Below are 57,671 nucleotides of genomic sequence, written 5' to 3' on the forward strand. Positions count from 1 at the left end.
AAAATGACCACGATAAATTACGTGCGAAATTTGGGAGGCGGTAGTGTCGTTGCTGCCCGTAGGCACCGCAGCCAGGCCCCGTCGCCGCCCACCGGCACCGCGGCAGGTCCCTCCGGCGCCCTCCACACCAGTGGTGCCTGGTGTGCTGATTGGTGGTTCGGCGCGTCGTCTCGAAGCCCGGCTAGGCCCCGCCGCCGCCCACCGGCACCGCGGCAGGTCCCTCCGGCGCCCTTCACACCGGCGGTGCTTGGGGTTCTTGTGGCTTCGTGTGTTCCTGTCTACGGGTGATGTGTGCGGGGCGGCAGACTCTTCTTTGGGGTATTCGAGCGTTGTGCGGTGCACCCGATCCGTAGGCATTGCACCCGATCCGTAGGCATTGCACCCGTTCTGATCGGGTGTAGGGCCACGTAACGGGTGCATCACCACGTAACGGGTGCATCACCACGTAACGGGTGCAGTGCCCCCCGCCGCCCACGGGTGCCGCAGCCGGGCCCTGACGCCGTCTCAGCAATTTCGCATGCAATTCCCTTGATTGTATTTCGGGTTTGAAATCTGATCGTTGGTATTCTGCGGTTTTGAGCTCTCGATTATTATTGCTCCGGGGAATTGCATGCGATTTTTGGAGGAAAGGATCTGCCGCCGCCACCGGTACTGCAACTGGGAACATAGGCGCCGCAGCTAGGCCCTCTTGTACCCTCAGGTTCCTCTGGTGCCCCCATACCGGTATGCCTCCACATTCATGAAAATCCTTGTTACGCAGAGGCATACACCCGATCGGGAGGATTCAACCCCTTCTGATCGGGTTGAATCTTCCCGATGAGGTTGAATCTTCTGAATCTCTGCTGATTTCGACGTCAGTGGTGGGGGTTTTGCACTACACGAAGCCTTCTGGGCGCGTGTCATCGGTGTGTCGGAGCCTCATGTAGTGCAATTCCCCCCGTTTGGTGGCGGTGAGGCCGCGACGTGAGTCGGAGTGCTCGCCAAAGTGCAGACCACCTCGGTGAAAATGCTGAAAACGGGCTGTTATGGACGAGGTGGTCTGCGTTTTGGGTAAAACTCTCTCGGACATGGTGTGTTGTTCGTACGTAGCCCCTGAGTACGCGCATAGGTGGGCCCAGGCCGCCAGCTGTCGGCCTGAGTGTGGCGGCTGGGTGCAACGTGCGGCGGCTGGGTGTAGCGCGTAGGCGGTCGGGCGTCATGTGCGGCTGGTTGTGCTCGCGCGTGCGTACAGCAACGCCCCGCCCGAAGCCGGGCGGGGCGTCACGACATCCCGCAATCAGACGTTCTGCAGTGCTCCCTGCATGGCGAACATGAGGCCCACCATGATCGAGTTATTGAGCGCGTGGTACATCCACGAGTAGGCAATGTTCTTGCCGGACTTGATGTACACGAGTGTCAAGATGATGCCGACGGGCAGGTACATGGTCATGTCCTGCCACTCGTGGCAGTGCATGTAGGCGAAGAGGAATGCGGAGATTGACCCGAGAAGCCAGGTTGGTGCGTACGGGCTCAGCTTGCCGATCAGGATGTGACGGTAGAAGATCTCCTCAACCAAGGGCATGCCAATAGCTACGAAGAACGCGAATGTGAGACCTAGAGCGTTGTCGGATAGTGCGCTGACGACCCCCTGTTGGTTCTGTGCGACCGGCGGGTTCGGACCGTAGATCGAGAGGCGTATAGCGCCTTGGACCATGGTGGTCAGGAGCCACAGGCCGCAGAGAAGCGCAATCTTGCGCACGGGGCGCCTACGCAGGTACGAGAATGCGGAGAGGACCTCGCGTCCAAAGAATGCCAGCGCCATCACCAGGAAAATCGAGTCGAGTATGACGTTGACGAGGGTGGCGTTCCATGACGCGGGGAAGATCGATGTCGGGATGATGTCGAGCAGGAAAAACGAGGCGTAGGGGATCCCGAAGATCGCGATGCGCGCCCAGTCGCTGCGCGTGAGGTGCTTGGGGGACGAGGCCAGGGCTGCTTCGCCCGACACCGCGTCGGTGGGGAGAGGCAAGGGCTCGGTGACTGTGGGCCCTTGCGGGCTTGTCATCGTTGCTGGAGTGGTGCCAGTTTCCTCTGTGGGGGACGCGCTGGGATCGGGAGACATGGGTACCGAACCGCTTTCTATGTAACTATCGATGCCTGAGGATTATGACAGGATTTTAAATTCTTGTGCAAGTTGGCGCCCTTGTGGGGTGTTTGTGTAGTTAATGAGTCATTTTTATGGCATCGTGTCAGTAAGCGATCATCCTGGGCCCTTAGTCCCTCAACGGGGCTATGTCCCCGCGCTAGACACCGTCACAGCATGGTCACAATTTAGGACGACCTAAACGGACTACTTTTCACCTGGGCGAGATGTGGCTACGCTCAATGCTTAGGAATTCCATCATCCCGGCGTTACCTAATCGCCGGATCGTCAGGAGGCAAGCGGTGACAGTGCTTCGCGCTCACGCGCATAGTATTCGCGCTCACGTACGCAATGTCGGTCAGCGACTCAGTCGCGTCCTCGTCGTCGCAGTTATGGCGGCCTTGGCGGTGGCGATGTTCGCCGCGCCCTCGCGCGCAGCAGATCAGACGTGGAGCGATGTCTCGACGACGATCAATGGCCTGATCGACGAAGGCGTGTCCACCTTCAAGGCGGGCGACGCTAAGGGCGGCAAGGACAAAGTCAACGACGCCTACTACAAGCACTACGAGATCACCGGCATGGAGAAGCAGGTCATGGCCCGCATCTCCGGTTCGCGCGTCTCCCAGGTGGAGATGGAGTTCTCTCTCCTGAAGAAGGCCATGAGTGACGCCGACAGCGCGGGCGTTGATAGCCACGCGAAGACCCTCAAGCAGTACATGGTCGAAGACGGCGCATCTCTGGACGGCGTGGCCCCCGGGTCGGCAGCCCAGGCCTCGTCGGACGATTACAGCCCCGGCGCGTGGGGCGAGGTTGCCAAGACGATCAACGGCATCCTCGAGGACGGCGCTAACGCCTACAAGGGCGGCGATGCCAAGGCCGGTAAGGACAAGGTCAACGAGGCCTACTACAAGCACTACGAGATCACTGGCATGGAGAAGCAGGTCATGAGCCGCATCTCCGGTTCGCGCGTCTCGCAGGTGGAGATGGAGTTCTCTCTCCTCAAGAAGGCCATGACCGACGACGACTCGGCCGCGGTCGACCAGCACCTCTCGACGCTGACGAACTACATCCGCGAGGACGCCAATAGCCTCGACGGCTACACCGGCAAGGCCGCCGATAAGACCACTGACAGCTCGGGCACCTCCCCGTGGATCGCCCAGTTCCTGCCCTCCCTCCTTGTGATCCTGCGTGAGGGCATGGAGGCGATCCTGGTCGTCGCCGCGGTCCTGGCTTACCTGGCTAAGGCCGGCCACAAGAACAAGGCCCCCATCGTGTGGGGCGGCGTGGCCCTCGCCCTTGGATTGTCAGTGGGCCTGGCCTTCCTCTTCAGCTACGTGACCTCCCTGGCGGGCGCCAACCAGGAGCTCCTCGAGGGCTTCGCCGCGCTCTTCGCGGTCGTCATGCTGATCTGGGTCTCCAACTGGATGATCAACAAGTCCTCCAACAAGGCCTGGGACGACTACATCAAGAAGCAGACGGACGCCTCGCTGACCAGCGGCTCCCTGCTGGGCCTGGCGTTTATCTCCTTCCTCGCGGTCCTGCGCGAGGGCGCCGAGACGATGCTCTTCTACGTGCCGATCGTCGCCGCCGCAGGCGACAAGGTCCACTACGTGTGGATCGGCCTGGCGGTCGGCCTCGTCGTCCTGGTCGTCATCTACCTGCTCATCCAGTTCGCGGCGGTGCGCATCCCGCTGCGCCCCTTCTTCACCGTCACCTCGCTGCTGATGGCCTTCATGGCCTTCACCTTCGCGGGTGCGGGCATCGCGGAGCTCCAGGAGGCGGACGTCGTGTCGCTGACGCCCATCTCCGGATTCCCCACCATTGACCTCTTGGGGATCTACCCCCGAGTGGAGAACCTGGCCGCGCAAGCCATCGTTCTCGCCATCATCGTCGGTCTCTATTTCTTCGGAAAAGCTCGCCTCGCCCGCGAGGCCGCCCAGTCGCGGGCCGAGGACTGATTCCTCTCGAGCGACACCGACGTTTCACCCAACCAACACGCACAGGAGATCAACATTATGAAGCGTTCTCTGTTCCGCGTCGGCGCGGCCCTGGCCACGCTGGCCCTCGCAGGCACCCTGGCTGCCTGCTCCAACAACTCCTCCTCGTCCTCCAGCGAGAAGCCGTCGACCTCGTCCTCGGCGGCCGCTGACTCTGCCGCCCCCGCCCCCGGCGAGGACGCTGGCTTCGAAGAGCAGCCCCTCGGCGACGAGGTCCACGTCGGCCCCCTCGTCGTGGGTGGCGTCTACTTCCAGCCCGTCGAGATGGAGCCCACGGTGGGCACCCCGGCCGCCGAGTCCTCGATGCACATTGAGGCCGACATCGCCGCTGCCGCCGACAACAAGCTCGGCTACGGCGCGGGCGACTTCGTCCCCGGCCTGACCGTGGACTACTCGATCAAGGACAAGTCCGGCAACGTCGTCCAGGAGGGCACGCTCATGCCGATGAACGCGTCCGATGGCCCGCACTACGGCCTGAACCTGCCCAAGCTGGACGCCGGCACCTACGACGTGGCGTTCTCGATCAAGCCCCCGAGCGGCTGGCTGCTGCACACCGATAAGACCACGGGTGTCGAGGGCCGCTTCTGGACCGAGCCGCTCGTCGCCGAGTTCCCGGATTGGCAGTGGGATCCCACGGCCGTTTCCTGGTGATCGACGCGCACTCTTCGCGGGGCCGAGGCAGTGGTTCTTTGTGGGGACCTCTCGCCTCGGCCCCCGCCCCGTGACGGGACTAGAATCGACACCGTAGCTTAAGACTTCGGTGAACCTTTATTTCAGGAGGAAAGCCAATGCTTCAGCAGATGAGTGAAGCAACCCTGACGTTGCTGTTGACTATGCTCGCGCTCGGCGCCGTTATCCGCTTCATGCCGGCCGCCGGGCGTGGTCGCCGCGGTAAGAAGGCGCGCTCGGTCGCCGTGTGGGCCGGCATCGGCCTGGGCATGGTCTCCTCCCTGGCCCTGACGATCATCAACGTCGAGGCCCCCAAGTCGGTGAACCGCCAGACCGTTGGCCTGTTCACCCTCCCCGTCGCGATCGTCTTCGCGGTCCTCTTCCTCACGCTCATCGCGGTGCGCTCGCGCCGCGTGCGTTCCCTCCTGCCCGCAGGCGCAGACGACGAGGCCCGGGCTGCCTCGTCGATGGAAACCGCGGTGAGTGGGGATACCCTCGTGCGCATCGTCGGCGCCCTCTACATTGCGGCCGCCCTGTTCCGCGCAGTCCCCACGGCCATGAACCAGGCCGTCATGATGCTCTCGGGCGGCGTCGAGATCTACTCGACCCCGGTCGTCCTCGCGCTCGTCGGCTACGTGCTGGCGTGGGTGCTCGTCTGCTTTGTCACATGGGTCTCCTACCGCCTGTGCTCGTGGAACAACCGCGTGTGGCCGGCGGCCTTCATCCTGATCTCGCTGCTGGCCAACCACGCCCTGATGATCGTGCGCATCATCAAGGCCAAGCGCTGGATTGCGATTCCCAAGGACGCGTGGAACGTCATGTCGTGGTTCATCAACCACGAGGCCGTCTTCACGATCGCCGCGGGCCTGGCCCTGTGCGCCGTCGTGGTCATGACCTGGCTGGCCTCGCGCTCGATTCCGACCGTCGGGGCCAACCCCGCCGAGGGACGCCTGGGCCGCGCGCGCTCGCGCCTCTACAAGTCCATGGCGGGCACCGCCGCCCTCGGCTACCTGTGCGGCGCGCTGCTCATCACCGTCGGCGTCGCCTACGGCAGCCAGGAGATCGAGCTGTCCCCGCCCGAGTCCTACAGCGTCGTCGACGACCAGGTGAGCGTCAACCTCGCCGACATCTCCGACGGTCACCTGCACCGCTTCGAGTACACGACCTCGGGCGGCGTGAAGGTGCGCTTCATCGTCATCCAGAAGTCCGGCTCTTCCTTCGGCGTGGGCCTGGACGCGTGCGATATCTGCGGCCCCACCGGCTACTACGAGAAGGACGGCAAGGTCATCTGCAAGCTGTGTGAAGTGGCGATGAACATCGCGACCATCGGCTTTAAGGGCGGCTGCAACCCGATCCCCATCGACTACAAGGTCTCCAACGGTACGCTGACCGTGCCGATCTCGGCTCTCGAGGCCTCGGCCTCCGTCTTCGCGAAGTAAGGGGATCGCGTGTTCTTCCGAATGCTGCGCGGCGCCCTCACGAGGCGTGGTAACCGCCACCTGATGATCGCCCTGACCGTCGCGCTGGGTGCCTGCGTTGCCACGTCCATGCTCTCCGTCATGTTCAACGTGGGCGACAAGGTCAACCAGGAACTCAAGTCCTACGGCGCGAACATCGTCGTGCGCCCCCAGGGCGCGGCCGTCCTCGACGACCTCTACTCCACGGGCGAGGCCACCGAGTCCCGTTCCTACCTGCGCGAGGACGAGCTCGGCAACATCAAGACGATCTTCTGGACATACAACATCCTCGACTTCACACCCCTGCTGAGCGTGTCCGTCACGGATGGGAGCGGCGAGCACGTGCCTACGACCGGCACCTGGTTCAGCCATCACCTCGAGCTGGCCACCGGCGAGAGCGTCGAGACCGGCCTCGACAAGCTGCGCGGCTGGTGGGGAATCGAGGGCGCATGGCCGACGGACGACGATGAGGACGGCGCCCTCGTCGGCACCTCCTACGCGGCCGCCCACGGCCTGAAGGTCGGCGACACCTTCGCCCTCACCCGCGAAGGCATCACCCGCGACTTCACGGTGCGCGGCATCCTCACCAGCGGTGACGACTCCGACCGCGGCGTGTTCATCCAGCTCCCGCAGGCCCAGGCGCTCCTGAACCGCGAGGGCGTCGTCGGCAGCGTCGAGGTCTCGGCCCTGACCACGCCTGACAATGACCTGGCCCGCAAGGCCGCGAAGAACCCGAACTCGCTGAGCGTGTCCGAGAAGGAAACCTGGTACTGCACCGCCTACGTCTCCTCCATCGCCTACCAGATCGAGGAAGTCATGACGGACTCCGTGGCACGCCCGGTCCGCCAGGTCGCCCAGTCCGAGGGCACGATCCTCGAGAAGACCCAGCTGCTCATGGTCCTCGTGACCGTCCTGGCGCTGATCGCCTCGGCCCTGGCCATCGCTAACCTGGTGACCGCGGGCGTCATGGAACGCTCCAACGAGATTGGCCTCATGAAGGCCGTGGGTGCCAAAGACAAGCAGATCATCGCGCTGTTCTTGACGGAGACGATCATCGTCGGCCTGGTGGGCGGCGTCCTCGGCTACGGCGGAGGCCTCGCGCTGGCCCAGGCGATCGGCTACATGGTCTTCCACTCGTCGATCTCCTTCGTGCCCGTCGTCGTCGGCCTCGTCGCCGTCCTCGTCATCCTCGTCGTCCTGGGAGCCTCCATCCCAGCGATCCGCTACCTGCTGCGCCTCAACGCGGCGGAAGTCCTGCACGGAAGGTGATGCCCATGTCCAGACGAGCAATGTTCTGGCGGATGGTCACCTCCTCCATCCTGCGCCGCCGCTCACGCGTCCTCATCGCGATCCTCGCCGTCGCCATCGGCGCGACCACCCTGTCCGGCCTCGTCACGATCGCGGTCGACGTGCCCGCGCAGATGGCCCGCGAGATCCGCTCCTACGGCGCCAACCTCGTCGTCACCCCCGCCGGTGACGTGCCCATCACGGACGAGGCCGTGGCCGCCGCGACCGCCCAGGTTCCCGCGAGCGCTCTGGTCGGATCCGCCGCTTTCGACTACGAGACCGTCACCATCAACGACCAGCCCTACGTGGCGGGCGGCGCCGACCTGGAGGCCGTGCACGCCATGAACCCGTACTGGTTCGTGGACGGGCAGTGGCCCGCTGCGACGGGCCAGGTGCTCGTGGGCGAGCAGGTCGCCTCGACGATTGACGTGAAGGCCGGGGACACGATCACGGTGAGCCAGCTGGACGCCGGCGCCTCCTCGAAGGGCGCGCAGGTGCAGTCGGGTGCTCCGGCCTCGGGCCTGAAGGTCGATCCACGCACCGTGACCCTGACCGTGTCCGGCATCCTCAAGACCGGCGGCAACGAAGACGGCTACGTGTACATGTCCAGCCAGGACATGAGCGCCCTGACCGGCCAGAGCGGCACCGTGTCGCTCGCCGAGTACTCGATCGCGCTGGAGGGCGAGCAGCTGAGCGCCATCGCCGACGCGATGAACGCCGCGAACCCCGAGATTCACGCCCAGACCGTGCGCCGCCTCGCCCAGTCCGACACGGGCGTCCTCGCGATGCTGAGCTCCCTCCTCGTCGTCATCACCGTCATCGTGCTGGCGCTGACCATGATCGGCGTGTCCACGACGATGATTGCCGTCGTCACCGAGCGCCGCAACGAGATCGGTCTGCGCAAGGCCTTGGGCGCGACCGCCCGCTCCATCACCCGCGAGTTCATGGGTGAGGGTGTCATGCTCGGGCTCATCGGAGGCATCCTGGGCGCCGGGGCAGGCTACGGCCTCGCCGTCCTCATCTCCACCTCCGTGTTCCACCGATCCATCTCGCTGCACCCCGTCATCCTCCTCGGCACGGTCGCTTGCTCGATCCTCGTCGCCGTCCTCGCCTGCCTCACGCCCGTGCGCCGCGCACTGGCCGTCGACCCCGCGCTCGTCCTGCGCGGAGAATGAGAGTCACCATGACCACCTCCACCGCCACCCCGGCCTCATCGGCCCCTACGGACGCGCTGCTGAGCCTCGAGGGCGTCTCGAAGATCTACGGCGACCTGCACGCCCTCGACAACGTGTCCCTCGAGATCCCGCGCGGCCAGTGGGTCTCCATCGTCGGCCCCTCCGGATCCGGCAAGACCACCCTCATGAACATCGTCGGCGCCATGGACACCGCCACCAAGGGCACCGTCATGCTGGACGGCCACGACATCTCCGACCTGACCGCCGACGAACTCACCGAGGTGCGCTGCCGGACCATCGGCCTCGTCTTCCAGCAGTTCCACCTCATCGGTCACCTGACGGCCCTCGAGAACGTCATGGTCGCCCAGTACTACCACTCGATGCCTGACGAGAAGGAGGCCCTCGAGGCCCTCGACCGCGTCGGCCTCGCCGATCGTGCCACCCACCTGCCGCGCCAGCTCTCCGGCGGCGAGCAGCAGCGCGTGTGCGTGGCCCGCGCCCTTATCAACTACCCCAAGCTGCTGCTGGCCGACGAGCCCACCGGCAACCTGGACGAAACCAACGAGGAGATCGTCCTCGACCTGTTCAACCAGCTCCACCAGGACGGTACGACCCTCATGGTCGTCACCCACGACGCGCTTGTCGCCGAACAGGGCCAGCGCGAAATCCGACTCGACCACGGCAAGGTCGTCAAGGAAACCTGGCATGACCACGACTTCGAACAGCGCGCATCCGGCCTGGTTCTGCCCGGCCGCGACGGCGACGCGCGCAGCGGAAAGGACAAGGTGCGATGACCACGCCCACCCCTGTTGAGAGCCGATCCCGTTGGGTTGCCCCGGCCTCGTACGCGGTCCTCGGCGCCCTCGGCGCGACCATCCTGGCCGCGTGCACGCCCAACACCGGCCTGGACATGACCAAGCCCATGAGCGACGGCACCTGGACCGCCCAGTCCAACGCCGACGACCAGGGCTCCATCGGTACGATCACCATCACCGTCGAGGGCGGGCGCATCACCGCCACCTCCTACGAGACGACGCTGGCCGACGGCACCGACAAGGGCACCGAGTACGGCAAGAACTCCGCGGGCGAAGTCTTCAACGAGGACTACTACAAGAAGGCTCAGGCCGCCGTCGCCTCCTACCAGGAGTACTCCGACAACCTCACCAAGGTCGGCGACCCCGCCAAGGTCGACGTCATCACCGGTGCCACCGTCGCCCACCAGCAGTTCGTGCAGGCCGCCATCCGCGCCATCGCCGCCGCCCAGGGCGTCTCCCCGGACGGCGCCGACGACATCAACATCCCCGGCCTGAACGACGCCACGAAGGACGGCGACCTCGACAAGGACCTCGGAGGCTCCGACGGCTGATTTGGCGCGTACCACCGGCGCGCCGGGGGACGAGGCCGTGGCCGGGTCCCCGGGGTCTGCTCCCACGTGGCGCTCCTCCTTCCCAGCGATGGGCACCCGCGTCGACATCATCGGCTGGGGCGGGGACGGCATGGCGATCGTCAACGCTGTCGTGGGCGTTGTTGCACGCCACGAGGACATGTGGAGCGTGTTCCGGCCTTCGTCCGAGGTGTCGCGGCTCAATTCTGTTGTTGCTTCGGCAGGGGGCAGTGACGGTACGTCCCGTTGCGGGGCTGATTCCGCGGTGGCCGGCCCCGTCCTCGTCGTGAGCGAAGAAACCGACCGGCTGCTGCGTGACGCGCTGGCGCTCGCGGAGGCGACCGGGGGAGCGTTCAACCCGTTGATCGGGCCGCTCGTTGCCGCGTGGGACGTCAAGGCGATGCGGGCCGCGTACGTCGCGGGTGTGCCCTTGCCGCCCGCGCCTTCTGAGCGTGTTGTGGAGGCGGCGTTGCGGGCGTCGTCGTGGGGCTTGCTGTCGCGCGTTGGCGAGCGGCGGTGGGTGATGGGTGCCCCTGCTGAGTGCGTCGGTGGCGTGGATGTTCCCAGTCCGCGCCTCGACCTGGGCGGTATCGCGAAGGGGCGCACCGCCGATGCGTGCCGCGACCTGGCCGTGGCCATGGGGGCGCGTGGCGTGTTGGTGTCGGTGGGGACCTCGTCGGTGTCGGTGTTCGGGACTCGCGCCGACGGCTCTTCGTGGCGTGCCGGCCTGCGCGACCCTCATGGCGGGCCCACGTCGGTCGCTGGCGTCGTGGATCTGCCTGCGGGTGGCATGGCGTCCCTGTCGACGTCCGGCGACAACCTGGGGCCGCTGGGTGGTGTGCGTGCTGTTTGTGCGGGGTCTGCGGCGGATCATCGTGCGCGTGAAACATCGCGTGAAACATCCGTGGGTGGCGGTCGGATTTTCGACCACCACATCATCGACCCGCGTACGGGTTACCCCGCGCGTGCGGGCGTTCGACAAGTCAGCGTCGTGGCCTCGTCGGGCGTGTTGGCGGAGGCACTGTCGACAGCACTGCTCGTCGATCCGTCCATCGATGTTTCGGACGTCGAGGCCCGCTGGGCCCGCGAGACGGGCGCCCCTGCCTCGGCGAAGGTTGTTGGCCTGGTGCGGGTGGGATCCTGAGTGCTGGCGGGTCATCACTGTTGTACTTCTGCTGATGCGCAGGGCTGGGGTAGCTAGCGCTGCACCCGTTACCTCCTGCTGCACCCTTTACGTCGCGATGCACCCGAACAGAAGGGGTGTAATGCCTACGGATCGGGTGTACTGCCAGCGAGGACAAGTGAACCTGTGGTCAGTGAATGATGGAGCGTCTTGTGTTGAGAAGAGGCGAGGGATGACTACTGCTCCATCCCCGGCCGTTCTTGATGCTCCCGCCGCAGTTGGGGGCAAGACAAAGGATGTGGTTCTCGCTATCCACAGCTGTTTGCTCGTGTCGTGGTTTATCCACAGGGCGTGAGTTTCTTGGTGTGCTGTGTTTGTTGTGCTGTGACAATCGAATTATGAGCAGCCATCAAATGACAGTTATTCGCTCCTCGGAGAGGTGCCGAATGGCCCGTGAGGAGCAAGAGCCAGGCCTTTGCTTGCACGTGATGCGAGGGTGCTACGTTCAAGTCGAAGATCCGCGTCTTCTCGAGACTCCATGGAGCACATGGACAACAGTGGCGCGAGCACGTCTCCTTGCGGTTCACGCATCCGGGAGTGGAGATCGAGTCTTCGTCGGTGCGAGTTCACTTGTCTGTCACGGGATTCCGCTGTGGGAGGCAAATCCGGACGTTTTCGTATGGGCTCATACCCGTCGTGGGAGCAAGCCCCTTCGTGCAGTCCGTGCAGCAGGGTTCCTGGTGCCTGCAGTCGCGGTGCGCTGGTCTATTGCTCCTCCTCTTGAGAAAAGACTACAGTCCGCTGGAGGCGTCTTAGCGGAAGGAGCTAGTGATGCTGCGGTACGAATGGCGTGCTGGTCTGAGCACCTGAGTGCATTCGTGGGTGTCTGCATGGTTCTCAATCGGCTCTCGTCCTTCTCCCTCTTTTCGCAGGATGAATGCCGTGGCCGAGCGGAAGAAGTCAGATCAGGAATGCTAGCCAGGTTGACGCAGTGGAGCCAACAAACGGGCAACATTCCGTCACGGCGAGCGCAAGCCATCATTCGGGCCGCTGACCCGGGGTGCGACAATCCTGCTGAGGCCGCTTTGCTATGGGTTGTGAAGTCGGTGTGTGGGTTCAAAGTGGTTACCCAGCATGAAATTGTTGTTAACGGGCGTCATTACTTTTTGGACATTGCGATTCCTGGACTCATGATCATCTTCGAGTTCGATGGCATTGGAAAACTGGGCAAGGATGATGCTGAGTTCGCGCGGGCGAAGCGTGACTGGATCCAACGTGAAAATGACCTGCGCAGTGCTGGATGGACGATCTATCGGGTTTCATGGATGGATTATGAGGATGTTGTGAGGCTGAGAGCTTGGGTAGCTGAGGTGCTCGCACCGTATCAAGCATCGATTCCCGCATCGGCACAGAACTTGTGGGCAGCTCCAACCGTGGCCTGCGACGGCCCACATCGGCGTTTTCATATGGGAGCATTTCGACGGTGGTCGTAGGAGTTCTGAACACCAACGGAAGTGCTCCACCGGTTACGTGGCGCTTCATGCGTTGCGAGGTGCTGCGCTTTTTGCGTCGCGATGCACCCGTTATGTCCCGCTACACCCGTTACGTCGCGATGCACCCGAACAGAAGGGGTGTAATGCCTACGGATCGGGTGTAGGGCCCTCATCAACAAGGGAAGTCGCGGTTGTCTGCTGGATGACAATGCTGGGCTCGCCACTAAATGCCGCTGCGAGGGCATGAAAAGATCGTGATACCCGTGTTGTGAGCGAGCTCGGTGGGAAGGCCCCAGCAATCAAGGGCCTGCCGACATCTCAGGACTACTGGTCGCCTGCGATTAAGGCGTTGTGGCCAGGCCGGGCTTCGAGCCGACGCGCTAAACCCATGAGAACACCAGGCTCCACAGGTGTGGAGGGCGCCGGAGGGACCGGAGGGCCTGGCTGCGGTGCCCGTGGGCGGTGGCGGGGCCTGGCCTTGGTGTCCGTTGGCGGTGGCGAAAACTGTCTCAGGCAAATGTCGCACGTAATTTAAGGCGGTCATTTTTTAAGTGCGTCTGAAAACGTTGCAATTCCAACGACCGATCTTCTCAGTTTGAAGTACCCGCAAGGGAATTACGTGCGGAATTGTCGAGCATGACCCGCAAGCTCCGCCCGGAACACTCGCGGGGCCACTCATCGACGCCAGAATTCAGGCGGAACGCCCCGCAAGCAGCGTCGCCAGGTGGACGCCCCCGCGGCCCGCCAGCTGGGCGGCCTGGGTGCGGCAGGAGAAGCCGTCCGCCAGGTACACCGCATCCGGCTGGGCCGACAGGGACGGCAGCAGCGAATGGGAAGCGACGGCCACAGATAGGTCATAGTGGCCCGCCTCCATGCCGAAATTCCCGGCCAGGCCACAGCAGCCCTCGAGCCGTGTTACGCGTGCGCCCAGCGACTCGAGCAACGCCTGGTCCGCGTCCCACCCCATGACGGAGTAGTGGTGGCAGTGTGGCTGTGCGACGATCTCGACGCCCTCCAGGCTCGGCAGGCGACGCCCGGATGCGGGCACGGCTGACAGCACCTCGGCGAGGGTGTGCGTCGCGCCCGACACGAGCATAGAGCGCGGGTCCTCGGGCAGCAGGTCCAGCAGGTCGTCGCGCAGCACTGCCGTGCACGATGGCTCAACGCCGACGATCGGGATCCCCGATGCCGCGAAAGGCGCAAGAACGCCCAGCAACGACGCCAAGTGCTTCTTCGCCCCCGTCAGCTGACCCGTCGTAATCCACGTGAGGCCGCAGCACGCGTCCGGCGCGACGATTGGCGCGAACCCGTTCGCCTCGAGCACGTCGACGACCGCGCGCGCACCAGCATCGTCCAGGGTCTGGCTAAACGAGTCTGCCCACACGAGCGCGTATGGCCGCCCGCTGGGGTCGCGCGGCCCGGAAAGGATCGGAGAGTCCGACATCGACGAGGCCTGTGCACCCTCGCGCTCGCGGGCATCGGATACGGCATCCGACGAAGCCGACGCAGGAACGCTGTCCGCCAACAGGGAGCGGCGGCGAGCCCACGCGGTGAAGGTGCCGGACTGGAGGGCGGGCATGCCTCGTCGAGGATCGAGGCCAATGATGCGGAATGCGAGTGAGCGCAGGGGTGCGACCGACATGACGGCGTTCGCGATGCTTGCCAGGCCGGGCACGCGCGCGGTGACGCGGGTGAGGCGAGGCAGCCAACCGAGCGTGTAGTGGCTGAGGGGACGCATGCGGCCCCGGTAGGTGCGGAACAGCGCTTCGGAGCGGTAGCGGGCCATGTCGACGCCGGCGGGGCAGTCGGCGGAGCAGGCCTTGCAGGCGAGGCACAGGTCGAGGGCCTCGAGGACCTCGGGGGAGTCGATGGCCTTGACGAGCTGCGAGTTTGCGGCCTCCTGGAGGATGCGGGCGCGGCCGCGGGTCACGTCCTTCTCCTCGCGCGTGGCCAGGTAGGACGGGCACATGAAGGTGCCGGACACTCCCGCGCGGCACTTGCCGACGCCCGTGCAGCGGTGGACGGCGGCCGTGAAGTCGCCGCCGTCGTGGGTGAAGGCGAAGCCACCGTCCGCGGGCATGGGGCGCGCGGCGACGCGGCGCAAACTGAAGTCGAGGGGGTCGACGCCGGGCTGGAGCTCGAGGGCCCCGCCGGCAACTCCGGCACTACCGGCATTCCGCACCCGCGCGCGGGAGGTGGCCTCGGCCTCGTCCATGGGGGCGGCGAGCACCCCGGGGTTGAGCAGGTTGTCCGGGTCGAAGACGTGCTTGACGCGGGCGAACAGGTCGAGCATCTCGGGGGAGTACATGAAGCGCAGGAGCTCGCCGCGGGCGCGCCCGTCGCCGTGCTCGCCGGAGACGGAGCCGCCGTGGGCCGCGCAGATGCGGGCCGCGGACTGCAGGAAGGCGCGCGAGTGGGCGACGCCCTCCGGGGTGTCGAGCGGCATGGCGAGGCGCACGTGCACGCACCCGTCGCCGAAGTGCCCGTACAGGAGCCCGTCGATGTCGAACTCTTCCATGAGGGCGGTGAAGTCGCGCAGGTACGCGCCGAGGTTCTCGGGCGGGACGGCCGCATCCTCGAAGCCGGGCCAGGCCTGCTGGTCGCCGCCGCCTGCGCCGTCCGGCGGGGTGCGCCCGCCCAGGCCCGCACCGTCGGCGCGGATCCTCCACAGGGCCGAGGCCTGGGCCCCCGGCGGGTACACGACCGTGTCGATGGCGGCCGAGTCGGCGCACAGGGCGCGTGCGCGCTCCAGGGAGGCGGTGATGTCTTCGCCGGGGGCGCCGACTTCGACGAGGAGCCAGCCTTCGCCCTCGGGCAGGGCGGGGACGGCGCCGGGGCCCTTGTGGGCGCGTACGACGTCGACGAGGCGACGGTCCATGCCTTCCACCGCGAGGGGCGAGTGGGTGAGCAGTGCGGGCACGTCGTCGGCGGCCTCGATCATGGAGCGGTAGCCGAGGGCGGCGAGCACGGGCGCGTCGGGCAGGGGCACGAGGCGCACGGTGATGGACAGGATGAGGACGAGGGTTCCTTCGGTACCCGTGAGCATGGCGGCGAGGTTGCGCCCGCCCTCGGGGGTGAGGTGCTCGAGGGAGTAGCCGGAGACTTGGCGCTTGAAGCGGCCGAGCTCGGTGCGGATGGGCGCCAGGTTGGAGTCGATGAGGGAGGCCAACCCCGGTACGTCGCTGAGGGCGGCGTCGTGGTCGGTCGTGGCCGTGAATCGCCGCCCCTGCCCGTCCACGCAGTCGAGGGAGACGATGTTGTCGGAGGTGCGCCCCCAGGCGGTTGCATGCGGGCCGCACGCGTTGTTGGCGACCATGCCGGCGATCGTCGCGCGGTTCTGGGAGGACGGGTCGGGGCCGAAGCGCAGGCCGTGCTTCGCGGACGCGGCCTGGAGGGTGGAGCCGACGCAGCCGGGTTCGATGGTGGCCGTGCGGGCCTCGGGGTCGATGGAGATGACGCGGTTCATGTGCCGCGAGAAGTCGAGGACGAGGCCGGGGCCGATCGCGTTGGACGCGCACGAGGTGCCGCCGCCTCGGGCGGTGAGGGGGACGCCGTGGGCGCGGGCGAGGTCGAAGGCCGCGATCGCCTGCTCGGGCGTGCGCGGGAATGCGACGGCCAGGGGTGGGATGCGCGTTAGGCCGGCGTCGGAGGAGTAGCGCGCTCGCGTGCCGCTTGAGGCGTCGACGTCGATGAGTGCGCGCAGGTCCGTCAGGAAGCTCTCGCTCATGGTGCCAGTCTGTCACGCGGATGCGCCCGGGGCGGCGGGTATCCGGTGTGCGGATGGTCGCGCGAGGCCGTGGCCGGTTGGGGTGTGCGTGGGGGTTCGTGGCGCTGTCGGGAAAGGGGGGCGAGGAAGCGGGTGCCTGCGGCCCTGTAGATTACGCGGGTTCCGGGTCGTCGCGGAAGAGCTTGGGGAAGGGTGTCACGGGGACGGGCATGCGCTCCACGGGCGGCAGATGCGGGCTGACCGCGTGTTCGGAATGCGGGTAAATGCGGGGGGAGGAGTCTGCGTTCAGGCAGTAGGGTGACAGTTCGCGGCGCGTTTCATCGGACGCTGGAACCTGCAGCTCCGGCGCCGAATATTCAACGATACGCAGCTTATCCCTGCCCATTGAGTGTCACCCTGTTCTGTCTCATATGCTCAGCCGCGCAGTAGTCTAACCGGGTGGAAGATGCTGCGCCATCCGGATTCCGAGCGACATCTGTCATCGTACACGACATTGGTCCCAAGTCATCGGACAACTGAGGATAGTTGCTCAGCATGTGTCAGTGGCTAGCATTTCCCTTCGCCCGGGTTGCTGTCGGGACTGGTGTGTGCGCGTGCGACGGCGGCCCCGCCCGTGGGAGGCTGGGAGTGCCACTCAGCATGAGTTAGCGGTTGGAGGCCTTGTTTGTCCGCGCCTCCTTGAGCGCTGCCCACTCTTCGTCCGTCGTCTGGTTTCTGCCGGCGATGATGTTGGCGAAGTCCTGCGAGGTGCGGGTGCCCTCGATGGCCATGAGGGTACCGTTGACGTTGGTGAGGTCGCGCTCGAGAGAGGCGAGGTTGGTGATGGTCGTCGCGCGCATCGCCGTGACGGCTTCGTCCTCGGACTGGATGGTATTCAGGTCGTCCTGTTCGTCGTACCGGCATCGTGTCGTACTAGCGAACTATTCTACCGGCTTGAAAGACTGTGGGTACGGTGGATTTCGCGGGTGTGATGCCTCGTCGACGCCCGTAATATCGCCTGATAATTACGTGGTATCTACCGCAATGTGCCTGTGTCGTCCTAGCTTCTTTTGGAACGTATGAAACAATGGCCACGAGCGCCCCATACACGTGAAGGAAAGAGCGATGGCCCTGTTTGAGTTCGAGGATGGTCACCTCGTACCCGCTCAATTCGGATACCCGGTCGCCCAAGACCTGGGACCCGACCTCGTTGACGCTATCTGCCAGCAGGTCCTGCAGATCGTCTCGCGTCCGCTTTTCCCCGTGACCTGGCGCGACATGACCGGCCAGGACGATGAGGAAACGCCTCGCCTGACGGCCCTCGACGTGACCGGCCAGATCGTCTCCGTCGAAATCCTCAAAGAACTCGACTCCGAGACCCTCATTACTTCCCTGTCTCGACTGGCCGAGGTCGCCTCGATCTCCTGGTCGGATCTCGCCGCCGAGTACCCGTCCGGCCCCGAGGGCTTCCGCGCCGGTTGGGCGCAGTTCCGCGACTCGATGCCCCCTGCCGTCGGCCCGGGCCCCCGCCTGATCATGGTCGCGGGCGACATTGACCCCTCCGTGCGCCCCGCCCTGTCTGTGCTGGCGACCTCCGGCGTCGAGGTGCACCTCATGAACCTGCGCCAGATGTCCAACGGACGCCTCTTCCTCGATGTGAATGCGGTTGGTCCGCGCCTCTACGGCCACGCCCCGCAGCTCCTCGCCTCCGCCGCGGCAGCCCCTGAGTTGGCCGCCGCGACCGAGCAGCCGGCTCCCTTCGAGGAAAGCGTGCCCGCAGAGTCCGTGATCCCCGCGCCTCCCGCAGAGAGCGCCGAGGCCTCGAACGAGGAGGACTCGGAGACCCCCACGACGCGCCCCACGCCGAAGGTCGCCCCGCACCTGCGCGAGGTCTTCACCTACCCGATGGACGAGGAGCCCCCGGCTCCCTGGAAGCCCGCCGCCGAAGAGTCCTCCACTGAAGAGTCCTCCGACGAGCAGCCGTCCGACGAGGCCGTGGAAGCTTCGCGTGAAGAGGCAGAGCCGGGTGAGGAGCAAGCTGAATCCGAGTCTGACAACCGCGCGGATGGTGCCGACGAGTTCGAGGATGCCGAGGCCGAGCTGGCCGACGAGCTCCTCGATCACGAAGACAACGCCGCTGAGGCCCAGGAGCATGACGCCGCGGACGAGAACGCTGATGACGCGGCCGATGAGTCCGACGTCGACGCTCACGACGACGCCGATGCTTCCGCCGACGAGTCGCGCTCCGAGGAGTCCCACGAGCCGGCCACGGAGCCGCAGGCCGATGATCAGCCGGCCGACGAACCCCAGGTCGACGAGCAGCCGACCCCCGAGGAAGACAAGCCCCGCTGGGAGCGCCCCGCCCACATGAGCCGCCGCGCCACGCGCCGCGCTCGCGAGGAGTCGAGCGAACTCAACGATGGCGGTGCGACCGACGCGGCCACGGCCTCGTCCGTGGATCGCTCCGAAGAATCCCCCGAGGTTGCACAGGCACGCGCGGAGGGCCTGCCGGTCCTTGGCCGCGACGAGGCCGGACTGCGCACCCTTGCGGAGATTCTCGGCCAGGACACGCCCCTTGTGGCCCGCAGCGAACTCGGCCTGCCCGCCGACCTGGTGCTCGCCGCGAGCGGTGCCATCTCCGGCGCGGGCCTCACCTACCCGTCGCTGGACACCCTGCTCACCGCGCGCGGCCTCGGCCATATCGACGCGTGGGGCCAGGTGCGCATCGGCGACCGCCTGGGCCCGACCCTGGCGGAAGCCCTCGACGAGATCAACCGCGAGATCGTGCGCGAGTACGCGCAGGCTCCGCGCGGACAGCACTCCGCCAAGCACTGACGCGACCGCGGCGGGCGTCCACACAACGCGACGCACACGCACGAAGAGAGGCCCGGGATCACGCGATCCCGGGCCTCCTCGCTACCTGAGGCTCAGTGCACGAAAGCGTCCAGCCAGCCGCGCATCGTCGCGTACACGGCCTCGCGCACGGGAGCGTCCGACAGGACCAGATCGTGCTTGCCGGGGAAACGGGCGATCGTCACCAGGTCCGAGAGGCCCAAGCTCCGCTCGGCGATAACCGTGGGGTCCAGGACGGTGTCGGACGTGAAGACGCGTTCGCACCACTCCTCCTCGAAATAGGCCGACGTGGACACCATCGACAGGACCGGGCAGTTCAGGTGCACGCGCTTCTCGATCGTGTCGTGCCCAGCCATGATCGCCTCGAGCCACGAGGCGGGGACCGGGTAGGACTCGGGGCGCTTCCACTCCTGGATGATCGGCCAGCCGGCGACCGACGGGTCCTGCGCCGACAGCCCCTCCGGGATCGGCAGTTCCGAGGAGGCGCGCCCCGCGAGCGAGCGACCGTAGTGGCCGGTCCCGCCCGAAGGCACCTCCCACATGGGGTTGCGCGACGCGATGCGCCCGATGACGGGGGCCATCGCCCCGCGCCAGGCGGCCATCGACTGCATCTCCAGCCAGCCCGAGTTCAGGATCAGGCCGTCCAGGACGCCCGGGTGGCGGTGCGCCCACAGGGTCGCAATCAGGCCGCCCGTCGAGTGGCCCATGAGGACGATCGGCTCGTCCTCGCGCTCGGAACGGATGATCTCGATGGCCTCGCCGATCTCCTCGTCGTACACGGACAGGTCGTCGGCGTATCCGATCGTCTGGTGGGGGCGCAGGGACCGCCCGTACTTGCGCATGTCGAGCGCGTAGAACGCGGCGCCCGCGTCGACCAGCTGCTGCGCCATCTCGGTCTGGAAGAAGTAGTCGTTGCGCCCGTGCAGGTACAGGACCGTCATGCGGGCGCTCTTAGGTGGGGTCGCGCGCACCAGGGTCGCCACGCAGGGCCCCTCCGCGTCGTCGAGCAGCTCGATCGTGCGCGACTCGTACCCGTCGCCGAGGATGTCGGTGCGCCACTGAAGCCCGGGAGGGCCGTCCTCGCCCCACGGTGCCATGACGTCGCGCTCGGGGATCCCCTCGGGGGACGAGGCCGGGGTGTCCACCCCGGACAGCTCGGGCAGACCGCTCGTGTCTGGGATCGGCTCGTCGCCGGGTTCGGGATTGCTGGTAACGCTCATGGGGTCAGCATAACGCGCGAGGCCACCCCGGCCTCGTTGATGAGGAGGAGGAGACGGGGCGGCCTCGCGGAGAATGGGGCTCGATCAGGCGAAGGAGGACGCGCGCGAGGGGATGCGCTCGTTGAGGAACTCGTCGAGGAGGGCGGTCAGCTGGTCATGCTCGATGAGGAAGCCGTCGTGACCGTGGTCGGAGTGGATCTCGCGGTAGAACGCACCCGAAATTCCGGCGGCCATCTGCCAGACCTGCTCGGGGAAGAACAGGCGATCCGAGTCGACCGCGACGACGAGCGTGCGCGCGGTGACGGCCTTGAGGGCCTCGACGACGCCGCCGCGGTCGCGGCCCACGTCGTGGGAGAGCATCGTACGGCACAGCGCCACGTAGGAACCCGCGTCGAAGCGGCGCACGATCTTCTCACCGTGGTAGTCCAGGTAGGACTCCACCGCCAGGCGACCGCCGTGCAGCGGATCCTCGTCGTTCTGGGGGATGCGGCCGAAGCGCTCGTCCAGCTCCGAGGGGGAGCGGTAGGTCGTGTGCGCGATCTGGCGGGCGAGCGCAAGACCCGCATTCGGGCCGGGGCCCGCGTGGTAGTCGCCGCCGTGCCACGCTGGATCCAGCTCGATCGCGCGGATCTGCGTGTGGGTCCACGCGGCCTGATCGGCGGTCGTCTGCGCGCCCGAGGCCACGACCACGAGTCGGCGCACGCGCTCCGGGTAGCTGACCGCCCACTCGATGGCGCGGTGTCCGCCCAGTGACGCGCCCACGACGATGCTCCACTCGTCAATGCCGAGCAGGTCGGCCAGGCGGGACTCGGCGTAGACCTGGTCGCGCGTGGAAATCACGGGGAAGCGCGAGCCCCACGGCGTGCCGTCGGGAGCGAGGGACGCCGGGCCCGTGGAGCCCTGACAGCCGCCCAGCACGTTCGCGGCGACCACGTAGTAGCGGTCCGTGTCGATGATGCGCCCCGGCCCCACGATCTGCTCCCACCAGCCGGGGGTCGGCTGGCCGGGTGCCGCCTCGCCGCACACGTGCGCGTCGCCGGTCAGCGCGTGCAGGATGAGGACCGCGTTGGACGAGGCCTCGTCCAGCTCGCCCCACGTCTCGTAAGCGAGCGTCACGGAGGGCAGGATCTCGCCGTTCTCCAGGCGCTGAGCGCCCAGGTTCGCGAACTTGCGGAAGGCGACCGGGTCGCCCTCGCGCCACGCACCGGACGTGGGTGCGGGGGGCAGGTTGTGACGGCTCATGATGTCCTTCTTTCGCAGGGGTGCTTCGCTGTCGAGGGAGACGGGGGGAGGGGCAGCGGCGGCCTCGGAGCCTCAGGAGTGTGTGTATCCCCGAGGCCGCCGACGGGTCTGTTAGGCCGTGGCCGCGCGGGCCGCGTCGAAGCCGAGCTCCAGGTCGGCGAGGATGTCCTTGATGTTCTCCAGGCCGATCGACAGGCGCACGGTGCCGGGCGCGACGCCGGCCTTGACCAGCTCCTCTTCGGTCAGCTGTGAGTGCGTCGTCGACGCGGGGTGGATGACGAGGGACTTCGCGTCGCCGATGTTGGCGACCACGGGCAGGAGCTGCACGCCGTCCGCGAAGGCCCGGCCGGCCTCGTACCCGCCCTTGAGGACGAAGGAGAGCAGGCCGCCCGTGCCCAGCGGCGCGTACTTCTTGCCCAGCTCGTAGTAGGGGGAGGACTCCAGGCCCGCGTAGTTGACGGACTCGACATCCGGGTGGGCCTCGAGGAATCGGGCGACTGCCAGCGCGTTGGAGACGTGGCGCTCGATGCGCAGGGACAGTGTCTCGATGCCCTGCGAAATCAGGAACGCGTTGAAGGGGGAGGTGACGGCGCCCAGGTCACGGTTGATGAGCGTCTGGATGCGCAGCAGGAACGCCAGGTTCGCGCCCAGCGCGCCGCCCACGCCCAGGTCACGGGCGTAGACGAGGCCGTGGTAGGACTCGTCGGGCGCGTTGTACAGGGGGAAGCGCTCGGGCTGGGAGGCGAAGTCGAAGTTGCCCGAGTCGACGATCGCGCCCGCGATCGAGGTTCCGTGACCGCCCAGGTACTTGGTGGCCGAGTGGATGACGATGTCGGCGCCCCACTCGATCGGTCGGATCAGGTAGGGGGTGGCGACCGTGTTGTCGACGATGAGGGGCACGCCGACCTCGTGGGCGACCGTTGCGATCGGCTCGATGTCGAGGATGTCGCCCAGCGGGTTGGGGATGGTCTCGCCGTAGAAGGCGACCGTCTTGTCGTCGGCGAGCGCGCGCCAGGCCTCGGGGTCGAGGGGGTCTGCGACGAAGCGTGTCTCGATGCCCAGGCGTCCCAGCGTGTTCTTCAGTAGGGTGACGCTGCCGCCGTAGAGGGAGGGGGAGGCGACCACGTTGTTGCCGGCGACGGCCAGGGCGAGGATCGACAGGGCGGTCGCGGATTGGCCGGAGGAAACGAGGAGGCCGCCGACTCCGCCCTCGAGGGCCGCGATGCGGGCGCCGACGCCGTCGGTCGTCGGGTTGGTGAGGCGCGTGTAGATGGGGCCCAGCTCCTGCAGGGCGAAGCGGCTCGCTGCCTGCGCGGTGTCTTCAAAGGCGTAGGAGGAGGTCTGGTAGATGGGCAGCGCGGTCGCGCCGGTGGCGGGGTCGAGGTTGTATCCGGCGTGAATCTGCTTGGTTTCGAAGGACCAGTCGTTGGCGGTCATTGTGCGGCTCCTTAGGTGAGGGGTGGTTCGTCTCTGATTCCCCTCCGGCGGGCCGCAGATGCGGTGAAGTGAACATGCGTCGAGGCGCGTCCCGCTGTCGGGGGACTGCGCGGCAGTCGCTTGTGCTGACGCGCAGTCAGCGGCACATTCGACGGTTCATGCCTTCAATTGTTTGTCATCGACGAGGTCGGGGCGCGATGGTCCCGGATGGTGGACTTTTGTGACAGCTGCCGTCCGTCGGTCGAGTATGTGAGCAGGCTCATGATGGTGGTTGAAAATGTTATGAAAACGCAGGTATTTGTGCGGTAATCATGGTGCCGGTGTTACTTATGTTGCGATTGGTGCATGTGTGAAATTTGAGTTTTGTGGTGTGTTTGTTGCCAAGCGTGACGAAAGTGGATAGGCTCTTTCCCAGTACGCGCGCTCCGGCGCACCTAATTGGACGAGATGAGACAACGATGAGACGACGCGGAACCATTCGCACGGGCCTGATGGCTATCGCCGCCTGTGCCCTCCTCGTGCTGCCCCAGATGGCGCAAGCCGCCCCCTCTGAGGAAGAGATCGCTGCCGCCAAGGCCGCCGAAGAGGCTGCGAAGATGAGCGTCGCCCAGATTGAGGTCAAGCTCGCCGAAGTCAACGCCAGCGCCGCAACCGCGATGCAGAACGCGCAGATCGCGGGCGAAGACCTCAACGAAGCGAATATTGCGCTGCAAGAGGCGACCACAACCGCCAATCAGGCGTCGGCTGACGCGGACGCCGCCGAGGCTGCCTTCGAGGAAGGCAAGCAGCAGATCGCCTCCGTCGCACAGGCTGCCTACCGTAACGGTGGTGGCACGCTCGACGCGATCGCCCCCTACCTCGACTCCGACGGACTGCGCAGCGTCGAGACCAAGCAGGCCGGCATCAGCTCCTTCTCCTCCTCCGCCGAGGCGAAGATGCAGAACGTTACTGCACTCGAGCAGGTCGCCAAGGTGACCCGCGACGCCGCGAACACCGCGCTCGCCAACCAGAAGGCCGCCACGGACGAGGTGCAGAAGCGCACCGACGCCGCCAACCAGGCCGCGACCGCCGCCCAGAACGAGGCCGCGATCGTCGCCGCCCAGCGTGGCGCCTACGTGCAGGAGCTGGCCACCAAGCAGAACACGACCGTCGACCTCATCAACCAGCGTGAGGCCGCCCTCGAAGCCGAGCGTCAGGAAGCCGCGCGCGTCGCCGCCGAGCAGGCAGCCGCCGCTGCTGAAGCCCAGCGTCAGGCCGATGCCGCCGCAGCCGCCGAACGCCAGGCTGCCGCCGATTCCGCCGCCCAGGCCTCGTCCTCCTACGACGATGACGATGACGACGACTCCTCGTACTCGGCGCCGTCTTACTCTGCGCCCTCCTACTCCTACGAGGAGCCCTCGTACTCGGCGCCCTCCTACTCCGGCGGCGGCGCTGACACGGCCATTGCGACCGCGAAGAGCTACCTCGGCGTTCCCTACGTGTGGGGCGGCGAATCCTACGGTGGCGTGGACTGCTCCGGCCTGACCATGCTCGCCTGGGAGAGCGCCGGCGTCGACCTGCCGCACCTCTCCCGCGCCCAGTACAGCTACGGCACGCACGTGCCGATCGGCTCCATGGAGGCCGGCGACCTGATCTTCTGGTCCTCCAACGGCACCCAGTCCGGCATCTACCACGTCGCCATCTACCTGGGCGGCGGCCAGATGATCGAGGCTCCCACCTTCGGCGTGCCCGTGCGCATCACCGGCGTGTACAGCTGGGGCTCGATCATGCCCTACGCCGTGAGGCTCTGAGCCGCATCGTTGCTTGACGAGCCGAGGGCCGCGCAGACTGTGTGTCTGCGCGGCCCTCGGCCTTGGTGCGTTGTGTGCGTTGGTCTGCTGACCTGCCCCGGCCTCGTTCCTGGTGTGCCGACCTGCCCCGATGGGGAACCCGCGAGCGCGCTTGCGGGAGCGCGTGGCTAACATGAACGGCATGAGTGCACCCACCGTCGACACGAACACCCACCAGATCGGTGCCACCTCCACGGTCCCGCGCGTCGTCAAGCCGTGGCCCGCGTACGGGTACACCCTGTTCCTCTGGTTCTGCGTGGTGTCTCCTGCGTGGGGGTTCATTGGTTTCCTCAGTAGGGATAACTGGACGCGGTGGGCATTCCAGTTGAGTCAGGTGCGAGTGATCATTGCGGCCATCGCTGTCCTCGCGTTCCTCCCCATCGTCCGGGCGGCGTTCGGTCGTTTCATCCTCGACCTGATTCGCCGGATCAAGCCGATGCGCAGCGGCAAGCACGCGACGGAAGCCCACCCCGGCACCATGTTCCTGGGGGTCGTGGCCTCGCTCGTGGTGCTTGGACTGGTTGGTCTGGTCGCGTGGGGCATGTGTGGTCAGGCTGCCCTCGACTGGCGCGATGGTCCGGTGACCCGCGAGGGCGTCACGTGCACCGCCATGAATCCCGAGGAGCGTGACGATAGGCCGGCCGTGCACATCGAGCTGACTGAGGAAGGTGGGGTCGTGCGCGCCTACGACCTGCTCCAATACGAGCTCGATCGCCACGCCGAGAAGGGCACGCCCCTGTATGCCACTATCGTCGAGGCCTGCCAGGCCCCCGGCACGCAGATCGGGATCAGCATCTACGACCGCACGGGCATCATCGTCGACGCCTGGAAGAAGTAGCGCGTAAAGCGAGGTTATAGGGCACTACGTGTTGCTGTGTGGTGCTGGTTGTTGCTTGTGGACCCGCAGGTTTTCTGGGCGCCGGGCCCGGCGGTTCCTCCGGTGCCCTTCATGCCGGTGGCGGTGGGGGTTTTGCAGCATTAGAAGCTGGCTGGCGGCGTGTCGCCGGCGTGTCGTGGTTCTAATGACGTCATTTCCCCCGTTTGGTGACAGAGCGAGCGTCGCTTTTGTCGGTGTGGTGCCCACAGTGCAGACCACCTCGGCGAAAAGTGCTGAAAATGGGCGGTTGTGGGCGAGGTGGTCTGCGTTTTGGGCACAAGTGTTTCTCGCGGTGTGTGTTGTTCGTACGTAAGCCCTTGAGTATGCGCGTTGACCCCTTGATGCGCACGTTAACCCTTAGATGTGCATGTGGGCGGCGATGCCCACGCGCATGACATCGGGTTAACGTGCGGGTTGTAGGGCCCAGGTGCAGGTCATTGGGCCCACGTGCGAGTGAGAGGGACCAGGTGTGAAATCGCGGGGCTGGACATGGCTTCAGGGCCCGCGGGCGCCGCAGCCTGGCCCTGTCGACCAGGTGGCCCGGTTGTCTGAAACCATCGTCGCCTTTGCTTGCTGGTACCCGTGTGGGATTGAAACCGCCATCGCCTTTGCGGGTGAGAAATGAGCGTTTTTAGTGCGGTTTTCGGGTGCAGAGGTGATGGTGGTTTCAACGGTCCCTTGTTGGGGGTGTGCAGAGGTGTTGTCGGTTTCAATGTCGCTATGTTGTCGCGCCTCGTGCGCGACATTCTTCGCGCTGATCGGCCTGATGTGGGTGCGAGCGCGAAAAAGTTCGCCCTGCGGCACTGTGGTCATCGTGTAGGCGCGAAAAAGTTCGCCCAGCACACGAAAAATGGCCCAAAATGGGGGTTTTATGGCGCGCTGGGCGAGTTTTTTCGCGGACCAGCAGTCGTGGGATCCCGCCGGGCGAGTTTGTTGCGCCGTGTGCCTGGCAGTCGGGCCCTTCTGTTGACAGTGTTAACCCTTTAATGCGCAGCTAAACCCTACTGGTGGCATGGTGGGCAGCCCGCCCAGGCCACCACCTATCGGGTTAACGTGCGAATTGAAGGGGGCCGCGCGGACGCAAGTCCGCGCGGCCCCCTCGCAAGCAGTCAGCTCAGTGCTCGCCCTCGTGCTCCTTCAGGCGCTCGTAGGAGCGGCGAATCTCGGCCTCGGCCTCTTCGCGACCCACCCAGTGGGCGCCCTCGACGCTCTTGCCGGGCTCGAGGTCCTTGTAGACCTCGAAGAAGTGCTGGATTTCCAGGCGGTGGAACTCCGACACGTCGTCGATCTCGGTACGCCAGGAGGCGCGCTGGTCCGAGGCAGGAACGCACAGGACCTTGTCGTCGCCGCCCTTCTCGTCGCGCATGCGGAACATGCCGAGCGCGCGGCAGCGGATCACGCAGCCGGGGAAGGTGGGTTCCTCGAGGAGGACCAGGGCGTCCAGCGGGTCGCCGTCCTCGCCCAGGGTGTCGTCGATGAAGCCGTAGTCATCCGGGTAACGGGTGGACGTGAAGAGCATGCGGTCCAGGCGGATACGGCCCGTCACGTGGTCGATCTCGTACTTGTTTCGATTCCCCTTGGGGATCTCGATGGTCACGTCAAATTCCATGGCCGCGCCTTCCTCGTTAGCCCCGAAACTCGGGGGTCCAGTTGGTTGTGTCGGCGCATGGACGGGTACTGTAGGTACCGAAGTAACCACGAAGGGAAATCCATGCATCGCACGTCTATGGGGGCCATTGTAAGCGCTAGCGCCGCACTCGTGGCGACGGCGGCGCTGGTGGGTGCCGGTTGTTCGACGCAAACGGCCACTCCGGCGGACGCTCCCACGGCCTCGACGCTTGAACCCGCAGCGATTTCCGGTGATGCGAAGGGCGGTGGGAACCCGGTTTCCGCCGAGGATGTCCAGGCGCTGTGGGCGCCGGTCGCGGCAGCCGCGGCTGAGGGCGGCTACACGGCGTGGGGCACGGTTGTCGACGCGCAGACCGGTGAGGTCCTCCTGGATGCGGCCGCCGCCACCCCTCACACGCCCGCCTCGACGACGAAGACCCTTGCGGCTTTCTCCGCGCTGCACCACCTGGATCCGACGGCGACGCTGACGACCAGCGCGCTCCTGGGCGCCGACAACCAGACCCTCTACCTGGATTCGGAGGGCGACCTGCTCCTGGGGATTGGCACCTCCGACGAGGTTGAGGTCTCGGGCCGCGCGGGCCTGCAGACCCTCGCGAAGGACACGGCCGCGGCCCTGGCGCAGCGCGGCATCACCTCCGTGACCCTGAATTGGCGTGGCACTCTCTTCGAGGGCGCCTCGCACCTGTCCTCCTGGGACGCGCAGGAAGTCGGCTCCTACGAGGGCCACGTCGGCCCCATGGCGATCGACGCCGGACGCACCTACGAGGGCGCCAACGCTTTCTTCTCGGACGCGCCGGGACGCGTCGCCGAGGTCTTCTCGCAGGCCCTCGGCGCGGAGGGGATCTCCGCGACCCTCGGCGAGGCCGGGGATCCGCCCGCGGGAGCGGGAGCTGTGGCCCAGGTGAGCTCGGCGACGATGGGGGAGCAGCTGCGCTGGATGCTCGCCCACTCGGATAACACCCTCGCCGACCAGTATTGCCGTTTCGCCGCGCGCGCGGCGGGAGCCCCCTCGACCTATGAGGGCGCCACCGAGACGGTGCGCAAGACCCTGACCGAGGCCGGTGTGCCCACGGAGGGCCTGACCCTCGAGGACTGCTCGGGCCTGTCCAGCAACGACAAGATCAGCGCAAACACCCTCGTCGGTGTCCTCAAGGCCTCGTACGAGGGCACGGGCACCGAGGCGAACACGATGCGCCTCCTGCCGTGGGCGGGCCTGGTGGGAACGCTCTCCAAGCGCATGACTGAGGAGCCCGCGGTCGGAAACGTGCAGGCGAAGACGGGCGCTCTTCAGGAGGTCACCTCCCTGTCCGGGTCCGTCATGACGAAGAGCGGGCGCGTCCTCCTTGTGTCGATCGGTCACGACAACGTCACCGAGGGCGCCTACGCCACGCGCGGCCACCTCGACGCCTTCGAGGAGGGCCTCGCCGGGCTAGACTGAGGCCATGGATATGCCGTTTGGCCCGCGCAACGTCGCGGGAGTTCTCGCTTCGTTGTCCTACGCGGGGCCCTCGGCCTCTCGCGTGGGTGCCTCCGCCGTCGTGGCGCGCCTGCGCCGCTCGGTCGCATGGTCGGATCGCCGGCTCGCCGAGCTGTCCACCCTGCCCGAGGCCTCCGAGAAGGTGGCCGGCTCCCCGACCCTCGTCGTCGACCGCCGTGGCCTGATTCGTTCGGTCGGCTCGCTCCTGGAGAGTTTCGAAGACACGCGCACGCCCAAGGTCTTGGCCGCCGAGGCCGTCATCCTGCGCGCCCTGGCCAAGGACGCGACGGGCATCTGGGACGTGCGTTCCGGCCGCCGGATCCTTGTGGCCCCTAACGTGCTCGCCGATGCGCAGCGCTACGCCCTGGACCAGACGGACTGGTGCCGCTGGGTCTCCCTGTGCACGGGTCTGCGCGGCGTCCACCTCACTCACGCCCCCCACCTCGTCCCCTACATCGCCGACCTGATGCGCTCCCTGCCCGAACGCAGCGACGAACTCGTGCGCATCGTCCTGCTCCTGGACGCCCTGCCCACCGCGGAGATGGAGGTCCTCACGCCCCGCGACCTGCCCTCGATCCAGTGGCTGCGCACCCACCGCGCACACGCCGGGGGCGTCGGCCTGGTGCGCGCGTGCGCGGCCGCCGGAATGCCCCTGGCCGGGGTCGAGGCCCTGCAGGCACAGACCGAAGGATTTGCGCGCACCGTCGTGCGTGAGGGCGCGATCGCGCAGCTTCTGTCCAGCATCGAGGCCCTGCCGAGCGCCCGCGAGTACGCGGAGCCGACAGCGTGGCTGGCGCGTGTGCGCTGACGCATCCCGCCTCGTGGGCGCAAACCCGCGCGGCTCTCTGCGCGCCTGCTCCCTGGCGGTGCGCGCTTCTCTGACCTCCTTCATCGACGAGGCCGGGGCCCCTCCCGCTCTCGTCGTCGGCCTGTCGGGGGGCGCGGATTCGCTGGCGCTGGCGCTCACGACGATCGACGTGGCGGCGCGCGCGGGAATCCCGGTTGTGACGGTGACCGTCGACCACGGGCTGCGCGCGGGCAGCGGCGAGGAGGCTCGCCGCGTCGCGGATCTGGCTGCCTCCCTGGGGGCGCGTGCCGTCGTTGAGACCGTGTCGGTGGAGGGCCCGGGAGGGCCCGAAGGCTCAGCCCGCGACGCCCGCCGAGCCGCCCTGCGAGCGGTCGCCCAGCGTGAGGGGGCCCCGATCCTCCTCGGCCACACGATGGACGACCAGGCTGAAACGGTCCTCCTGCGCCTCGCGCGCGGCTCTGGCCCCTCGTCCCTGCGGGCCATCGCCCCCGTCTCGCGCGACGATGATGGGGTGACGTGGCTGCGCCCCCTCCTCGGGCTGCGGCGAACGGACACGGAGCAGGCGTGCGCCCAGGCGGGCCTCGCCCCGCTTCAGGACCCGACCAACGACATCGACGGGCCGTGGCGCGCCGCGGACGGCAGCCCCCTGCGCCGCTCGGCACTGCGCCACGCCGCGATCCCCGCCCTGGCCTCGGCTCTGGGGGTGGACCCGGTTCCCGCTCTGGCCCGCACGGCCGCCCTGTGCGCTGCCGACGACGACGCGCTCACCCAGTGGGCGAGCGCGCTCGCGGCCTCGGCGACGCCGGGGGAGGAACACGACTCCGAGACGGGACACCCGTCCCTGGCGGTGTCCGCCCTGCTGGGCGCCCCCCGAGCGGTGCGCACCCGGGCGCTGCGCGAGGCCGCCCGCGCAGCCGGAATTCGCGCGTTGTCTAGCGCCCATGTGGACGCCCTCGACGACCTCGTGGTCGCGTGGCGCGGCCAGGGGCCCATCGACCTGCCCGGAGGCATCGCCTCACGTGTTGGACGCGGCGCGCACGCGCGCATCGCTTTCGTCGCGCGCGAGGTGGGCGACCCGACGGCCCCAGACCGCGACTAAACAGCGGGAATACGCCGCGATAGCCCCCACCGGAGCGGCCCGGCACTGCCTGCGCGATCACAGGATGTTGCGCTGACAGTGAGAATCTCGTCCTTCCTGGAACAGGCGAGCGTTTGTGTGGCACGCTTATAGTGGAATCGCTCGCGTAGCATCGATACGAAAAGAGGACACGGTGGACGCCACCGATATGGGTAACGACCTGAAAGAAATCCTGGTCACCGCCGAGGATATGGACCGTCGGCTCGCCGAAATGGCTGAGCAGATCGACCGCGACTACGCGGGCGAAGAACTGCTGATCGTCGGCGTCCTGCGCGGCGCCGTCATGGTCATGGCGGACCTGTCCCGCAAGCTGCACACCCCCCTCGAGATGGACTGGATGGCCGTGTCCTCCTACGGTTCCGGTACCAAGACCTCGGGCGTTGTGCGCATCCTGAAGGACCTCGACCAGGACGTGGCCGGACGCCACGTGCTCATCGTCGAGGACATCATCGATTCGGGCCTGACCCTGTCCTGGCTGCAGGCGAACCTGCTCGGACGAGGCGCTGCCTCCGTCAAGATCGCGACCGCGCTGCGTAAGCCGGAGGCCGCCAAGGTCGACGTGGACGTTGCCTACGTGGGCTTCGACATTCCCGACGAGTTCGTCGTCGGTTACGGCCTGGATTACGCGGAAAAGTACCGTAATTTGCCTTTCGTCGGCACGCTGCAGCCGCACGTCTACAACAACTGAGAACGCATACCTGTAGGGGACCCACGTGAACGAGAAGATCAAGAACAAACGCCCCAGCCTGGGGTGGGTGATGGTTCCGCTCATCATGCTGCTTGCCGGCGGCTGGTTCATGTGGGGCTTCTTCGCCCCTCGTGCCGTGACGACGTCCGAGGGCCTCGCGCTCATCTCGGGCGACACGGTCGAGCGGGTGGTCCTCAACGAGGGCACCCAGCAGGTGAACCTGACGCTGACGGAAAACTACGTCCACCAGAGCACCGGTGGCGACGATAAGACCGTTGATCTGGGCAAGGACGTGTACTTCACGTACTCCTACGTGCAGACCAAGGACATCCTGGACACGGTGGCCGACAAGGCTCCCGCGAAGGGCTGGAACGCGGTGCGTCCCCAGTCTGGCATCCTCGGCGGTGTCGTTCAGCTGCTGATCTCGCTGGTGATCCTGGGTGTCGCCTTCTACTTCATCATGCGCTCCATGTCGGGCTCACGGATGATGGGCGGCTTCACGCAGTCGCGCGCCAAGGAATTCAACCAGGAGCGCCCGGACGTCACCTTCGCGGACGTCGCCGGTGAGGACGAGGCCGTGGAGGAGCTCGAGGAAATCCGCGAGTTCCTGGCCTCCCCGGATAAGTTCCACAAGGTGGGTGCGCGCATCCCGCGCGGCGTCCTGCTCTACGGTCCTCCCGGAACGGGTAAGACCCTCCTCGCCAAGGCCGTCGCCGGCGAGGCGAACGCCCCCTTCTTCTCGATCTCCGGTTCGGAGTTCATGGAGCTGTACGTCGGCGTGGGTGCCTCCCGCGTGCGTGAGCTCTTCGAGCGCGCCAAGAAGAACGCGCCGGCCATCATCTTCGTCGACGAGATTGACGCCGTGGGTCGCCACCGCGGCAGCGGCATCGGCGGCGGCAACGACGAGCGCGAGCAGACGCTCAACCAGCTCCTCGTCGAGATGGACGGTTTCGACGAGCGCGCCAACATCATCCTGATCGCGGCGACCAACCGCCCCGACATCCTCGATCCGGCTCTGCTGCGCCCCGGGCGTTTCGACCGCCAGATCGCCGTCGAGGCCCCCGACCTGAAGGGCCGCGAGGCCATCCTGAAGGTCCACGCGCAGGGCAAGCCCCTCACCGAGCAGGTCGACCTGCGCCAGATCGCCAAGCGCACGCCCGGCTTCACGGGCGCCGACCTGGCGAACGTCCTCAACGAGGCCGCGCTGCTCACCGCGCGCTCGAACATGCAGTTCATCGATGAGCGCGCCATCGACGAGGCCATCGACCGCGTGATTGCGGGCCCGCAGAAGCGCACCCGTGTCATGAACGACCACGACAAGGCCGTGACCGCCTACCACGAGGCCGGCCACGCCCTGGCCGCCGCCGCCCTGAACTACACGGATCCGGTCACGAAGGTGACGATCCTGCCGCGCGGCCGCGCCCTGGGCTACACGATGGTCATGCCCACCGAGGATCGCTTCAACAAGACCCGCAACCAGCTCCTCGACGATCTGGTCTACGGCATGGGCGGCCGCGTCGCCGAGGAGATCGTGTTCCGCGACCCGTCGACCGGCCCCGCTAACGACATCCAGCAGGCCACGAAGACGGCCCGCGCCATGGTCACCGACTACGGCATGAGCGACCGCATCGGCATGGTCAAGCTGGGCGACGCCGACACCGAGGCCTTTGGGCACGGTAGCGGCGAGGGCCCGCGCGCCTTCTCCGACGAGACGGCCGCGATCATCGACGAGGAGGTGCGTCGCCTCCTCGACAACGCGATGCGCGAGGCGTGGCGGATCCTGTCGGAAAACCGCGCGGTTCTGGACACGCTGGCCTCGCGCCTGCTCGAGGAGGAGACCCTCGACGAGGCGCAGCTCGCGGAGATCTTCAAGGACGTCGTGAAGGCCCCCGAGCGTCCCGTGTGGAACTACCAGTCCGACGCCGCGGTTCCGGGTGTCCTCCTGGGCAACCCGGTCGGCGTGGGGTCGGCCGAGGCCTCGGCCACCTCCGAGGTGTCGTTTGAGGCCCCCTCGATCGACGTCTCCGACGTGATGGACACCCAGACGAACGAGGGAGAGGAGCAGGCGTGACCTACGATCCCGCTGGCGTCGAGAAGGCGTCGCGCGACCTGCTCGTCGCAATCGGTGAAGACCCCGAGCGCGAGGGCCTTGTCGGCACCCCCGACCGCATGGCGCGCGCGTGGCGTGAGATGTGCAAGGGCCTGACCGAGGACCCGCGCGAGCACCTGCGCACCCAGTTCCACGCCGGCACCGACGAGCTGGTCCTGGTCCGCGACATCACATTCTTCTCGGTGTGCGAGCACCACCTGCTGCCCTTCTACGGCCGCGCCCACGTGGGCTACATCCCGCGCGGCGGCGTCGTGACTGGCCTGTCCAAGCTGGCCCGCGTGGTCGAAGGCTACGCGCGCCGCCCCCAGGTCCAGGAGCGCTTGACTGCCCAGGTCGCTGACGCGATCGATGAGATCCTGGATCCCCAGGGCGTCATCGTCGTCATCGAGGCCGAGCACATGTGCATGTCGATGCGCGGCATCTCCAAGCCGGGTTCCTCGACCGTGACCAGCGCGCTGCGCGGCATCATGAGCGACGGTGCGACCCGCGCCGAGATGATGGCCCTCGTCCTGTCCGGGAGCCGATGACGTGAGCGCCCTGCCCCTGCCCGCCGCCCCGGCCTCGTTCCCGGTTCCGCCGCCCCCGGCTCTACCGGGCGGCCTGAGCCTGCCCAGAGGGCGGACGGCGATCATGGGCATCCTCAACGTCACCCCGGATTCTTTCTCGGACGGGGGACGCTACACGGACGTGGCCGCCGCTCTGCGCCATGCGCGGGAGATGGTGGCCGCCGGAGCGGACCTTATCGACGTGGGCGGGGAGTCGACCGGCCCGAATTCGACGCGCATCAGCGCGGACGAGGAGTGGGCGCGCATCTGCGCCATCGTCGAGTCCCTGGCCGCCGACGGCGTCATCGTGTCGGTGGATACGCTGCACGCGTCGACGGCCCGCGAGGCCGCGCGCGCGGGTGCGGCGATTATCAACGACGTGAGCGGCGGGCGCTGGGATCCCGAGATGAACGCGGCTGTCGCGCAGTCGGGCTGCGCGTACGTCGTTCAGCACTACCGCGCGCTGCCGGGCATGCCGGAGGAGCACTTCGACTACGGGGATGACCTCGTGGGCACGCTCATCGAGCGCGTGGGGTCCCAGGTTCAAGACGCTATTGATGCTGGTGTGACAGCTGATAAAATTGTGGTTGACCCGGGCCTCGGCTTCTCGCTGACGGGCGACCAGTGCTGGCAGATCCTGCGCGAACTGCCGCGCTTCGCGCAGGGCGGATACCCCGTCCTCGTCGGCGCGTCTCGCAAGCGTTTCGTCAAGGCCCTCGGGGGCGACGTGGACGCGGACAGCGCGGCCATTGCCGCCCACTGCGCGGCTGTCGGTGCGTGGGCCGTTCGGGTCCACGACGTAGCAGCCACCGTGGCAGCCATCGCCCGAAAGGAGAACGACGTTGAGTAGTTGAGTAGTCGACGCGTCATCATCGCCCTGAAAGGACTCGGGGCGCTGGCCAACCACGGCGTCTACGACTTCGAGCGCGACCGCAACCAGCGCTTCAGCGCGGACATCGTCATGTGGGTCGAGACCGCCGGCGCCGCCGACGACATCGCCGCCACCGTCTCCTACGCTGACATCGCCGACGAGGCCATGGCCGTCCTCACCGGCACCGCCGTCGACCTCATCGAGACCCTCGCCGAAACCATCGCCTCGCGCGTCATGAGCCACGAGGGCGTCGTTGGCACCGAGGTCACCGTCCACAAGCCCGACGCCCCCATCGACCACCCCTTCGCTGACGTGTCCGTGACCGTGCGAGCGGGCCAGACTGACGCGATGCCCCTGTCGCTGTCCCTCAAGGGCATTTACGAGGCCGAGGACGGCTCCGTCCTCACCGGCGAGATCGAGGCCTATGGCCACGCCCAGGCCCCCAGCCCCGCCGAGCAGGAACAGAGCGGTGCCCTGCCCACGCGCCGCGATGTGCAGGCTGCACACGCCGCGCCCGTCCATGACGCAAGGCGCCCCGAGCACCTGCGCTCGCGCCGCGTCGTCCTGGCGATCGGCGGCAACCTCGGGGACGTGCCCGTGACCCTCATGCACACGGTCGAGGCCCTGTCCTACATGGAGGGCTTCCAGATCGACGACGTCTCGCCGATCATGCGCACCAAGCCCGTGCTGGCCCCCGGCCAAGCCCCCCAGCCCGACTACTGGAACGCCGTCGTCGTCGGCTCCGCGATCGCGACCCCCGACGAGCTGTTCGCCCAGACCAGCCGCATCGAGCGCGAGCTGGGACGCGAGCGCCACGAGCGCTGGGGCGCGCGCACCGTCGACATCGACATCATTCAGATCGAGGGCCTGGCCTCCTCCGACCCGGTCCTCACTCTGCCGCACCCGCGCGCCAAGGAACGCGCCTTCGTTCTGGCGCCCTGGCTCCTGTGCGAGCCCGACGCCGTCCTCGAGGGCGTGGGTCGCGTGTCCGACCTGCTGGCCGACACCCCCGACCGTGAGGGCATCATCGACGCCGTCGACGACTGGCTGGAGGACCCCGCGGCCGTCATGGCCGACTCCGACCAGCTCCTCGCCCAGCGCGCAGAGCAGGCCAGCGCAGACATGCGCGAGCTCATCGAGGCCCTAACCGGCGAGATCAGCCAGGTCAGTGACCTCGTCACCCGGCCGGGCGAGCCCGCCGAGCCGGTGGAGATTCCCGCCGCCCACACGGTGATCGAGGACTCCGGCGACGACGTTGAGGAGGCCGCAGACTCCGAGTCGGCCCACGAGCAGGCCGAGGAACCCGAGGCTGCCCCCGTCTCCGCCGACGAGGCCCCCGCCCCTCGTGCCAGCATCTGGGGCCGCCTGTCCGCCGCCCAGGCTTCGCACGAGGCCGTGAGCACCGACGAGCATGAGGCCAGTGAGCCAGAGCTCGACGAACCCGACGCAGCCCCGCAGGCCGCAGCGCCGCAGGGCGAAGCCCCCGCGGACGAGGCCGTGACCGCCCCGGCGGTGCCCGGCCCGCCCCACCGCCAGCGCCGCCGCCGCGCGGACGAAGCCAAGGCCTCGTCGCGCCCGTCCTGGCACCCCGTGTCCTCCGTGCCCGCCGACTCTGCGGCCGGTCGCATGACCCGCAAGATCGGCACCGGCACCTACAAGCCGAGCGGGACCGAAAAGCCCCGCTGGGCCCCCGTGTTCGAGTCCAAGCGCGAAGAGTCCCGCTCCAAGATCGCGCTGCCCGACTGGAACTTCTCCGTGGGCACCTCCCACGACGTGCGCGTCGTCGACGACCGCTCTGGCCTGGGGCGCGACGATGAGGCCCCCAAGGCCACCGTGCACGCCGACGGGCGTTCCACCATCCTCGCCCCCGGGCTGCCCGACAACACCCCCGTCGGCCCCATCCCCGAGGAAGAGGCCACTCAGACCGGCATCCTGCGCCGCGTTGTCGTGCGGCCCACGATGACGGGTGCGATCCCCATCGTCAAGAGGCGTTAAATGAAACCCCTGTCGATCACCTGGGTGACGCTGGTCGGCTTCGTCTGTGCCCTTCTCAGCTTCCTCGGCTTCTTCGCGCACATGCGCGCGGGAGGCACCCCCATGATCGTCACGCCCGGCCCGGCTGTCGTCTTCGCGGTCGCGACCGCGCTCCTCATCTGGTCCGGCCTGGCTGTGCGCCGCCTGCGCGCGAACAAGGACACGTGGATCGACGCGATTGGCGCGATGCGGGTCGCCGTGTTCGCCAGGGCCAGCGCGATCGTCGGGAGCGCGCTCGCCGGCGTCCTCATCGGTGTCATGATCGTGTCCCTCACGCAGCTCGAGGCCTCGGCGATGGTCGCCAACGCGATTGCCTCGGGCCTCAGCGGCCTCGTCGGCCTCGTCTGGATTATCGTCGCTCTCGTCGTGGAACGCTGGTGCGTCATCAACCCGGACGACGATGGATCATCGAGCTCGCACAAGCGCAGCGCCGCCGCCTAAACAGCGCGTGTGGGAGTCCTCTCGCGCGCGAAAGTGAGCCCGCCCCGAGCGTTAGTCGCGCCCCGATGGCGCGGGCCGGTATCGTGGACGCGTGGCTGACCAGCGTAAGAATTCCCCCAGGCGACCCTCGTCCCGTCGCTCCGCGTCCGCATCCGGACGCGTCGGCGACCGCGCCTCCCGAGCCGCAACGGGCGGTCGGGGAGCCTCGACGCGCGCGGCGTCTTCCGCCGGCGCCTCGGCGGCCAAGCGGGGGAGTGGGGCAGGCGCGCGTCGGCCCAAGAAGGCCCCCTCGGGCGGCGGACGTCCGCCTGTGAATCTGTGGCCCCGGCGCATCATCACTGGCGTGGGCCTGCTCCTCATCATCGTGCTCATCGTGTGGGGTATCGTCGCCGCCGTGCGCGCTATCGCGGGAGCCTTCAGCGCCGATCCTGAGCCTCAGTCGACCCCGCAGTCCGTCGTCCAGTCCGGGGCCCTCGACGCCTCCGGATACACGCTCAAGGGCGGCCAGGAGGCGACCGCCGACGGCCTGCTCACCGACGGCACGACGATCGACATTCCCGCCTGCCTGGACCGCGACATCACGGCCACCGCGAAGGCGAGCCCCGTGGCTTCTGGTTCCGCCATGCCCGTGACGCTCACGCTGGAAAACCGCGGCTCGGTCGCCTGCTCGACGTCGCTGACGCGCTTCAACCTGGCGGTGACCACCGGCGACCACCAGGTCTACGACTCCTCGCGCTGCGCCGACAGCCAGCAGTCCTCGACGACGCTGCTGCTGCGCCCGGGCGGCACCTGGTCCGGCGCGCTGCGCTGGGATGGATACGTCTACACGAACGGCTGCACGGCTCCCGCGGGCGGCGCGAGCGCGGCCGCGGCGGGCACCTACAAGGTGGCCGTCACGATGGGCACGCGCGAAGTTGGTTCGACCGTCGTCGACGTGACGCCGGCGCCCACCCCCGCGCCCCAGTCGGGCGCCCAGTCCGGCGCCCAGTCGGGCCGCTAAAGGCTAAGAGCCGGCGAGCGGCTACCAGCCGACGATGCCGGCGCTCACGGCCTGGGCCTGGTGGGCCAGGTTCTCCGTGATGAGTTTCGCCCGGTAGGGGCCGATCCCCTCGAGCTCCTCCAGGTCCGCGATGGTGGCCGCGCGCAGCTGCGGCAGCGAGTTGAAGTGCGCCGACACGACCTTGATGGCGCTCCACGACAGGTGCGGAACCAGGGACAGGGCGCGCACGCCGCGCGGCGTGATCTCGCGATCCAGGTCCGCGACCTCGTATACGTCCAGGCCGAGGATGTTCGAAATCGCGGTGAGATCCACGATGCGCTCGGAGCCGAGCGAGGACAGCTCGGCCTCGACGCGGGCCAGGTCGTCCGGGTTCGCGATGTAGTCGCGCATGACGAGGGCGCGCTCGGACGCGGAGCCGCGCACGAGGTCCTCGACCTGCAGGGCCAGCAGGCGGCCCTCCGAGCCCAGCTCCTCGAGGTATTCCGTGATCTCGGAGGTGATGCGCCGGATCATTTCCATGCGCTGCATGACGGTGGCGACGTCGCGCACTGTTGCGCTGTCGCGCATTTCCAGGATCGTGAGGGTCTGCAGAACCTCGTCGAGGCGCTGGCTGTAGCGGTCGAGCGTGTCGACAGCGAGATTTGCGCGCGAGAGCAGAGCCTCGGGCTCCTCCACCAGGCGATGCTCGGAGCCCACGTAGATGGAGATCATGCGCATGGACGCGGACAGCGACAGGACCGGCAGGTGGGTCTGTCGGGCGGTGCGCTGCGCGGTGCGGTGACGCATACCCGACTCGTCCGTGGGGATCGTCGGGTCCGGGAAGAGCTGCACGTTCGCCTTGCGGATGCGCCACTGGTCGGGATCGATGATGACCGCACCGTCCATCTTGCACAGCTCGCGCAGGCGCGCGGCCGTGAAAGCGACGTCGAGGTCGAAGCCGCCCGAGCACATGGCCTGCACTTCCGGGGTGTACCCCAGGACGATGAGAGCACCCGTGTGGGAGCGCTGGATTCGTTCCAGTCCCTCTCGCAGAGGCGTGCCGGGCGCGACTGCGCGCAGTGCGTCACGAAGGATCGCTGCATCGGACGTCAATGTGATTCCCTCCCAGAACAGTCGGTGTGATTCCTATTATTGCGAGTCCGCGGGGAAAGCGACACGAATAGCCGTCGCCAGATCCGACACAGTAAACACGGTGATGCCGTCGACTCCCGACAGGTCCTCGCTGCCCTGAGCGGGCACGATCGCACTAGAGAAGCCCAGGCGCGCGGCCTCGGCGAGGCGGCGCTGGGTGCCCGTGCAGGCGCGTACCTCGCCCGTCAGCGAGATCTCTCCGACCGCGACGAGGTCGGGGCGCGGGGGAGTGCCCTTGAGCGAGGACACGATGGAGATGGCCATCGCCAGGTCGATCGCGGGCTCGACCGTGCGCGCTCCGCCGACCGTGGAGACGTAGACGTCGGCCCCCGACGTGTCCGCGCCGATGCGGGCCTGCAGGACCGCGAGGATCATGGCGACGCGCGCGTGGTCCACGCCCGAGGTCGTGCGCCGGGGCGAGCCGCCCGACGAGGGGGCGACGAGGGACTGGATCTCCGTGGGCAGCGGGCGGCGTCCCTCCAGAGAAACGGCCGCGCACGTGCCGGGCACGCCGCGCGTCGTGCGCGACAGGAACAGGCCGGACGGATCGGCGAGGCCGTAGATACCCGAGTCAGTCAGCTCGAAGCAGCCGACCTCGTCGGTGGGGCCGTAGCGGTTTTTCACCGCGCGCAGCAGGCGCAGTCGGGAATGACGGTCGCCCTCGAACTGGCAGACGACGTCCACGAGGTGCTCGAGGACGCGCGGACCGGCGATGCCGCCGTCCTTGGTGACGTGGCCGACGAGCAGGGTCGGCAGGTCGGACTCCTTGGCGACCCGGATCAGCGAGGCCGCGACCGCGCGCACCTGCGCGACGCCGCCCGCCCCGCCCTCGACCTGGGCGGAGGAGATGGTCTGCACGGAGTCGACGATGAGCAGAGAGGGGCGCGAGGCCTCGACGTGCCCGAGGACGACGCCGAGCTCCGTCTCATCCGCGATCAGGAGGTTCGGTTCGAGCGCGCCGATGCGTTCCGCGCGCCCGCGCACCTGGGCCGCCGACTCCTCGCCCGTCACGTAGAGGACGGGGCCGCGCCCGCCCGCCGCCGCGGTGCGCGCGGCCTTCGCGGCCACGTCCAGCAACAGCGTCGACTTACCCACGCCGGGTTCGCCCGCCAGGAGGATCACCGCGCCGGGAACGATGCCGCCGCCGAGGACACGGTCCAGCTCGCCCACGCCCGTCGAGCGAGACGAGGCCCGCTCGCCGTCCACCTCGCCGATCGGCAGGGCGGGGCGACGCGGGGGAGTCGCGGCCGCGCGCGGCCCGCCCGAGGCCTCTCCGGCCTGGTCGACGGTGCCCCATGCCCCGCACTCGCGGCACTGGCCCACCCACTTGGGGGAGGTCCACCCGCACTCGGAGCAGCGGTAGGTGATCTTCTCTTTCGCCATACACTCACCGTAACCCGACCCGCCCTCATCTGCGGTTCCCGCGCGCGGGCGGGCGCCGTGACGGCGGCGTTGGGAGAGTGGACCCGAGACCCGCCCCGGCCTCATCGACGAGGTGCGATAGCCCAAATGCACGACTGTGGTCAGGTTCTCGCGCGTGCGGAATGGCCATGCATCGCGGCGAGAACCTTGTTCAACAGGTTAGAGATTTCTCGGTACCTGTTGTTGTCTGCGGGGTTTATCCATAGGGTTGGTCGGTGTGTATCCTTGGGATGGTTGCCCATACCCTCCGCGGATACAGACAACGCCCCCTAGCAGTGCGCACATTGAGACTGAGGAAGCCACATGAACAAGGCGCGTCGATCGCGAAACACCTGGTCGAAGCGGATACCCGCGCTCGCCGTCCTATTGGTGTCCGCGATGCTGTGCGTGCTCGCGGTCGTGTATCGGGGCGTCGAGGTCACCCAGGTGAGCGTCGACGACGGTGGCATTTGGGTGACGAACCAGGATCGTAAGCTCCTCGGACACCTCAACTACGACGCCCTCATGCTGGACGGCACGGTCTCGGTGAAGTCCGCGTCCTTCGACATCGGTCAGGAGGGCGGCGACGTGACCCTGGGTGAGACCGTGAGCCGCACGGTCACCCCGGTGCGTCCGACCTCCTTCTCCCTCGGCCAGTCCGTCACCCTGCCCGACAACGCGGTCCAGGTCCAGGGCGGCTCGGTCCTGGCGGTCCTCGACCCCAACGAGGGCCTCCTGTGGGTCGGCAGCGCCAACGAGCCCGCCACCATGTCGCTCCTGCGCGAGGACGCGGTCGCCAACGACCTGAGCGACGGCATCGTGACGGTGTCGAACTCGGGCACGGTCTTCGCGTACTCTCCCGGCTCATCCAAGCTCGTGACGCTGACGCGCGAGGGTCAGGCGTGGCGCGCCAAGACCACGGAGATCAAAGACTTTACGCCCGCCGGCACCCCGACGATCACCGCGGTCGGCGACAAGCCGGTCGTCTACGACCAGACCGGCAACAAGCTCGTCCTGCCCGGCGGCAAGGTCCGCGACCTGTCCGAGGAGCACGTGAGCGGCGCCGTCCTGCAGGCCCCCGGCGATGAGGCTGCCTCGGTCCTCCTCGCGACCGGTGACCAGCTGGTGTCCGTCCCCCTGAACGGCAAGGCGATCGAGCGCCAGGAGGCCTCGGAGAGCGGCCAGAAGGGCACACCCGCGCCCCCCGTCTTCCACCGTGGCTGCTCCTACGGCGCATGGGCGGGCTCGGGCGCGTTCGTGCGTACCTGCACGGACTCCACGCGCAACCAGGCGCAGACGGTCCCGAGCCTGGCCGAGGCCTCCTCTGCCGTCTTCCGCACGAACCGCACGCGCATCGTCCTCAACGACGTCTCGACGGGCACGCTGTGGCTGCCCGACAAGAACATGGTCGTGGTCAGCAACTGGGACCAGACCCCCACCGAGGAGCAGGAGGAAGAGGACACTCCGACCCCCGACCAGCGCGAGCAGGTCTCCGAGCCGGAGCACAAGGACAAGAACACGCCGCCCGAGGCCGTGGATGACGAGTTCGGCATCCGCCCGGGCCGCTCGACGCTGCTGCCCGTCCTGGACAACGACTCCGACGACGACGGCGACGTGCTGACGGCGCGCGCGGTCACCAACCCCGAGTTCGGCTCGATCGTGCGCACGCGTGGCGGCCGCGCCCTGCAGATCACGGACGTCCCCGAGAACATGACGAGCGGATCGACGTCCTTCACGTACGAGGCCTCGGACGGCCTCGCGGGCGCGACGGCGAACGTGACGCTGACGATCCATCCGTGGAGCCAGAACGAGGGCCCGCGTCAGCTCAAGCACCCCGTCATCAAGGTGGGTGCGAACGCGCAGGTCGAGTACAACCTCCTGTCGGACTGGATCGACCCGGACGGCGACCAGTTCTACCTGGTGTCGGCGACGGCCCCCGAGGGCATGGCCGTGCAGTTCTCCGAGGACGGCACCGTCCAGATCCGCGATTTGGGTTCGGGCGCTGGCGTCAAGGCGATCGCCGTGACCCTGTCGGATGGCCACGCTGAGACCACCGGCGAGCTGAAGGTGAGCGTCCAGGAGGCGGGCAATGTGCCGCCGGTGGCGCGCGCCGACTTCTACGTGGCGCGCGTGGCTGAGCCGCTGACGATCGACCCGATCGCCAACGACACGGATCCCAACGGCGACGCGCTGTCCCTCGTGGCTGCGGGTACGGCTCCGGCGGGCACCTCGGTCTCCGCTGATCTTTCGCGCGGTACGCTGACGTTCACGGGCTCGGTGCCGGGATCCTTCCAGTTCACCTACACGGTCTCCGACGGCCCGTCGACGACCGTGGGCGTGATCCGCGTGGACGTGGTCGATGACGACACGAATGCTCTGCCGATCGCCGAGGACGACCTGGCGGTCCTGCCCAGCGGTGGTGCCTCGCTGATCGCGCCGCTGGCCAACGACACGGATCCGTCGGGCGGCGTCCTCGTCGTTCAGTCGATCGACGTGCCCGCGAACTCGGGCCTCGAGGTCACGCTCATCGAGCGCCACCTGCTGCGCATCACGTCGCCGCGCGGCCTGGCCGACGTGACGACCTTTACCTACACGGTCTCCAATGGCGCGGGTTCCGCGACCGCCCAGGTGAGCGTCATCCCGACGGATGCACAGAGTGAGGAAACGCCGCCCCAGGCCACGGCCGACACCGCGAAGGTGCGCGCCGACGACATCGGCTCGGTGAGCGTCCTGTCGAACGACCGCTCGCCGATTGGCCTGTCGCTGAGCCTGGACCCGGAGGTGGAGGTCCTGTCGGGTGCCGAGCTGGGCACGGTGTTCGTGACCGGCAACCAGGTGCGCCTGGCCGCCGGCTCCGAGGCCGGCGTGGTGCGCGTGTTGTACACGGCCGTCGATTCGGTCGGCAATCGCGCGACGTCGACCGTCACGTTTGAGATCATCGCTTCCTCCGCGGCCAACAGCGCACCCGTGCCCAAGCCGCTCAGCGCCTGGGCCGTGCAGGGGCAGATGACGCGCATCCCGGTGCCGCTGACGGGCATCGACCCCGACGGCGACTCGGTCGCCCTGGTGGGCATCGACCAGCCGCCGGCCAAGGGTAGCGTCGTGCTGGGCACGGAGTGGCTGGAATACACGCCCTCCGACGATGCGACCGGCACGGACACCTTCTCCTACATCGTCGAGGACCGCCTCGGCGTGCAGGGACGCGCCCGCGTGCGCGTCGGCATCGCCCCTCCGGGCTCGCAGAACCACAACCCGACGGCCGTTCCCGACTCGGTGACGGTGCGTCCGGGGCGCGAGGTGAGCATCAACGTCCTGAGTAACGATCTGGATGCGGACGGCGACGCCCTGTACATGGACACGGATCCGGCGACGGTGTCGGTGTCGGATCCGGCCGCGACCGTGACGGTGGCCGAGGACCTGGTGACGGTCAAGGCGCCCGCCACGAACGGCGTGTTCGTCGTGGCCTACCAGATCGAGGACGGCCGAGGCGGACGCGCCCAGGGTCAGCTGACCGTGACGGTGGACGCGGATGCGCCGCTGCGCGCGCCGATCGCCCGCGACGACGTCGTGCCGGTCTCCGACCTGCCCTCGGACTCCAAGCCTGTCAGCGTTGCCGTCCTCGTCAACGACGAGGACCCGGACGGCACCACGGCTGCGCTGACGGTGTCCTCGGACGCCTCGGGCGTGAGCGTGTCGGGGCAGAACCTGTCCATTTCCCCGGACGCGCGCCGTCGCCTCGTCGTGTACACGGTGACGGACCCCGACGGCCTGAGCGCGAGCGCGGTCGTGACTGTTCCGGGTACCGACCTGCTGGCTCCGCGTCTGGACACGACGCGCGTCCCGGTGGCGATGCGCGCGGGCTCCACGCTGACCCTCGATATGCGCGACTACGTGCTGGTGCGCGACAACTCGCGCTCCCCGATCATCACCGACGCGTCGTCGGTGAAGTTCAGCGGCGGCCTGGATTCGGCCTCGCTTCAGGACTCCACGCACATCACGCTGAGCGCGCCCGACACTGCCTCGGGCAAGGCCTCGGTCTCCTTCACGGTGCGTGACGGTGCCTCGGACGACGCCTCGGCCCTGACATCGACCCTGACGATCCCGATCACGATCCAGCCAGCCAGGAACCTGCCGCCGCGCCTGACCCCGACCCCGATCCTCGTGGGCCAGGGTGAGTCCGTGACGGTCGACCTCACGCAGATGGTGGACGACCCGGACGACCAGGCGAAGGGCTCCTTCGAGTACCGCGTGGTGAAGGCCCCCGGCGGCGTGGACGTCTCCCTGGACGGCTACAACCTGACCGTGTCCGGCAAGAAGGACCAGCCCAAGGGCCCGGTCGGCGCGATTACCGTCAGCGTCGACGACGGCTCGGGCGCGGTCAACGCCGACATTCCGGTCACGATCGTGAAGTCCTCCAAGCCCCTCGTGACGACCACGGAGGCCCGCATCAAGGCGAAGGCCGGCCAGACGGTGGACGTGAACCTGTCGGAGTACACGACGAATCCGTTCCCGGAACCGCTCGTGGTCCTGGATGCGTCGGTGCACGTGGGCCAGGGAACCGCCTCGGGCAACGGCAACGTCCTGTCGGTGACCCCCAAGGCGGGCTTCCACGGCGATATGATCGTTGTTTATCGCGTCATGGACGCGACGAACGACCCCGATCGTGTGGTCCAGGGCCGCGTCGTTGTCAAGGTCTTGGATCGCCCTGAACCGCCGCAAAACGTGAAGGCGACGGCGATGGGGTCGCAGACCGCCTTCGTGCAGTTCGATGAGCCTGCCTCGAACGGTGGCACGATTTCTGGCTACACGGTGACGGACCTGTTGGACGGGCGTACCTACAACACCACGAAGCCGGGTATGCAGATCAAGGGCCTGACGAATGGTGCGAAGCACCGCTTCACGGTCGTCGCGACGAACGAGGCCGGTGACTCCGATCCGTCGGCACCGTCCGCCGAGGTGAAGGTCGATGTCGAGCCCGATCAGATGGCCGCGCCCACGGTCGTGGGTTCGGATGGGACCCTGGATGTCACGTGGGCGGAGCCGCACAACGAGGGCTCTAAGATCCAAACGTACACGGTGTTCCTGTATCCGGAATCGGGCGGCCAGCCGATCCCGTACACGGCCGCTGGCACAGAGAGGAAAATGACTATCTCTGGGTTGAAGAACGGTGCCCTCTACTCGGTGAGAATCCAGGCCCAGAACGACGCGGACAAACCGTCGCTGCTGTCGGAGGCCACGGGCGCGCACCCGCATGGCGCACCGGACCAGCCGACTGACGTGAGGGCGGTGGCCGTGACAGCGGATAAGGATCCGAACCTAGCGACGGTCGAGGTCTCGTGGACGCCGGACCACTCGGGCGGAACCGGCTTCGGTCCTACCCACGTCATGGTGGGCGACAAGCCGGTGACGGCTCCGGCTGGTGCCAGGAGCGTCCAGGTGCCACTTGTGCCGACCGGTCGTGACAGGCAGGTGTCGGTGGAGCTGACGAACACCGACGGTGACACGTCGGCGAAGGGGTACACGACGGTGTCCATCGCAACCACTCCCGCGCCGATTGCGGACCCGACCCTCTCGGGCACCGGCAAGGCCGGTCAGCTGAAGGTCACTGGGCTGTCGGTGGTGACGGGCCGAGGTTTCGAGGCGTCGGATCTGACCTTGCGCTACTCGGCGGACCCCAATTCATGTGCGAGTGGAGAACGGGTCGACGACGGCGACATCCTGCCCGCCAACGGCTGGGAGTCGAAGACGTACTACTTCTGCCAGACGGGCATCGGCGTGAACAACCAGCCGGCGGCCTCACCGGTCGCGTCCGCCACGGGCACAGCGACGGGCCGCCCCTCGGATGTGGGCGTGCGGATCACGAACGTCAACTCGACGAGCCTGACCGTGCGCTGGGATCCGATCGGTGCCAACCCCGCCTTGTCGGGTCTCAAGGTGTACCTGAATAACAGGGAGCAACCCGTCGGGGTTGGCGCCACGGAGGCGACCTTCAGTGACCTGGCACAGGGCACGGAGTACTCGGCCACGGTCGCGGCGACGAACGACTGGGGAACGACTCAGATGCAGGCGGACTCGTCGGTTGTGACGAAGCTCGACGTGAACCTGACGTGGACGGAGGCCTGCCAGGGAGGCGAGAGGTACGCGTCCCCGGGTGGATGCCACACCTTTACGTTCAGTGCTCCGGGGTGGGCTGGCACGTCGATCGCTCACAAATGTACGATCCGTTCGGATCTGGATGGTTGGACCGAAGAGGTGACTATCGATCGTGCCGGTCCCGTAGAGTCGCACATCGCGACGCGGGCGGATTCCGACGCGGCGTTCGCGCAGAACGTGCACATCGTCGGCGATTGTCGCCCGGTGAGGTGAGCCAGTGAAGAAACTACGTCGACTTGTGAGGCATGCGTGGCGCGCTCTGAGCGCCCGCGTGCAGGCGCTGCCCGGCTACGAGGGCGTCGCCCGCTGGCTGGGCGCGCTGACCCCGGTGGGGTGGGCGGTGATCGCGGCGATGGTTGCGGGCACCGTCGCGGCCCTCGCCTTCGGCTGGCTGGAGGGCTTTATCGTGGCCGTGATGGGCTTGGTGGCCCTCGTGGTCGCGGTCGCCTCGGTCGCCTCCCCGTCCCCGCTGTCCGTGTCCCTGCGCATGAAGAACGACCGCATTGTCGCCGGCCAGGTGGCGGTGGGCCGAGTCCGCGTGGTCAACGAGTCCGGGCGCCGCTCGGGTTCGACCCTCGTGGAGGTGACGATCGGACGAGGCAGTGGCGAGTTCCTCGTGCCCCCGATCAGCGGAAACGGCACCTGGAACGAGTCTTTCTCGGTCATGACGAAGCGCCGCGGCGTCATCAACGTGGGCCCCGCGCGCACCGTGCGCATGGACGGCCTGGGCCTGCTGCGCCGCGTGCGTTCGTGGGATGACCCGATCCTCGTGCACGTGCACCCGCCGACGGTGCGTTTCTCCTTCGACGCGACGGGCATGCAGATGGACGTCGAGGGCGTGGCCAGCGAGAAGCTGACGAGCTCCGACGTGTCCTTCCACGCCCTGCGTGACTACGAGCCGGGCGACGACCGTCGCGCGGTGCACTGGCCGTCGACGGCGCGCTTTGGCCGCCTGATCGTCCGTCAGTTCGAGGAGACTCACCGCTCGCACCACATGGTGCTGTTGGATACGCGCGTGGACGCGTGGGATCGGCGCTCCTTTGAGACGGCCGTGTCGGTTGCCGCCTCGCTGGCGCTCGCCGGCTCGGGCGAGGCCCGCACGGTCTCGATGCACACCGCGGACGAGTGGATCCCCACGGGCTCGCCCATGGCGATGCTGGACGCGCTGTCCGAGATGGAGACGTCGACGCGCTCGGAGTTCGCGGGCATCGTGCGCCGCTGCATCATGGAACGCGGTGGGATCTCGGTGCTCTCGATCGTCGTCGGCGCCGGCGTGGACGACGAGGAGGCGGCTCGCCTGGCGAACATCGCTCCTGTCGACGTCATCGTGTCGGTGATTCGCGTGGTCCCGGGCCGATCCCGTCGCCGCCGCAAGATCACGCGCGGCGTCATCATCGACTGCCCCTCCCTCGAAGATCTGCCGATGCTCGTGTCCCGGGGGGTGAACGCGTGAGTACTCCTGCTCGCAACGCCTCGCGTCCGGTTCCTCCGCCGCGTCGCTCCCGCCGCCCCGCCGCCCAGGAAACCACGATGGGTGGGTCGATCCACCGTGCCGCCATGCCCGCATGGTCCCTGCTGGTCCTCGCGGTCCTCTTTTCCGGTCCGATCCTCATGTTCGAGTCCGTCTTCGGCGGCGGCCAGGGCGCGATCGCGGCGCTCGCGGGCGTCGTGGTTGGCCTCGTGGTCGCGTGGGCGGCCGCCAAGCGGCGCTGGGACCTGCTCTCGATTGTCGCGGCGGTCGTGGCCTCGCACTTCCTCTTCGGTGGCGCCGCCGCGCTGCGTGAGACGACCCGCTGGGGTGTGGTCCCGACGTCGCGGACCATCCAGACGCTGGTCGTCGGTTCGGTCGAGGCCTGGAAAGACCTCCTGACGCTGACGCCGCCGGCCGGCTCCTACGTGGGGCCCGCGATGGTGCCGTGGATGGCCTGCCTCGTGTGTTCCGTCGCGGCGGGCGTCGTCACGGTGCGCTACGGGCGCCCCATGTGGGGATCCGTGCCGCTGATCCTCGCCGGCGTGATCGCGATCGTGTGGGGGCCGTCGAATCACTCTCCGTCCGCCCTCCTCATCATCGCCTGGTGGGTGGGACTCATCGTGTGGTGGGCGTGGGCCTCGGCGATCGGACGCGCACGATTGGGCGCCGACATCGTCATTGGTATGGCCTCTACGGCGACCACCGCGTCGACGACCATGGGCGGTTCCCAGCGCCAGATCGTGCACGTGTGGTGGCGCGTGGGCATGGGCGCGCTCATGGTGGGCGTCATGGTCGCTGCGGCGATCCCTGCGGCGTCCCTGCTTGGCCCCACGGCCTCGGACCGCGTCGTCGGACGCGACGTCGTCGAGCCGCCCGTGGACGCGCGCCAGTACCCCTCGCCGCTATCGAGCTACCGCCACTACAACAAGGACCTTGAGGATGAATCCCTGATCCGCGTGTCCAACATGCCCAAGGAGGCGCGCGTGCGCCTGGGCGCGATGGACGTGTACGACGGGACGACCTTCGGCATGGGCGTCACGAACACGGCTGACGGCACGGCTGGATACCGCCGCGTGGGGTCCACGATCCCGGGGCGCAGCGCCGATACGGCGGGCGTGCAGACCTCGGTGTCGACCTCGCAGCTGCTGGGACCGTGGGTGCCCACGATCGGCCAGGTGTCGGTCCTGCGTTTTGAGCCCTCCGCCCCCAACGCGGCCGAGCAGCAGGATGGCCTGAACTACGACCTGTGGGCGGATACCGCCCTGACGACGGGCCCGACCGGCCAGCTGAGCTACTCGCTGAGCACGACGATGCCGCGCGAACACGCGGACTCGGAGTTCGCCAGCGTGAACGCGGCGCGCTACGCCGGGGGAGACACGAACGTCCCGAAGGACGTGGACTCCCTGGCCGCGGATCACACGTCGACCGCGCGCTCGGACCTGGAGAAGGCCCGCGCGATCGAGCAGTTCCTGCACACGGATGGCTACTACTCCAACGAGGACACGATCAATTCGCGTCCCGGCTCCTCCCAGGACCGCATCGAGCGCATGATCAGCGCTGAGGCGCTGGTGGGCGACGACGAGCAGTACGCGACCCTCATGGCCCTGATGCTGCACTCGCAGGGCATCAACGCCCGCGTCGTTATGGGCGCCTACCGCGAGGGCACGTCCGGCAGCGTCGACCTGACGGGTTCGGACATGCACGCGTGGGTCGAGGTGGAGTTCCCCGGCGTGGGATGGGCGACGTTCGATCCGACTCCGCCGCGCGATCAGCAGCCCACGACGCAGGTCAACAAGCCCAAGTCCGTGCCCAAGCCGCAGGTCCTGCAGCCCCCGGAGCCGCCCGAGCAGCCGGTCGAGCTGCCGCCCGCGACCCGCGATCAGGCGACGGATCCGCACGATCCGAGCGGCGTCCACATCCCGTGGATGGCGATCGGAACGGTGTCGGTGTCCCTCCTCCTGCTGCTGGGCCCGGTCCTGGCGGTGCTCCTGGCGAAGTCTCGCCGCCGCAAGAGCCGCCGCCGCGCGCAGGCCGCCGAGTCGGTGCGCGGCTCGTGGGACGAGCTCGTGGATACCGCGATCGACTCCGGCCTCGTCGTCGAGCCGCACCTGACGCGCCAGGAGGTCGCGTGGGCGCTGGCCTCGCAGTGGACGCCCAAGAAGTCCGAGAGCGACGAGGAGGGGAACGCCAAGGCCCGTAAGGCGCGCAAGCGCTCTGCTGCGGACGTGCGCGTGCCCGGCTGGTCGCTCTTCTCGGGCGCGGTTCCCCGGGCCGTCACCGTGGCGCGCCGCGCGGACGTCGCGGACTTCGCTGCCGGCGGTGCCCGCCCCGAGGACGCGGAGCAGGCGTGGAACGACGTGGATGAGCTGCGTCGCGAGTGGGCGGCCTCGGTGTCGCCGTTCGCGCGACTGCGTTACGCGCTGTCGCTGAAGTCGCTGCGCTGGCGCCGTCGCGCCCGCCGCCAGGCTGATGCCGCTCGCAAGGGCGGTCGCTCGCTGGCCAAGCGCATGGGTCGTAGGAAAGGGAAACGTTGATGGATAGCGACGCTCGCGTCGGAATGGTGCCGTCGCTGCCGGGTTACGAGTGGATTCGTCCGCTCGGGTCGGGTGGTTTCGCGGACGTGTTCCTGTGCCGTCAGGAGCTGCCCAGCCGTGAGGTGGCCGTCAAGGTGGCGCGCAGGGATCGCGGGGCGGACGGCGAGGCCGGTATCGCCCGCGAGGCCGACGTGATGGCTCTCGTGTCGGGTCACCCGGCGGTGGCCCAGCTGTACGGCGCGGGGCGCACGCCGGATGGTCGCCCGTACCTGGTGATGGAGTATTGCCCGGTCGCGAACATTCTCGATCAGGTGCGCGCAAACCCGATGTCGACGGATCGCGCGCTGTCGATGGTGATCCGCATGTGCGGTGGCGCTGAGATGCTGCACCGCGCGGGCTACGTGCACCGGGACATTAAGCCCAGCAACATCATGATCAACGCCTTCGGGTCGCCGGTGCTCACCGACTTCGGCGTGTCCGAGCCGGTGGGTGCAGACCCGCGTGGCGGCCGCGACGGCTTCTCGGTGATGTGGGCGCCGCCCGAGCAGATTGCGGGCACGGCACGCGCTCACCCGACGCAGGACGTGTGGGCACTGGGCGCGACCCTGTGGACGCTTCTCATGGGCCGCTCGCCCTTCGAGGTGGAGGACGGGGACAACTCGGCCCACGCGGTCGCCCAGCGCGTCGCCCGCGGCCGCGTGTCGCGCATCGACCGCCCGGGCGTGCCCGACGCTGTGACGGCTATCGTGCGCCGCGCGATGAGCCTGGACCCGGAGCAGCGCTTCGGGTCGGCGGCAGCCCTCGGCTACGCGCTGCAGACGGTCGAGCGAGAGATGCACCGCCCGGTCACGGAGATGAAGCTGAGCGTGGTGGCCTCCTCGAGCGCGCCCTCCTCGGCCCTGTCCGCCCCGTCTGCGGCGGCCCTGGACGCGGAGCGTACGCGCACCCGCCGCGGGAGTTTCGCGGACGGTCCCCAGGCCTCGTCGAACGAGGCGTGGGCCGGTAACTCGACGACGAACCGAACCGGGTTGGTTGAGGGGCAGTCGAAGCGTCCCGCGTGGGTGGTGCCGGTCCTCGCGCTCGTGATGGTGCTGGCGACAGCCGGCCTGGTCGTCGCGATGCTCACCGGCGGCGGACACAGCATCCACCTGGGCGGAGGCGGTGGCGGCGTCTCCACGCCGACGCCCTCCTCGAGCGCGGGGACAGTGAGCAACTCCGATCAGGGCGACGCGGGCGCCGTCCCGCCCGAGGCCGTCACCGGGTTGACGGCCACACCGAACGGCAACGAGATCCGCTGGGGCTGGGAGGTGCCCGAGCAGGGCCAGTACCAGCCCGGAGCGCTGGAGTTTAAGTACGTGCTCACCCGCCCGGGCGAGGCCGTGGTGGCCGAGACGATGCGCCGCAACAGCCTGACGACCACCGCGGTGAGCGGCGAGAACTGCCTGACCGTGAGCCTCGTCGTGACCTCCACGGGCCGCGAGTCTGCCCCGGTGACGCAGTGTGTGACGGTGCCGTAGGGCGCTGGTGTCATGCCCTTTCACGACTGGCTCGACGGTGCATGACCGAGTGGTAGACTGCTGTGTTGCGCGCCGCCGGGGCGCGTGGCGAAAGGATGTGTAATGAGGCGCGATATTGCCCGCGTGGCGCAGCGAGGTACGGGGGTCGCCCTGGCCGGCGTGCTTGCTCTTGCAGCACTCGTGGTTCCTGCGGCCCCAGCATCGGCGGACACCACGATCACGGCGAACGAACAGACCTTCTACGGCTACTACCGCCTGGATGCGATTCACTCGTCGGGCTACACGGGTGAAGGCGTGACGATCGCGCTCATTGACGGCCCGGTCAACACGCAGATCCCGGAGCTGGCCGGTGCGCGCATCCAGTCCTACAGTCCCTGCGCCGTGGGCTCCCAAGACAAGTACTGGGACCACGGCACCGTCATCGCGCAGGTGATTTCCTCGCCTCAGTTCGGCGTGGCACCCGGCGCGAATCTACGCGCTTACACAAAGTCGTTTGAAGGTGATACGACGGGTTCCGACTGTGCGATCGGGCAGTGGGGGCGAGGCTACTCCGACCTCGCTCTCCTCATCGAGGACGCGCTCAACGACGGCGTCGACGTGATCACGACGTCGTCGAGCTACCCCAGTGACTACGAGGGCATGCGCTGGGCTCTCGCCCGCGCGATCGCGGCCAAGGTTCCGGTCGTCGCCTGCACGGGTAATGATTCGGCGCGCAACTCGACGGAGTGGCTGCCCTCCTGGGGTGGCGTCGTCGGCGTGGGCGCGATCGAGACCAACGGTCGCCCCTCCGACTACCAGAACTGGGGAAGGCCCCTGTCGACGGTGGCCCTCGCGCGCCCTCTCGCCCGTTCGGGCGTGTCACAGGAACGAGGCGAGTGGTGGGGGACGTCCTTCGCGACCCCCGTCGTGGCCAGCTCCCTGGCACTGTCCATGCAGCGCTGGCCTCGCGCGACCGGCAACCAGATTATGCAGGGACTGGCCCGCACGGGTGTGGGCGGCAACGGCGGCGAATGGAACCAATACACGGGGTACGGCGCGCTCGACATCTACGCGATGCTGACGACGAACCCGACGAGTTTCCCGGATGAAAACCCGTTCATGGACAAGGGAACGAACACGGTTCCCAGCCGACAGGACGTGCAGGACTACATCGACGGCGTGGTGGATCCGCGCGTCGTCATGAACGACAACTCATACGAATACCTGGGGTACGACGAGCGTCTCGCACTCAGCCGCGATCATGACTACCCGACGCATCTGGGCACCAGCCCCCGCTACCACCAGAAGTTCCAGTCTCAGAAAAAGAACTAACGCACGCGGGCGCCCCATTGCGCGCAGCGAAAGGACAGCTGATGAGTCATCTGATGACACGCCTGGCGCGGCGCTGTTCGGGTGTGGCGGTAGCGGGTTCGCTCGCGGTGGCGGCGCTCGTCGTTCCTGCGGCGCCGGCTTCGGCGGCGCGAATTCCGATCACGGCGGACGAGCAGGACTACTACTCGTACTACCACCTGGGGCAGCTGCGCGCGTCGGGTTACACCGGCCGGGGCGTGACGATCGGCCTGCTGGACGGCCCGGTGAACTGGAAGATCCCGGAGCTGCAGGGCGCGGATATGCAGTACATGAGCCGCTGCGACGTCGAGTCGAGCGACGACAGCTGGGAGCACGGCACGGTGATCGCTCAGGTGATGGTGGCCCCCGAGTTCGGGATCGCCCCCGAGGCGAGGCTCAACCGCTACACGGTGTCTCTGAAAGGCGATACACCGAGCAGGGACTGTGCAATCGGCTGGTGGGATGACGGCTATTCGGATACGTCGGTGCTCATCGAGCTGGCGCTCAACGACGGCGTGGATGTTGTGTCGATTTCGTCGACGTACAGCGCGGACAGTGAGAGTATGCGCTGGGCTCTGGCCCGCGCGATCACCCAGAAGGTGCCGATCGTGGTGTCGATGGGCAACGATTCGGAGTACAACCCGCCGAAGTCTCTGGCGCGTATGACGGGCGTGGTGGGCGTGGCGTCGGTGGAGCCTAATGGGGAGTTGACTTCGTACTCCAACTATGGGGACTACGTGTCGACGGCGTCGGTGTCTCGTCCGTACGCGCGTTCGGGTGCGACGTGGGAGAAGGGGTACTGGCAGGGCACGTCTTTCGCGTCTCCGACGGTTGCGTCATTCCTGGCGTTGGCCAGGCAGAGCTGGCCCGAGGCGACGGGTAATCAGCTCCTGCAGGCCCTGGCCCGCACGGGGATCGGCGGCAACGGCGGCTACTGGAACCCGTACACGGGGTACGGGGCGGTGGATCCGTACGTGCTGCTGACCACGGACCCGTCGCAGTTCCCGGACGAGAACCCGTTCTTGAACAAGGGCTATGAGTCTATTCCGACCCGCCAGGACATCGCGGACTACGCGGACGGCCTGGTGGATCCGAGGCGCATCAACGCGGATGATTCCTACCAGTATCGGGGTTTCGATGAGCGTCTCACCCTGAGCCACGAGCACGGCTACCCGACGCACCTGGGGACAAGCCCTCGCTTCCATGCGAGCAACGCGAGCAACGCGAAGAAGAAGTAGCACGTAGGGAAGCGCCCCTGTCGCCCACGGCACGGTGGGTGGCAGGGGCGCTGCGCTGTGTCGGGTTGCCGAGGCTACTTCCGGTGGTATCGGGGGCTCGTTCCCAGGTGGATGTTTAATCCGTTGTCGAGGCCGAAACCGATGATCAGGTCTTCGTTGGTGCCGCGATAGACGTAGGACTTGGGCATCGTATTCATGACGGTGTTGGGTGTGATGGTACCGTCCGCGTAGTCCTGAAGTTCCTGCACAGTGGGGGAGGACCCGCCCGGCTTCTGCAGAATCGGGTTCTCGTCCGGATACTGGGAGGGATCCTCATTCACGAGCGAACCCAAAGCGGCTGCACCGTAGCCAGTCTTAGGGTTCCAGTCATGGTTGGGGTTCAAACCCGTGTGTACCAGGAGCTGCAGGATCTGGTTGGGGGTGGCGTCGGGCCACTTCTGGCGAGCCAGCGCTATCATGCCGGCCACTAGAGCCGTGGATGCCGAAGTTCCTTCGTTCTGTGTGGGTGCGCCTGTATACGGATCGACAGTATTGATCGGGCCTCCGACTGCAGCGGTGACCACTCCGTTACCCCACGAGGAGTAGGACGCGAACGTGCCGTCGGTATTGATGGCGGAGGTGCCAACGACACCGGACCACTGGCTCAGGTGCGCACTGTTCTCGTCGGTGCTCTTGTTTCCCGCTGAGGCAACGATGATAACCCCGTGGGAGAGAGCGTTGGCGATAGCCCATTTCAATTCGTCAGACTGGTCTGATACGCCCTGAGAGACAGAAATGATCTGGGCGCCGTCCTCGACAGCTTGGTTGATGAGCTTGTCCCACGAATTCTGCTTTTCGCCACCTAGGTCACAGTTACCCGACGAGCGAGAGCTCGAGTTGGTCACCTGATAGCTGAGAAGGGTGGCATCGGGTGCGACACCCGTATAGGAAGAAACGAGGATCGTCGCCATGTCAGTGCCGTGACGTACCCCCTCCGGCGAGCCCTCGATAGTGCAGCGGCTCTTGTCGGTGATATCGGCCCCGGCCAGTTCTGGGGCGTTGATGTCGACTGGGCTGTCGATGAGGGCGATGGTTACCCCCTTACCCGTGTATCCCTTTTGGCGTGCGGAGTCCAGGTGGTAGTAAGAGAAGTACTCCTGGGTGGTGATCGGGTCCGCAGCACGCGCGGGAGCCGGGGCCAGTGTCAAAACACCAACCGCCAGAGCGAGAGCGGAGAATGTGGTGGTCAGGGCGCGCGCGGCGCGCCCCGCCCTCCCCACAAAACCGAAGGGAGAACGGGGCGCAGGCTGCGCGCTTGGTCGCGCGTGTGTCATGGTCACTTCCGGTGGTAGCGGGGGCTGGTTCCCAGGTGGACGGTCAATTCCAAGTCGTCGAACATAGCCGCTACTTCATCTGCGCCTCGGTAGACGTAGGACGATGGGAAGGTGGCCAGCGAGTTGAATACGATTCCGTCGGTGTAGTCCTGAATCTCCTGGACGGTAGGCTCGGAGCCCCCATGTTTTTGAATGATCGGATTCTCGTCAGGGTACTGGGAGGGATCCGTGTTGACCAGATCTGCAAGAGAAGCTGAGCCGTAGCCGGTGTACTGGTCCCACGTATGGTTGGGATTGAGTCCTGTGTTGACCAGTACCTGGAGGATCTGGTTCGCGGTGGCGTCGGGCCACTTCTGGCGTGCAAGGGCCATCATGCCGGCCACGAGCGCTGCCGACACGGATGTTCCGTTCACGGTTGTGGGCTCACCGGTCGATAGGTCATACGTGGTGTAGGGGCCGCCAAAAGCAGTGGTGACTACGCCATCGCCCCACGAAGAGTAGGACGCGAACGTGCCGTCGCTGTTGATCGCGGACACGCCAACAACCCCAGAGAACCTGCCCAGTTGAGTCACGTTATCATCGCTGGCGCCATTTCCGGCTGAGGCGACGATGATGACACCCTTGCTGATGGCGTTAGCGATCGCCCACTTGAGCTCAGGATTGTCCTCTGAGACACTTTGCGAAACCGAGATGATCTGAGCACCGTCTTCGACAGCCTGGTTAATGAGATTGCCGAAAGAGTTGAGTCGGCGTTCGCCCGAATCACATGTTCCGTTCGACGTCGCGGACGCTGTCTCCGTCTGATACGTATTCAGCGTCGCATCCGGTGCCACACCGTTCTTGGAAGAGACCAAAATGATCGCCATGTCGGTACCGTGTCGGATACCCTCGGGCGAGGCTTCGACGGTGCAACGACTCTTATCAGTGACCTTGGCACCCTGAAGAGCAGCATTGCTGGTATCAACCGGGCTG

The 57,671-nt window shown here is 67.4% G+C and carries 40 protein-coding genes (1 of these 40 running past the window's edge); 28 read left to right on the forward strand and 12 right to left on the reverse strand.

The window, feature by feature from the left end; translation table 11 throughout:
* Window positions 1–1,276 precede the first annotated feature (1,276 nt).
* On the reverse strand, window positions 1,277–2,008 hold the full coding sequence (locus JJJ16_RS08520; protein WP_225905273.1) for a CPBP family intramembrane glutamic endopeptidase: 732 nt from the start codon (window positions 2,006–2,008) through the stop codon (window positions 1,277–1,279).
* Window positions 2,009–2,424: 416 nt separating this feature from the next.
* On the opposite strand from JJJ16_RS08520, the gene JJJ16_RS08525 reads away from it, so the two are divergent.
* The 9 genes from JJJ16_RS08525 to JJJ16_RS08565 all read left to right on the forward strand — a co-directional run bounded on the left by JJJ16_RS08525 (window position 2,425) and on the right by JJJ16_RS08565 (window position 12,707).
* On the forward strand, window positions 2,425–4,080 hold the full coding sequence (locus JJJ16_RS08525) for an FTR1 family iron permease (RefSeq protein WP_219752235.1): 1,656 nt from the start codon (window positions 2,425–2,427) through the stop codon (window positions 4,078–4,080).
* A 57-nt stretch (window positions 4,081–4,137) separates the two neighbouring features.
* Window positions 4,138–4,770 carry an iron transporter gene (locus JJJ16_RS08530; protein ID WP_219752236.1) on the forward strand — a complete coding sequence of 211 codons (633 nt, stop codon included), beginning with the start codon at window positions 4,138–4,140 and terminating at the stop codon, window positions 4,768–4,770.
* Window positions 4,771–4,907: 137 nt separating this feature from the next.
* Window positions 4,908–6,227, forward strand: coding sequence for a DUF2318 domain-containing protein (locus tag JJJ16_RS08535; RefSeq protein WP_219752237.1), 1,320 nt, complete (start codon window positions 4,908–4,910; stop codon window positions 6,225–6,227).
* Window positions 6,228–6,236: 9 nt separating this feature from the next.
* The gene (locus JJJ16_RS08540; protein ID WP_318836544.1) at window positions 6,237–7,514 is read left to right on the forward strand and encodes an ABC transporter permease; all 1,278 of its coding nucleotides are present in this window, start codon (window positions 6,237–6,239) and stop codon (window positions 7,512–7,514) included.
* Window positions 7,515–7,519: 5 nt separating this feature from the next.
* Window positions 7,520–8,707: an ABC transporter permease gene (locus tag JJJ16_RS08545; protein WP_219752238.1), complete on the forward strand. Its 1,188-nt coding sequence runs from the start codon at window positions 7,520–7,522 to the stop codon at window positions 8,705–8,707.
* A gap of 8 nt (window positions 8,708–8,715) precedes the next feature.
* Window positions 8,716–9,501 carry an ABC transporter ATP-binding protein gene (locus tag JJJ16_RS08550; RefSeq protein ID WP_176748711.1) on the forward strand — a complete coding sequence of 262 codons (786 nt, stop codon included), beginning with the start codon at window positions 8,716–8,718 and terminating at the stop codon, window positions 9,499–9,501.
* Window positions 9,498–10,073 (forward strand): FMN-binding protein, encoded by a 576-nt coding sequence (locus tag JJJ16_RS08555; RefSeq protein ID WP_219752240.1) that lies wholly within the window; start codon window positions 9,498–9,500, stop codon window positions 10,071–10,073. The genes JJJ16_RS08550 and JJJ16_RS08555 overlap by 4 nt, the downstream gene beginning before the upstream one ends.
* A 1-nt stretch (window position 10,074) precedes the next feature.
* Window positions 10,075–11,235: an FAD:protein FMN transferase gene (locus tag JJJ16_RS08560; protein ID WP_225905274.1), complete on the forward strand. Its 1,161-nt coding sequence runs from the start codon at window positions 10,075–10,077 to the stop codon at window positions 11,233–11,235.
* Window positions 11,236–12,104: 869 nt separating this feature from the next.
* A complete protein-coding gene (locus JJJ16_RS08565) occupies window positions 12,105–12,707 on the forward strand; it encodes a hypothetical protein (protein WP_219752242.1) in 603 nt (200 codons plus the stop codon).
* A gap of 691 nt (window positions 12,708–13,398) precedes the next feature.
* Here the strand turns inward: JJJ16_RS08565 and JJJ16_RS08570 are convergent.
* The 3 genes from JJJ16_RS08570 to JJJ16_RS08580 all read right to left on the reverse strand — a co-directional run bounded on the left by JJJ16_RS08570 (window position 13,399) and on the right by JJJ16_RS08580 (window position 17,273).
* Entirely contained in the window at window positions 13,399–16,434 is a 3,036-nt protein-coding gene (locus JJJ16_RS08570; protein ID WP_219752244.1) for an FAD-binding and (Fe-S)-binding domain-containing protein, read from the reverse strand.
* Between the two features lie 151 nt (window positions 16,435–16,585).
* Complete coding sequence (locus JJJ16_RS08575; protein ID WP_219752246.1) at window positions 16,586–16,819, reverse strand: ABC transporter; 234 nt, start codon at window positions 16,817–16,819, stop codon at window positions 16,586–16,588.
* Between the two features lie 259 nt (window positions 16,820–17,078).
* The gene (locus tag JJJ16_RS08580; protein ID WP_219752247.1) at window positions 17,079–17,273 is read right to left on the reverse strand and encodes a hypothetical protein; all 195 of its coding nucleotides are present in this window, start codon (window positions 17,271–17,273) and stop codon (window positions 17,079–17,081) included.
* 265 nt (window positions 17,274–17,538) lie between these two features.
* Here JJJ16_RS08580 and JJJ16_RS08585 point away from each other — a divergent pair, with 265 nt between their 5' ends.
* Window positions 17,539–19,248: a hypothetical protein gene (locus JJJ16_RS08585; RefSeq protein WP_219752249.1), complete on the forward strand. Its 1,710-nt coding sequence runs from the start codon at window positions 17,539–17,541 to the stop codon at window positions 19,246–19,248.
* A gap of 92 nt (window positions 19,249–19,340) precedes the next feature.
* On the opposite strand, the gene JJJ16_RS08590 is transcribed toward JJJ16_RS08585, so the two are convergent.
* From JJJ16_RS08590 to JJJ16_RS08600, 3 genes are all read right to left on the reverse strand, one after another.
* Window positions 19,341–20,486, reverse strand: coding sequence for an alpha/beta hydrolase (locus JJJ16_RS08590; protein ID WP_219752251.1), 1,146 nt, complete (start codon window positions 20,484–20,486; stop codon window positions 19,341–19,343).
* Window positions 20,487–20,570: 84 nt separating this feature from the next.
* Window positions 20,571–21,728 carry a homoserine O-acetyltransferase MetX gene (metX, locus tag JJJ16_RS08595; protein WP_219752253.1) on the reverse strand — a complete coding sequence of 386 codons (1,158 nt, stop codon included), beginning with the start codon at window positions 21,726–21,728 and terminating at the stop codon, window positions 20,571–20,573.
* 111 nt (window positions 21,729–21,839) lie between these two features.
* Entirely contained in the window at window positions 21,840–23,165 is a 1,326-nt protein-coding gene (locus tag JJJ16_RS08600; RefSeq protein WP_219752254.1) for an O-acetylhomoserine aminocarboxypropyltransferase/cysteine synthase family protein, read from the reverse strand.
* Window positions 23,166–23,623: 458 nt separating this feature from the next.
* Between JJJ16_RS08600 and JJJ16_RS08605 the strand changes: the two genes are divergently transcribed.
* Together JJJ16_RS08605 and JJJ16_RS08610 are read left to right on the forward strand one after the other, a co-directional pair.
* Window positions 23,624–24,955, forward strand: a complete 1,332-nt coding sequence (locus JJJ16_RS08605) for an NlpC/P60 family protein (protein ID WP_219752256.1) — start codon at window positions 23,624–23,626, stop codon at window positions 24,953–24,955.
* Between the two features lie 181 nt (window positions 24,956–25,136).
* Complete coding sequence (locus JJJ16_RS08610; protein ID WP_225905275.1) at window positions 25,137–25,832, forward strand: hypothetical protein; 696 nt, start codon at window positions 25,137–25,139, stop codon at window positions 25,830–25,832.
* Between the two features lie 1,153 nt (window positions 25,833–26,985).
* Here JJJ16_RS08610 and JJJ16_RS08615 read toward each other — a convergent pair.
* The gene (locus tag JJJ16_RS08615; RefSeq protein WP_003792014.1) at window positions 26,986–27,480 is read right to left on the reverse strand and encodes an inorganic diphosphatase; all 495 of its coding nucleotides are present in this window, start codon (window positions 27,478–27,480) and stop codon (window positions 26,986–26,988) included.
* Window positions 27,481–27,582: 102 nt separating this feature from the next.
* Between JJJ16_RS08615 and dacB the strand changes: the two genes are divergently transcribed.
* The 10 genes from dacB (at window position 27,583) to JJJ16_RS08665 (ending at window position 38,612) form a co-directional block, all read left to right on the forward strand.
* Window positions 27,583–28,938 (forward strand): D-alanyl-D-alanine carboxypeptidase/D-alanyl-D-alanine-endopeptidase, encoded by a 1,356-nt coding sequence (gene dacB / locus JJJ16_RS08620; protein WP_225905276.1) that lies wholly within the window; start codon window positions 27,583–27,585, stop codon window positions 28,936–28,938.
* Between the two features lie 4 nt (window positions 28,939–28,942).
* A complete protein-coding gene (locus JJJ16_RS08625; RefSeq protein ID WP_219752258.1) occupies window positions 28,943–29,785 on the forward strand; it encodes a hypothetical protein in 843 nt (280 codons plus the stop codon).
* Window positions 29,775–30,884 carry a tRNA lysidine(34) synthetase TilS gene (tilS, locus tag JJJ16_RS08630; RefSeq protein WP_219752260.1) on the forward strand — a complete coding sequence of 370 codons (1,110 nt, stop codon included), beginning with the start codon at window positions 29,775–29,777 and terminating at the stop codon, window positions 30,882–30,884. The genes JJJ16_RS08625 and tilS overlap by 11 nt, the downstream gene beginning before the upstream one ends.
* 172 nt (window positions 30,885–31,056) lie before the next feature.
* Window positions 31,057–31,611: a hypoxanthine phosphoribosyltransferase gene (gene hpt / locus JJJ16_RS08635; protein ID WP_219752261.1), complete on the forward strand. Its 555-nt coding sequence runs from the start codon at window positions 31,057–31,059 to the stop codon at window positions 31,609–31,611.
* A 25-nt stretch (window positions 31,612–31,636) separates the two neighbouring features.
* Window positions 31,637–33,682: an ATP-dependent zinc metalloprotease FtsH gene (ftsH, locus tag JJJ16_RS08640; protein WP_219752263.1), complete on the forward strand. Its 2,046-nt coding sequence runs from the start codon at window positions 31,637–31,639 to the stop codon at window positions 33,680–33,682.
* Window positions 33,679–34,248 (forward strand): GTP cyclohydrolase I FolE, encoded by a 570-nt coding sequence (folE, locus tag JJJ16_RS08645; protein ID WP_016460951.1) that lies wholly within the window; start codon window positions 33,679–33,681, stop codon window positions 34,246–34,248. Before ftsH ends, folE begins: the two co-directional genes overlap by 4 nt.
* Window position 34,249: 1 nt before the next feature.
* Complete coding sequence (gene folP, locus JJJ16_RS08650) at window positions 34,250–35,116, forward strand: dihydropteroate synthase (RefSeq protein ID WP_219752265.1); 867 nt, start codon at window positions 34,250–34,252, stop codon at window positions 35,114–35,116.
* Window positions 35,117–37,132 carry a 2-amino-4-hydroxy-6-hydroxymethyldihydropteridine diphosphokinase gene (gene folK / locus JJJ16_RS08655; RefSeq protein ID WP_219752267.1) on the forward strand — a complete coding sequence of 672 codons (2,016 nt, stop codon included), beginning with the start codon at window positions 35,117–35,119 and terminating at the stop codon, window positions 37,130–37,132.
* On the forward strand, window positions 37,133–37,612 hold the full coding sequence (locus tag JJJ16_RS08660) for a DUF3180 domain-containing protein (RefSeq protein ID WP_219752269.1): 480 nt from the start codon (window positions 37,133–37,135) through the stop codon (window positions 37,610–37,612).
* Between the two features lie 91 nt (window positions 37,613–37,703).
* Window positions 37,704–38,612 (forward strand): hypothetical protein, encoded by a 909-nt coding sequence (locus JJJ16_RS08665; protein ID WP_225905277.1) that lies wholly within the window; start codon window positions 37,704–37,706, stop codon window positions 38,610–38,612.
* 21 nt (window positions 38,613–38,633) lie between these two features.
* Here the strand turns inward: JJJ16_RS08665 and disA are convergent, their stop codons facing one another.
* Both disA and radA read right to left on the reverse strand, forming a co-directional pair.
* Window positions 38,634–39,704: a DNA integrity scanning diadenylate cyclase DisA gene (disA, locus tag JJJ16_RS08670; RefSeq protein ID WP_219752270.1), complete on the reverse strand. Its 1,071-nt coding sequence runs from the start codon at window positions 39,702–39,704 to the stop codon at window positions 38,634–38,636.
* Between the two features lie 36 nt (window positions 39,705–39,740).
* Window positions 39,741–41,126, reverse strand: coding sequence for a DNA repair protein RadA (radA, locus tag JJJ16_RS08675; protein WP_219752274.1), 1,386 nt, complete (start codon window positions 41,124–41,126; stop codon window positions 39,741–39,743).
* A 342-nt stretch (window positions 41,127–41,468) separates the two neighbouring features.
* On the opposite strand from radA, the gene JJJ16_RS08680 reads away from it, so the two are divergent.
* From JJJ16_RS08680 to JJJ16_RS08705, 6 genes are all read left to right on the forward strand, one after another.
* Complete coding sequence (locus tag JJJ16_RS08680) at window positions 41,469–47,510, forward strand: Ig-like domain-containing protein (RefSeq protein WP_219752275.1); 6,042 nt, start codon at window positions 41,469–41,471, stop codon at window positions 47,508–47,510.
* A gap of 4 nt (window positions 47,511–47,514) precedes the next feature.
* On the forward strand, window positions 47,515–48,750 hold the full coding sequence (locus tag JJJ16_RS08685; RefSeq protein WP_219752277.1) for a DUF58 domain-containing protein: 1,236 nt from the start codon (window positions 47,515–47,517) through the stop codon (window positions 48,748–48,750).
* A 77-nt stretch (window positions 48,751–48,827) separates the two neighbouring features.
* Window positions 48,828–51,302 (forward strand): transglutaminase-like domain-containing protein, encoded by a 2,475-nt coding sequence (locus JJJ16_RS08690; RefSeq protein ID WP_219752506.1) that lies wholly within the window; start codon window positions 48,828–48,830, stop codon window positions 51,300–51,302.
* Window positions 51,302–52,819, forward strand: coding sequence for a serine/threonine-protein kinase (locus JJJ16_RS08695; RefSeq protein ID WP_060566296.1), 1,518 nt, complete (start codon window positions 51,302–51,304; stop codon window positions 52,817–52,819). The genes JJJ16_RS08690 and JJJ16_RS08695 overlap by 1 nt, the downstream gene beginning before the upstream one ends.
* Before the next feature lie 102 nt (window positions 52,820–52,921).
* Entirely contained in the window at window positions 52,922–54,130 is a 1,209-nt protein-coding gene (locus JJJ16_RS08700) for a S8 family peptidase (RefSeq protein ID WP_219752279.1), read from the forward strand.
* Between the two features lie 41 nt (window positions 54,131–54,171).
* Window positions 54,172–55,386, forward strand: a complete 1,215-nt coding sequence (locus JJJ16_RS08705; protein WP_219752281.1) for a S8 family peptidase — start codon at window positions 54,172–54,174, stop codon at window positions 55,384–55,386.
* A gap of 74 nt (window positions 55,387–55,460) precedes the next feature.
* On the opposite strand, the gene JJJ16_RS08710 is transcribed toward JJJ16_RS08705, so the two are convergent.
* Window positions 55,461–56,699, reverse strand: coding sequence for a S8 family peptidase (locus tag JJJ16_RS08710; RefSeq protein ID WP_219752282.1), 1,239 nt, complete (start codon window positions 56,697–56,699; stop codon window positions 55,461–55,463).
* A 2-nt stretch (window positions 56,700–56,701) separates the two neighbouring features.
* Window positions 56,702–57,671: the 3' portion of a S8 family peptidase gene (locus JJJ16_RS08715; protein WP_219752284.1), read on the reverse strand. Its footprint extends 257 nt past the window's final position; only the last 970 of its 1,227 coding nucleotides appear in the window; the start codon falls outside the window, past its right edge — the gene reads right to left on this strand; its stop codon occupies window positions 56,702–56,704.

Source organism: Schaalia sp. ORNL0103, assembly GCF_019429565.1.
In the GTDB taxonomy this organism is placed as follows: Bacteria; Actinomycetota; Actinomycetes; order Actinomycetales; family Actinomycetaceae; genus Pauljensenia.

What these genes read in the sequence shown, in the direction of transcription:
- JJJ16_RS08610 (WP_225905275.1), top strand. Translation starts at nt 25,137, where the DNA reads ATGAGTGCACCCACCGTCGACACGAACACCCACCAGATCGGTGCCACC.
- JJJ16_RS08575 (WP_219752246.1), bottom strand. Translation starts at nt 16,819, where the DNA reads ATGGGCAGGGATAAGCTGCGTATCGTTGAATATTCGGCGCCGGAGCTG.
- JJJ16_RS08580 (WP_219752247.1), bottom strand. Translation starts at nt 17,273, where the DNA reads ATGCGCGCGACGACCATCACCAACCTCGCCTCTCTCGAGCGCGACCTC.
- JJJ16_RS08570 (WP_219752244.1), bottom strand. Translation starts at nt 16,434, where the DNA reads ATGAGCGAGAGCTTCCTGACGGACCTGCGCGCACTCATCGACGTCGAC.
- JJJ16_RS08535 (WP_219752237.1), top strand. Translation starts at nt 4,908, where the DNA reads ATGCTTCAGCAGATGAGTGAAGCAACCCTGACGTTGCTGTTGACTATG.
- JJJ16_RS08530 (WP_219752236.1), top strand. Translation starts at nt 4,138, where the DNA reads ATGAAGCGTTCTCTGTTCCGCGTCGGCGCGGCCCTGGCCACGCTGGCC.
- JJJ16_RS08690 (WP_219752506.1), top strand. Translation starts at nt 48,828, where the DNA reads ATGGGTGGGTCGATCCACCGTGCCGCCATGCCCGCATGGTCCCTGCTG.
- JJJ16_RS08545 (WP_219752238.1), top strand. Translation starts at nt 7,520, where the DNA reads ATGTCCAGACGAGCAATGTTCTGGCGGATGGTCACCTCCTCCATCCTG.
- JJJ16_RS08585 (WP_219752249.1), top strand. Translation starts at nt 17,539, where the DNA reads ATGGCCCTGTTTGAGTTCGAGGATGGTCACCTCGTACCCGCTCAATTC.
- JJJ16_RS08700 (WP_219752279.1), top strand. Translation starts at nt 52,922, where the DNA reads ATGAGGCGCGATATTGCCCGCGTGGCGCAGCGAGGTACGGGGGTCGCC.
- JJJ16_RS08705 (WP_219752281.1), top strand. Translation starts at nt 54,172, where the DNA reads ATGAGTCATCTGATGACACGCCTGGCGCGGCGCTGTTCGGGTGTGGCG.
- JJJ16_RS08550 (WP_176748711.1), top strand. Translation starts at nt 8,716, where the DNA reads ATGACCACCTCCACCGCCACCCCGGCCTCATCGGCCCCTACGGACGCG.
- radA (WP_219752274.1), bottom strand. Translation starts at nt 41,126, where the DNA reads ATGGCGAAAGAGAAGATCACCTACCGCTGCTCCGAGTGCGGGTGGACC.
- metX (WP_219752253.1), bottom strand. Translation starts at nt 21,728, where the DNA reads ATGAGCCGTCACAACCTGCCCCCCGCACCCACGTCCGGTGCGTGGCGC.
- JJJ16_RS08600 (WP_219752254.1), bottom strand. Translation starts at nt 23,165, where the DNA reads ATGACCGCCAACGACTGGTCCTTCGAAACCAAGCAGATTCACGCCGGA.
- JJJ16_RS08695 (WP_060566296.1), top strand. Translation starts at nt 51,302, where the DNA reads ATGGATAGCGACGCTCGCGTCGGAATGGTGCCGTCGCTGCCGGGTTAC.
- JJJ16_RS08710 (WP_219752282.1), bottom strand. Translation starts at nt 56,699, where the DNA reads ATGACACACGCGCGACCAAGCGCGCAGCCTGCGCCCCGTTCTCCCTTC.
- JJJ16_RS08680 (WP_219752275.1), top strand. Translation starts at nt 41,469, where the DNA reads ATGAACAAGGCGCGTCGATCGCGAAACACCTGGTCGAAGCGGATACCC.
- JJJ16_RS08615 (WP_003792014.1), bottom strand. Translation starts at nt 27,480, where the DNA reads ATGGAATTTGACGTGACCATCGAGATCCCCAAGGGGAATCGAAACAAG.
- dacB (WP_225905276.1), top strand. Translation starts at nt 27,583, where the DNA reads ATGCATCGCACGTCTATGGGGGCCATTGTAAGCGCTAGCGCCGCACTC.
- JJJ16_RS08625 (WP_219752258.1), top strand. Translation starts at nt 28,943, where the DNA reads ATGGATATGCCGTTTGGCCCGCGCAACGTCGCGGGAGTTCTCGCTTCG.
- JJJ16_RS08605 (WP_219752256.1), top strand. Translation starts at nt 23,624, where the DNA reads ATGAGACGACGCGGAACCATTCGCACGGGCCTGATGGCTATCGCCGCC.
- JJJ16_RS08660 (WP_219752269.1), top strand. Translation starts at nt 37,133, where the DNA reads ATGAAACCCCTGTCGATCACCTGGGTGACGCTGGTCGGCTTCGTCTGT.
- JJJ16_RS08555 (WP_219752240.1), top strand. Translation starts at nt 9,498, where the DNA reads ATGACCACGCCCACCCCTGTTGAGAGCCGATCCCGTTGGGTTGCCCCG.
- JJJ16_RS08565 (WP_219752242.1), top strand. Translation starts at nt 12,105, where the DNA reads ATGGTTCTCAATCGGCTCTCGTCCTTCTCCCTCTTTTCGCAGGATGAA.
- JJJ16_RS08590 (WP_219752251.1), bottom strand. Translation starts at nt 20,486, where the DNA reads ATGAGCGTTACCAGCAATCCCGAACCCGGCGACGAGCCGATCCCAGAC.